Here is a 57671-nt window from a genome sequence, read left to right as displayed (position 1 = left end):
CCCACCCTCCGTGCGACCTTCGAGCGGCTCCACCCCGAGCTGACTCAGTCTGTGCCAGGACGCCTGCGTCTCGGCATAGCTCCCTTCGCCTCGACACGGGCGAAGACCTACGACCCCGCTCTGATGCAGGAGGCGCTCCGCCTCATCGAGGAGAGCGAGCGCTTCGAGATCTTCCTCTTCGGAAGCCGTGGCAAGGAGCAAGCTCAGATAGAGCAGTGGGCAGCCGACCGCACGCACATCCACTCCGTCGCTGGGAAGCTTGACCTCTCGGACGAGCTCATCCTCATCGCTTCGATGGACGCTATGATCTCGATGGACAGCGCAAATATGCACCTGGCGTCTATGGTCGGCACGCGTGTCTTCTCCGTCTGGTGCTGCACGCATCCCGCAGCTGGATTCCTCGGTATCGGCCAGCGCCTGGAGGATTGTCTACAGCCCGAGGATGCTCCTCGCCGTCCATGTAGTATCTTTGGGGACAATAAGCACTGCCACACGGGGCCCGACTTTGCTTGCTCAAGGGCACTTCGCCCCGAGCGTATCCTCGAGGCAGTCCTCACTCTCAGCGAAGGCGCAGCTTCATAGCGCCACCCTTTTCCCGCCCTTTCTCCACGAATGAAACTACGTATCAATAAGCTGATCAGCGACGCTGGCCTGGGCTCTCGACGTGATGTCGAGGAGTATATCCGCCTCGGTCGCGTCAAGATCAATGGGCGTCGCGCCCAGCTCTCCGACCTTGTCTCGGAGACCGATGTTGTCTTCTTCGACGAAGTAGACCTCCCTGTCAAGGAGCTTATCCAAGAGCATGCCGCCGAGGAGAAGCTCCAGACCAAGCTCAAGAAGGATAGCGAGCGCCCTCGTACCCGCGACCGCCGCAGCGAGCGCGCCGAGAGCCAGCGTATCCTCTCCGCTCCGAAGAGCGCTGCTCTGCGCAAGACGAGCAAGAACAACCCCGAGAACAAGCGCGCCCACAAGGCTCGCACTGAAGGCTGGGGCGACGAAGAAGAAGTCTTCGACGAACGCCTCCTCCGCCACCACAATAGTGGCCGCCGTGGCAGTGCACGCAATGCCCGCCCCACTCGCTCTGAGCAGCGTGGCCGTGGTGGCAAGCGCCGCTCTTTCGACGAAGAGTAGTCCGCACGGCGTGCGGGCTTCACCTCTTCACGCTCTTATCCCCACACATCTTTATGCACGTATATATTGTACGCCACACGTCTGTCGTCCTTGACGGCAATGAGACGTGCTACGGCGATATGGACATCGACGTACGCCCCACCTTCGAGGAGGAGGCCAGCCTCACACGCGCCGCACTCGAAGGCCTTAGCTTCGACGGCGTCTTCTCCTCTCCCCTACAGCGCGCCCGCAAGCTCGCCGACTTCTGTGGCTACGGCTTCGCCACCCTTGACGACCGCCTGAAGGAGATGAACTTCGGTGATTGGGAGGGTCAGCCTTGGGCCGAGATCATCAAGGACGAGCCTGTGGATCAGTTCTTCGCCCGCTACATCGAGGGCGTCCCCCCTGGCGGTGAGTCGCTGATGATGCAGTATGCTCGCGTGCGGGACTTCTTCCTCGAGAAGCGTCGTGAGGGCTATAAACAGATCCTCGTCTTCTGCCACGGGGGCGTCATCAACTGCGCCCGTGCGATCACCGGTGAGGTACGCCTCGTCGATGCCTTCACTACCCTCCCCGGCTTTGGCTCCGTCACACGCCTCGACTTCACCCATCTCGAGGACTAATCGACATCACGAAGGACGCGGAGCGAACAATTATGCCCTGTATCTTGTAGTTATATAAGCAGGGATCCCGTGGGCACGTATACCCGACGGGGCTTCCCCACTGAAGACAAGACGCAAGACCCGCTATTTACGATTATCACTTCTACATAAACAAGACAATGAAATTCTCTGAAAGAATGCAGTCTGCTATCAATGAGCAGATCAACTTCGAGATGTTCTCTGCGAACACCTACCTCTCTATGTCCGCTTACTTCGCTCAGCAGGGCCTCGACGGCTTCGCTCACTGGTACTATATGCAGTACAAGGAGGAGCTGGCTCACGCCGAAGATATGATGCACTACGTCATCACGCGCGGTGGCAAGGTCGAGATCAAGGCTGTCGCTGCAGTAGAGACGGAGTTCAACTCTCCCCTGGAGATCGCAGAAAAGGCTTACCACCACGAATGCCTCGTCTCCGAGAAGATTGAAAACCTCGTGCGCATCGCTTCTGAAGAGAAGGATATGCCTTCGCAGGACTTCTTCTGGAAGTACATCCGCGAGCAGGTCGAAGAAGAAGCTAACGCTACGAACCTCATCGACCGCGTTCGCATGGCTAAGGATGCCGCTATCCTCTTCCTCGACAAGGAGCTCGCTGCACGCCAGTAATCCCTTCGTCCCCCCCAACGACGAGCCGCCAAGTCTCCCACTGGGTACTTGGCGGCTCGTCTGCTTTATACAGCGACCGCTCAGAGGGGCAAAAAGCTCCCCGATATGCCTCTCCGAAGTGGCTACGCAAGCCCTTCGCGTTATCACACGTATTACTCTTATCCAGAGGAGGAAAAAGTGTTCTTCTCGTGAAGAAAAAGTGCCTTCACGTAGTGGTTTTTCTCTATCTACGCACGTGGTCTTAAAGACTACGTACGCAAATCCTAAAGACCACGTACGTAGATATTAGAGCCACGTACGTAGTCCAAACTTATCTGCCACTCGTCCGCAACTTTTATCCCTACGTAGAGCAACAACCTAAGTATAGGTCACTTCACAAAGCTGTATAGGGATCAGTCCAAAGCTATATAGCTTTACCCACGTACCCATATACCTATGTAGGGGACCCCAGCGAGAAGGCCTACCCGTCCCTCTGTACTAAGGCTATTTCGCCTATATTTGCAGCCATGAAAAAGATATTACGCTCTCTTATCCTCCTCGCTTGCCTCGGGGTCAGCCAGCGCGCCACTGCGCAGAATGAAGACCGCGTACACTCCGCCACCGTCGTCGAGCTCGGCCTACATAGCCGCTTAGCCTACCACCAAGCCCTACCACTGGGACTGGTGGCGAGCGCACACGTCGGCTACGAGCTCCACACCAACCCCGTCGGCTTCCTCGACAAGGAGAATAGTGCTCCCCTCGAGTACACCTTCCCGATGCTTCTCCCCACGGCGGGCATTGAGCTTCGCTGGTACACAGGGCGTGAGAAGAGCCAAGAGGAAATCAATAGCGGGCTCTATGTCGTGGCAGGTGGTGACGTGCAGACGCGTACCGCAGGCGTCGTCTTCAACCGCCTCTACCGCGGACCGTGGCACTATCGCTACGGAGCAAAGGCAGGCCTCGGCCTTGTGTCCGTCCTCGGCGATGTCATCTACACCAAGATCGAGATCGGCGGACGCTATAGCAGCCCCTTCCTCGGGAGCCAAGGCAGCGAGTACTTTGCGCCCTACGGAGACATCGGCATCGGCATCAAGCTGTAGGCGGCTGAGGGAGGGCTTGATATGAAAGCGCTACCTTTGATCGTTTGGCTTATATAGAGTAGCACGATCATTATGAAAGCAAATAAGATCCTCCTTGGCTTAGCACTAAGCCTCTCCGCCCTGACTGCTTGCAGTAGTGGACAGAGCGAGCAGTCCGCGCAGGATAGCACCGCCCAGCCCTCCACCAGCGTCGTCGCCAACCCCGACAGCCTCCCCTACCATATCGCGAAGAACTACTTCGCTGCCGAAGACTCGCTCCCTGCGACGCTCACAAGCGAAGAGGAGCTAAATCGTCACCTCGGCATGGCTACGACTATGGCGGACAAGCCCACCGAGATCGACTGGCAGCGTGAGTTCGTCATCCCCGTCGTCCTCCCCGCTACGACGATCTCCACGGAGATCCTCCCCGTACGCCTCAAGAAGGACGCTGAGGGCAACCTCGTCCTCACCTACAAGGTGCAGCGTGGCGAAGACATGAAGACCGCTGAGATACGCCCCTTCACCGCGATCATCGTATCGCGTGACTTCCTCGCACCTGTACGTCTCGAGGAAGCCAACTAACCTCCTTATTCCCTATTAAATAGGGCATGCGCAGCCCCGCTCCCGAGCCTTCGGGAGCGGGGCTGCGTGCATCTATACAGCCGGCTTTCGGAGGGGCAGTCGCAGAGTGCATGAAAAAAGACAGTGACAGTGGGGGATAAGTACGTGACTTTTTCGTACATTTGCGCTGACTTTTGCGGGGGTAGTGCATCGCTTGATGTCCACTTTGCTGGGTCACAAGTCATGTGCTATGCACCAGCAGAAGCACTCGTGTGTAATTCATAGTAAGTTTAACAAATGGAAAATTTGAAAGAGATCAAGCCCATCGCGGACTTCAACTGGGATGAGTTTGAGAAGGGAGAGGTAGCGTGCTCTGCTTCTCGTCAGGAGCAGGAAGCCGCTTATGATGGCACCCTGAACAACGTTAAGGATCAGGAGATCGTCATCGGTACGGTTACCAAGATTGGTAAGCGCGAAGTACTCGTCAACATCGGCTTCAAGAGCGAAGGTGCGATCAACTCAGCTGAGTTCCGCTACAACCCTGAGCTCCAGGTAGGCGACAAGGTCGAGGTCTTCATCGAATCACAGGAAGACAAGAAGGGACAGCTCGTCCTCTCACACCGTCAGGCACGCGTCGCTCGCTCATGGGATCGTATCAACGAAGCCCTCGAGAAGGACGAAGTGGTACGCGGCTACGTCAAGTGCCGCACGAAGGGTGGTATGATCGTCGATATCTTCGGTATTGAGGCCTTCCTCCCCGGCTCACAGATCGACGTCCGTCCTATCCGCGACTACGATGCTTATGTCGACAAGACCATGGAGTTCAAGATCGTCAAGATCAACCAGGACTTCAAGAACGTCGTCGTATCGCATAAGGTCCTCATCGAAGCTGAACTCGAAGCTCAGAAGGCTGAGATCATCAGCAAGCTTGAGAAGGGTCAGGTCCTCGAAGGGGTCGTCAAGAACATCACCTCTTACGGTGCCTTCATCGACCTCGGTGGTATCGATGGTCTCGTCCACATCACCGACCTCTCTTGGGGCCGTGTATCTCACCCCAGCGAAGTTGTTAGCCTCGACCAGAAGCTCAACGTCGTTATCCTCGAGTTCGACGAAGCTAAGAAGCGCATCGCTCTTGGTATCAAGCAGCTCCAGCCACATCCCTGGGATAGCCTCGACGCTAACCTCAAGGTGGGCGACAAGATCAAGGGTAAGGTCGTTGTCCTCGCTGACTACGGTGCATTCATCGAAGTTGCTCCTGGCGTAGAAGGTCTCGTCCACATCTCTGAAATGTCTTGGACGCAGCACGTCCGCTCGGCTCAGGAACTCCTGAAGGTCGGCGACGAAGTCGAAGCTGTCATCCTCTCGCTCGACCGCGAAGAGCGTAAGATGAGCCTCGGTCTCAAGCAGCTCAAGGAAGATCCATGGGAAAACATCGACAAGCGCTTCCCCATCGGCTCTCGCCACACGGCTAAGGTCCGCAACTTCACCAACTTCGGTGTCTTCGTAGAGATCGAAGAAGGTATCGATGGTCTTGTACACATCTCCGACCTCTCTTGGACGAAGAAGATCAAGCACCCCAACGAGTTCACGGAAGTCGGTGCTCCTCTGGAGATCGTCGTCCTCGAAATCGACAAGGAAAACCGTCGTCTCTCTCTCGGCCACAAGCAGCTTGAAGAGAACCCCTGGAACGCCTTCGAAGCTGACTACCGCGTAGGTACGATCCACGAAGGTACGATCCGCGAATTCGTAGAGAAGGGCGCTGTCATCTCTCTCCCCGAAGGTATCGAAGCATTCGCTACGCCTAAGCACCTGGTCAAGGCCGATGGAACGCAGGCTGTCAAGGGCGAAACGCTCCCCTTCAAGGTCATCGAATTCAACAAGGATTCTCGCCGCATCATCGTCTCTCACAGCCGCACCTTCGAAGACGAAGCTAAGGCTGAAGCTCGTGCAAGCGAGCGTGCAGAGCGCGCTGAGCGTCAGGCTCGCCACCAGGATGCTGCCGCTGCCGTCGCTGCTACCAACGCTGCTACGGAGAAGGCTACCCTCGGTGACCTCGATGCACTGGCTGCCCTCAAGGAAAAGCTCTCCTAAGAGACGCTTCGCATAGCCTACCCATGAGGTAGGTGCAAAACAACGGACGCCCCGTCTTCCACTGTGGAAGGCGGGGCGTCTTCTTTATATCGCTGGGCGCTTAGGCCTATCGCTTCTGAGGCGCAGTGCGCTTGCGGGAGATATGGGCAGTGCCACACTCAGCAACCTTGTCATAGCTCAGGCGAGCAAAGACGGGATAGTGGTCGGAGGGAGCGCGACGCACGTGCTTCTTCAGGCGCACCTCGGCGGGGGCTTGGCTGCTCCCCTCTTCGGTGGCGTCCTCACGCTCCGTCCAGTAGCTATCGGTACGCACGGCATAGCGCAAGACACGGTAGTCAGGTGAGACGAAGATATGGTCGATACGGCTCGGCGTCTTCAGCTCGGTGTCGAAGGCATTGAACGTCCCGTTGGGTGCCAGCTTACGCTCGGCGATAGCATACGAATCCCGAAGGAGGGCTGTCGAGGTCAGTAGGCCATAGACCTCATCGGTCTGGTCGACATTGAAGTCACCCGTGAGGATGTGAGAGGCACCCACCGGCACGAGACTGCAGATACGGCTCATGACGAGGCGTGCGGACTCCATACGCGCCCGACGCCCGACGTGGTCGAGGTGGAGGTTGAAGAAGTACAGACGCTGATGGCTGCGCAGGTCTTCAAATTCGCCCCACGTACAGATACGGATGCAGGCAGCATCCCAGCCGAGGGCGGGGCGGTCGGGCGTCTCGCTGAGCCAGAAGTTACCCGAGCGGATCTTCTTCAAGCGGCCCTTGTGGTAGAAGATGGCGGAGTACTCGCCTTCCTCACGCCCATCATCACGGGCGACACCGATGTAGTCATATTTGGGGAGCCCTTTCAGAAGGTCGTGGATCTGCCCGACCTTCGCCTCCTGTGTGCCGAAGATATCGGGGCTTTCGTAGGAGAGGATTTCGCAGATGACGGGGCAGCGCTGGCTCCAGCCATTGCCCTGCTTGGCATCGGATTCATTCTGGTAGCGGACGTTGTACGTGCCGACGAGAAGCTCTTGGGCCTGCACGCCGAGGACGGCAACAAGGCTAAGAGCGAGGGTGAATAGTCGCTTCATGCTGATGGATTCATGTATTCAGTGTGTATCTATACAAATATACGCCATTCACCAAGACAGCCCTGCGCCTCGCTCCTCCGATGCGAGAGTGGAGGTAAGCTATGCAGGGAGCTGTGACGACCTATATTGGTCGCTGAGTCGACCTATATAGGTCCACGTCACGACCAATATAGGTTCGCACACGAACCAATAGTGGTTCACCCGCTGACCTATATAGGTCGAAATAGAAGAGCTATATAAGTTTGCCCTACACCCCAAGTAAGTCACTGAAATATAGCGAGCTAATCGGAGTGCCTTTACCCTGCCCTGCCTCACGCCACCAGCGAGGTACGAGCAGGCGTAACTCTCCGAGCGAGGAAGTCGTACCTCCCGCCCCTCCTCACCCCACCCCACAGAAGCGCGCGGGATGGGCTAAAGTCTGGATAACCACGAGAATAGTCGTACCTTTGCGCCCAAGAATAGATAACTGATGTCGACAACACCTCATCCCTCCCCCCTCATCCCATCGGCGGCACGTGCCGGCCTGACCTTCGGGCTCATCCTCGTCGTGATGTACACCGCCCGCATACTGAGCTTACAGGTACCCCTCCTGCAGATTCTCTACTTCTTCGGGGTCATCATCGTGCCCATCGTGGCCTATCGTGGTGCCCGAGCTTATCGAGATTACTTCTACCCCACGGGGCCCTTCAAGGCTGGCCAAGGCTTCAGCTACGTCGTCCTCCTACACGTCTTCGGCGGTATCTTGGCCTTCATCCCTCAGTACTTCTACTTCCGCTATGCGATGCCTGCGCTCCTGGCGGCTTGGGAAGAAGCCCTGCGCACAACGCCAGGGGCGACCGCTCAGATGCATGAGATGATCCTGCAGATGCAGGGTATCACCCTCTGGCAGTGGCTCTGGACGGACTATTGCCTGACGATCATCCTGGGCGGGATCTGGGGCCTCATCACGGGGCTCATCCTACGTCGCAAATAAGATAGATACATGGACATCTCTGTCGTAATACCCCTATATAACGAAGCCGAATCCCTGCCCGAGCTCGAGGCATGGATCCGACGCGTGATGGAGGAGCATGGCTTCTCCTACGAGATCATCTTCATCAACGATGGTAGCACGGACGACTCCTGGCGCATCATCCAAGAGCTTCGCGAGAAGAACCCCCATGTGCGGGGCGTGAAGTTCCGCCGCAACTATGGGAAGTCCCCCGGTCTGCAATGCGGCTTCGCCCGTACCCAAGGCGACGTGGTCATCACGATGGACGCTGACCTGCAGGACAGCCCCGACGAGATCCCTGGCCTCTACCACATGGTGAAGGAGGAGGGCTACGATCTGGTCAGCGGCTGGAAGCAGAAGCGCTACGACCCCGTCCTCAGCAAGAACCTACCCTCCAAGCTCTTCAACGCTACGGCGCGCAAGCTCTCGGGCATCGACAACCTGCACGACTTCAACTGTGGGCTCAAGGCCTATCGCTCCGAGGTCGTCAAGAGCATCGAGATCTACAACGATATGCACCGCTACATCCCCTATATGGCGAAGGTGGCGGGCTTCTCACGCATCGGCGAGAAGGTCGTACAGCATCAGGCACGTAAGTATGGCACGAGTAAGTTCGGCCTCAACCGCTTTGTCAACGGCTACCTCGACCTCATCACGCTGTGGTTCACCTCGACCTTCGGCCGCAAGCCCATGCACTTCTTCGGGCTCGGCGGGAGCCTGATGTTCATCATCGGCTTCCTCGCGCTAGCCGTCGTCCTGTGCAGTAAGCTCTTCCACATCTGGACGGGCACGCCTGCACCGCTCGTCACGGACCGCCCCTACTTCTTCATCGCACTCACGGCGATGGTCATCGGGACGCAGCTCTTCCTCTCGGGCTTTGTCGCAGAGCTGCTGGCACGTCAGTCGCAGGACCGCAACGACTACAAGATCGACGAAGAAATCTAACTCCACATACACACACGCTATGCACCACCTACGCCACGTAGCGCTGGCTGCTGCCCTTCTCCTCGGCTTCGGCTCGTGCCAGCAGTCTGGGGGCGGTAGCGAAGGCGACTACACCAAGCTCACGGGGGAGGTCTTCACGACGACCTTCTCCATCCAGTACAATGCCCAGAAGGACTATTCGGAGGCCGTCGACTCGACCTTCCATGCCTTCAGCCACTCGCTCAATCCCTTCGACTCCACGAGCCTCATCTCAGCGATCAACCGCAATGAGTCGCAGCTCATGGACTCGATGCTGCGCGAGGTCTTCCTGCAGTCCGTCGTCATCTCGCGCCACACGGGTGGGAGCTATGATGTGACCTGCGCCCCACTCATCAACCTCTGGGGCTTCGGCTTCGAGAAGAAGAAGACCGACAGCGTCACCCCCGAAGCTATCGACAGCGTCCGCACCTTCGTGGGCTTCGACAAGGTCCACCTCGACGGCATGCGTATGATCAAGGAGGATCCCCGCATGAAGATGGACTTCTCCTCCATCTCCAAGGGCTACTGCTCCGACCTCGTGGCACGCATGCTCAAGCGCCGTGGCGTGACGAGCTACCTCGTCGAGCTCGGCGGGGAGATTGCCTTCGAGGGCACCAACTCACGAGGTGAGAACTGGGTCATCGGCGTCGACAAGCCCATCGCAGACCCTGCGGGCGTCATCAATGACTTCCAGGTGCGCGTACAACTCCCCCGTACTGCTGGCGGGCTAGCGACCTCGGGCAACTACCGCAACTTCAAGGTCGTGAATGGCAAGAAGATCGCCCACACCATCGACCCACACACGGGCTATCCCATCCAGACGGATGTGCTGAGTGCCACGATCATCGCCCCCACGTGTATGCTCGCTGATGGGCTGGCGACCGCCTGCATGACCCGCACGGCAGCCGACGTCCCCGCACTGATACAGAACTTCCCTGGGGTCGAATACATGCTCATCCTCGGCGATGAGAAGACGGGCTTCCGCACGGTGATGTCCCCCGGCTTTGAGCGCCTCATCCTCCCCGACTAATTCACTACTCACTAATAATACAATTCAATATGGAAAAGAAAGAGAAGAAAGTGATCATTGGCCTTTGGGGGCCTGGAGGGAAAGGTAAGTCGACAACACTCAACCTTTTGATAGAGCTCCTTGGTGGGACAAGAAGGAAGGGGGATCAGCGCGTTCGTCTTACTTATAGGGAGAAGAAAATAGCCATAACAACCTATGGTGATGATAAGTGGCAGCTTCAGAGAAATGTCGATTTCTTCAATGAGGAGAGTTGCGATATTTATGTTACGGCAACTAGAACCAGTGGAGGCTCAGTAGTAGAATTAGAAAAGTTTGAAAAGAAGATCGGTGCGGAGATTATTTGGATCAGTAAAAGTTCTTCTACTTCATATCAGGAGTTGATCAATGAGAGACAAGCTGAAACTATTAAAGATGTCCTTGATTCAGTAATTGATGAATGGGAGTAATCGTAGGATAACGATTATCCCTCTGACTAAGGGATAAGCAGAAGCTCGCCCGTGGACTCCTTGAGTGAAGTCCACGGGCGAGCTCTTTATTTTCCTTTGGTTAGTGCCTGGGTAAGGGAGGAGGCTGAGCGGGCGAAGGAGAGGGGCTTCCTTAGCCCGCATAGAATGGGCTCCCCACCTGCCAAGAGATTGGTATCATATTTGCACGAAGGTAAATAGCTCCCGCACGGCACAGCACGATCGGGAGGATAATGATAGCGCCTACACCGCCCCTCCATGTGGTGTAAGCCACTAATATATAGCAAATAACAATAAATAATATGAGCGAAGAAATCAAAGATCAAGAGCTGGAGCGCGACGAGCAGACAGCCGCAGAAGAGCAGACAGATTGTCAGACAAACGAGCAGGCTCAGCCTCAAGAGGAAGAATTGACCGAGAGCCCTGCCGAGGAACTTTCGCCCGAAGCCAAGCTTCAGGCCGAGCTCGACAAGCTCAAGGACACGTACCTGCGTCTGGTCGCCGAGTACGACAACTACCGCAAGCGCACCCTCAAGGAGAAGAGCGAGCTCATCCGTAGCGGTGGCGAGAAGGCCCTCACTGACCTCTTGCCCGTCGTCGATGACCTCGAAATCGCCCTGCAGAACCTCGACAAGGCCACCGACCTCGATGCCCTCAAGGAAGGCGTGCACCTGATCTACTCAAAGTTCGTGGACTACCTCAGCCGTCAGGGCGTCACAGCTATCCCCACCGAGGGCGAGAGCTTCGACGATGAGCTCCACGAAGCCATCGCTACCTTCCCCGCCCCCGAGGAGAGCCTCAAGGGCAAGATCATCGACTGCGTCAAGAAGGGCTACAAGCTCCACGACAAGGTACTACGCCACTCCTCTGTGGTCGTAGGTCAGTAAGGAAAGGAGAAACTATCTATGGCAGAAAAGAGAGATTACTATGAAGTCCTTGGCGTAGCTAAGGGCGCTTCGGCCGAAGAGCTGAAGAAGGCCTACCGCAAGCTCGCCATCAAATATCACCCCGACAAGAATCCCGGGGACAAGGAGGCCGAAGAGAAGTTCAAGGAGCTTGCTGAGGCCTATGACGTACTGAGCGATCCAGAGAAGCGCCAGCGCTACGACCAGTTCGGTCATGCCGGCGTCGGTAGCAGCGCTGCCAGCGGTGGCGGTGGCTTCGGCGGAGGCATGTCGATGGAAGATATCTTCAGCCGCTTCGGCGACCTCTTCGGAGGTGGTGGCTTCGGTGGCTTTGACTTCGGAGGCTTCGGTGGAGGTGGCGGCGGTGGCCGTCAAGTCCTGCGCGGCTCCGACCTTCGCGCTCGCGTCCGCCTCACCCTCGAGGAGATCGACAAGGGCGTAGAGAAGAAGCTCAAGGTGAAGAAGCAAGTCGCCTGCTCCCACTGTCACGGCGACGGTACCACGGAGAAGGACGGCAAGAAGCAGTGCGACACGTGTCACGGCTCGGGCGTCGTCATCTCCGCTCAGCGCAGTATCTTCGGCATGATGCAGACGCAGTCCGTCTGCCCCACCTGTGAGGGTACGGGCGAGGTCATCACCAAGCCCTGTAGCTTCTGTAAGGGGAAGGGCACGCAGATCGGCGAAGAGGTCGTATCCTTCCGCATCCCTGCAGGGGTGGCCGAAGGCATGCAGTTCTCCGTCCAAGGCAAGGGGAACGCCGCTCCCCGTGGTGGTATCCCCGGTGACCTACAGGTCGTCATCCAGGAAGAAGAGGATCCCAACCTCATCCGCAACGGCAATGACCTCATCTACAACCTCCTCATCTCCGTACCTACAGCCGCCCAAGGTGGCTCCGTCGAGGTACCTACGATCGGCGGGAAGGCACGCGTGAACATCGCTGCAGGCACTCAGCCAGGCAAGGTCCTCCGTCTGCGTGGCAAGGGACTCCCCTCCGTCAATGGCTACGGCAAGGGTGACCTGCTGGTGAACGTCAACGTCTTTATCCCGAAGCTCAACGAGAAGACCGATGCCTCCGTCCTTGAGACGATGTCCGCACCTGCCTTCGAGCCTACGGACGAAGCCCGCAAGGAGATCGATAAGCACTACCGTCAGATGCTTCGATAGTCCCGACCACAAAAGGGAACTCTATAAATAGGCGAGGCCGCGATCATCAGATGATCGCGGCCTCGCTGTCGTTTTGTGTGTATGTTCGTGGAGAGGTCTGTGTCCTACTTAGTTTGTAGGTTGATATATCGTAATTAGAACGTACATAAAGGTATGAATATTATCTACGGCAACAAAAAGACTACTCCACAGCACTCTATAAAGCGAGCGTGCCCGCACCGACCTCATGGGGTCAGGTGCGGGCACGCCTTGTATAGAGGTGCGAGCCTCAGGGCTTACTTAGCCTGCTCGAGAGAGAGCGTACGTGAGGGCTGGTCGCAGAGCTCGGGATCACCGTAGAACTGGATGGGCCCAGGGTAGATGAAGCACGTATCCTTAGCCCACTCAGCGCGGTTAGCTACGAAGTAAGCGAAGGGCTTGCCCTGAAGGTCTACGAGAGCCTTCTGGATCACAGGCTTCATTTCGCCGTGACGACGCTCCATGTTCATCATCATCGTCGTGGGGATACCACCAGCGATCCACTCAGCAGCGGGAGCCGTGAGGTTCTGTACAGAGCTCATGTAGCCCGTGACGCCAGAGGCGATGAGGCAAGCTGCCGTACGACCGAGGGCGTAGCAGTAGTCTGCATCGAAGTTCGAGGGCATAGCGCAGCGGCCTTCGTAGCCGAAGAAGTGCGTCAGGGGAGAGAACTTACCCGTGAAGCGGCCCTCTTCCTTCCAAGCAGCGAGCTTGGTAGCGACCATCTCAGCAAGGAGCTTTTCCGTCTCGATGAGCGACACCTGGACGTTGCCGTGGGGGTCACGGTCGAGCGTCAGCTGGCGAGCTACCGTAGCGGGCAGGCTGGCGTAGAGAGCTGAGTTAGCAGCGCTGAGGTGCTCAGCGACATAGGCACGCTGCTCGTCAGCGGGGACAGCGCGGAACTCTGCCTCGTGGTGTGCGAGGTAGTCGTTGAGCTCAGCGATGAGTGCCTTGAAGGCAGGGATGAATTCGATAAGACCTTCGGGGATCAGTACCGTACCGAAGTTCTCACCCTTAGCAGCGCGAGCGGCTACGACCTCAGCGATGTAGGTGACTACGTCGTCGAGGGTCTGGTTCTTAGCCTCTACTTCTTCGCTGATGATAGCGACGTTGGGCTGTACCTGCAGGGCGCACTCGAGGGCGATGTGCGAAGCAGAGCGGCCCATGAGCTTGATGAAGTGCCAGTACTTGCGGGCAGAGTTACAGTCACGCTGGATGTTACCGATGACTTCGGCGTAGACCTTCGTAGCGGTGTCGAAGCCGAAGGAGGTCTCGATCTGCTCGTTCTTCAGGTCACCGTCAATGGTCTTGGGGCAGCCAATGACCTGGACGGGAGCGCCGATGCTCTTGTAGTATTCTGCGAGGACTGCAGCGTTGGTGTTGGAGTCGTCACCACCGATGATGACCAGCGCACGGATGTCGAGCTTCTTAAGGATCTCGAGACCCTTGTCGAACTGCGCCTTCTCCTCGAGCTTCGTACGGCCAGAGCCGATGATGTCGAAGCCGCCGGTGTTGCGGTACTCGTCGATGACGTCGGCCGTCAGCTCGATGTAGTTGTGCTGTACGAGACCGTCAGGACCCATGAGGAAGCCATAGAGACGGCTATCGGGATGGATCTTCTTCAGACCGTCGAAGAGGCCTGCGATGACGTTGTGCCCACCAGGAGCCTGACCGCCAGAGAGGATGACACCGCCATTGATGGGCGTGCCAGAGGTAGCCTCGCTCGAAGCTTCGAAAGTGAGCTTGGGGAGACCGTATGTGTTAGGGAAAAGCTTGGCGATAGCTTCCTGATCGCTGACGCTCTGCGTAGCTGCACCGAAGACGGTCTTCACGCCACCTTCCAGTGCCTTAGGGAGCTTGGGGCTGTACTTACTACGAGCCTGCTGGAGTGCACTCTTAATCATTATTGCTTGTTTGGGTATAATAGAACCTATGGATTTGCGGTACAAAGATCTTAAAATTTCTTCATAATATCCTCCACTTTTCCTTTTTGCCCATAGATAAAGGCCTTTTAGATGCTCGCGCGCCCGCCTGCGAAGGCGATTTACAGGCCACCCACCTCCATTTTTCACCTCGCTCTCCTCGTCTTCTTCCCCCCTCCCAAGCACCTCTATCACAGCATCTCCCAAGGTCGTCACAGCACAGACTTCACAGCCAACGAAATTTGACCAGTACTGGTCGCCGTTCTGACCAGTACTGGTTGCTTTCGTGACCAGTACTACTTACTAGGAGTGACCAGTACTGCTCGCCGCTCTGACCAGTACTGGTTGCTTTCGCGACCTATATTGGTCCGCGGGTGGACCTATATAGGTTCATTCAGCGACCTATATAGCTTCACTCGACGACCTATATAGGTCCACCCACCGACCAATATAGCTTCACACCACCCTCCCCCACTGCTCCGCACACAGCGGTATATAGCTATGTGTTATTCTACTCAGCAACGATAGATTTGCATCCTCATAATAAAGGGCTGAACACCCCCCCTCTATACTAGACGCACAACCTTTCTAGCAGAGGCCAACTGCACCTGGCTTCGCTTATGCCATCCCAACATCGTATCTTTGCATGGGTTATTTAGACATAGAATCATAATAGCAGGAGATAAGCTAAACAACTATAAAGAATGATTGTAGTAGAGCAAAACCTTTGGGAACAAGAGAGTGAAACAATAGATGATGTGGCAGCGGACACGTTATGTGCACACCATATTACGAATGAGTCTACATCATCTCCAGTTAATCAGCTTGAACCTCATCGAACAAAAATGACTGCTGTAGATAAGGACATCAATGAAACATCTGAGAAAATCACTCAGATCAGATCAATTGTTCGTCAGAAACAAGATAAACAAAAGGAGCTTCTACTAACACAGACCCCAATATCGGTGAAGGATAAATGGAACGAACAACCAATATCCCACCCCGATAGAACTGTGAGAATCGGCTCCGTTTTTAGTGGAATTGGAGCTGTCGAACATGCATTCCAAAGATTAGGGATAAAACATCAGATCATATTTGCAGGAGATATAGACCCTCGATGCAAGCAGAGCTATTTTGCCAACTACTCAATAAATGAAGAAGATTGGTTCACTGATATTAGGGAGTTTGATGCAACCAAGTATGCTGACAAAGTTGACATCCTTGTAGGAGGTGCGCCGTGCCAGCCTTTTTCCTCAGTTGGACATCGCTTAGGATTTGAAGATGCGAGAGGCACGCTCTTCTATGAGTTTGCAAGAGTTATTAAAGAGACTCAACCAAAAATCTTCATCTTTGAAAACGTCAAGGGCCTTCTGAATCATGACAAAGGCCGAACATGGCGTGTAATACATGATATATTTGAAGAGCTTGGATATGATATAAAGTTCAGGATTCTGAATAGCTGTGAGTACGGCATACCACAACATAGAGAACGTGTCTTCTGTATCGGGTTTAGAGAGAAGACTGACTTTGCATACCCAAGCCCAATCTCTCTAGAGTATAAAATGTACGATTTCCTTGAAGACTACATTGATTCTAAATACTTCTTAAAAGAGAAAGGAATCAAGTTTGTAACGAGTCACAGAAACAAGGAGAAGCGATACACACAAATTAATGGAGAGATTCAACTCTGTCAAAAACGAAACCAACAATTCAACTGGCACGGAGACTTTATTTTTCATCCCGACTCAGAGCTCACCCCGACAGATGAGGCCTTTGATGAATTTATCTTCGAAGTAAAGGACGTAGAAGAGAAGTATTATCTCTCCGAGAAAGTGGCACGATATGTACTTGCTGGAGGCACAAAAAACTTCAAGACATCAACTAAAACTGATTTAGAGATCGCTCGTCCTCTTTTACACTCCATGCATAAAATGCATAGGGCTGGAGTGGATAATTATGTCACACATAAGGGGAGAATCAGAAAATTAACTCCACGAGAATGCTTAAGACTCATGGGCTTTAAGGATTCCTTCAACATCGTCGTCTCTGACACTGCTACATATCAGCAAGCTGGCAATAGTATCGTCGTAGATGTTATAATAGCATTACTTAAACAAATGGATATCACCAAGTATGGAACAGATTTATAGTGACAAACTAGGAAAACTAGGCTATACTCACTATGCTGACATCTTCCGCGACTGGGAGCAAGTTAAAGATGAAATACTTATCCCTCTCAGGAAACAGGGTTCCGGAAACGGAACTATTCATGTGTTTCTTGGGGCTGGAGATGCTGCATTAAGAAATGCGTTTCCCGAGTATTACACTGCAGTTGAAGGACTCAATGAAGAACCATCTACTGGGGCAATACCCATCACACATTATTTCTCTAGGAGTAATATTATCAACCTCATAGGCCCTTGCTGTGAGTATGACTATAGACACCTAGACACAGGGGGCATTAATCAGGAGAGAATTAATACTCTTTTTACTCACCTGACCCAAGAAGGGGTGGTTGATGGCCTTGTCAAAACTTCGTCCCAGTTTAAGCTATCGATGGCAGCGGGTAAAGCGAGACCATACTTTAAAAACTTTCAACCTGAGGGTTTATTTCCCAATGTCATTCGGCAGCTCCTACTACCACAATCCGCATATAAGATAAGCCTTTACAAGAACGACGAAGGAGAGTTTGCAGCCTTTTGGCTTCTCGGCTTTTCGAGCGATCCTACATTTGACTCGGACCCTATAGCACTAAGCACCCCGATAGCCCCAAACATATCCGGCTCCTTACAAACCATCTACTTTGGAGCACCAGGCTGTGGGAAGTCACACAAGGTAGCCGAAGTCCTCGCAGGGGGAGATGAAGAGAACATATTCCGCACCACCTTCCATCCTGACTACGACTACGCAAGCTTTGTCGGCTGCTATAAGCCTGAGATGGAAGAGGGCGAAATCAAATATGCCTTTACCCCACAGGTCTTCACAAATGCTTATGTGCGTGCATGGACGCACCCCAATGAGAAGGTATACCTCGTGATCGAAGAGATCAACCGAGGGAACTGTGCACAGATCTTTGGCGACCTCTTCCAGCTCCTTGATCGTAAAGATGATGGCACGTCCTACTATTACATCCGTGCGGATAAGGATCTTGCCGATTACCTGCAGCATGCACTGAGTGGAGATGCCAAGCGTGGAATTGAAGAGGGTAACTTATGCCTACCCTCTAACCTCCACATCATCGCTACGATGAACACCTCCGATCAATCTCTATTCCCCATGGATAGTGCCTTCAAGCGCAGATGGGACTGGGAGTATATCCCCATTAACTACAGCGACAAGGTAAAGTCGGGGCAGTTTATGATTACCATCAATGGCAAGAACTACAAATGGGTAACCTTCCTTGAGGCTGTCAATTTGCGCATCCAAGATTTAACACATTCGGAAGATAAGCAGATGGGGAACTTTTTCATTAAGGGTAACATCACGGAGGAGGTATTCAAGAGTAAGGTAATGGCCTACCTCTGGCACGAGGTATGTAAAGATGAATACCGCACACAAAGAAACTTCTTCCGCTCTGGAGAAAGGGCTGGCAATGGAGAGGAGTTCAGCTTCAATCAGCTGTACGATGAGGATATCGATAGCACAAAGCTTCTACAAGGCTTCATGGCCTACCTCGGAGTTTCAGCTATTGGAGAAGAGAGTGCTGGAGAAGAGAACGAGTAATTGATACAGCATAGCCGAGATGAAAGTCCTCATCGAAGACTATCGTTACAGCCCCACTGACCTCCCTGAGCTGAAGGGCATTGACCCAACGGAGCTCTCGGGAGGGCAGATCAAGCTCCCCTATGTAGGCTACTTCCATGACGGAGGGATGGATGAGACGATCTTCATCTTGCCTAAGGTCTTCATCGTCGGAGGGAAGGTATTCGGGCGATATGAGCCTGAACTTCTACTGCATATAGATAAGGAGAACGAACAACTTACAGACGCAGACCATGCCTTTCTCTTCGAACTATCCGCTTGGATCTATCAGGCCATAGCACTCTTCTGCGAGCGCCACCCCGAGAATGAGATTACCTCCCACCGCGAGCTGGCTGGTGTCATTGGGCAGCGGAGAGATGGTGAGACGACTTTGCTTGATCTCATTCTTGCCCTAATCCGCTTCGGCAAAGAGCATCAGTCGCTCTTCACCTATATCGCTACGATCGCACACAGCGGGCGCCACAAGATCCATTGGACGAAGACGATACGCACGACATCCCCAGTCCTACAAGACGGCAAGCCCTACTATCTCAAGTGCAAGACCAAGGAGAAGGCTATCAACTATGACGAGGAGCTGATCTGCCTCTTCTACTCTACCCTTGATTATCTGAAGCAGAACTACCACTTCGTAGCGAAGCGCAACCTCAACTATGAGACCGAGTGTCCCCACCGCATAAAGAACCTCATTGAAAGCGGCAAGGGCACTCGCCATCTCCGCCAAATAAGAGGGAAGTACTTTACTGACGAGCTGGTGCAGCTCTGGCATCTACTCTATGCCTTCTATGAGCGAGCCGAAGCGGCCGCCCAAGGGAAAGCCCACGATGAGCGCCTCTTAGTACGCAACTTCAACAGCGTCTTTGAGGACATGATCGACAGCCTAATCGGAGAAAAGACGCCTCCCTCAGGGCTGAAGAAGCAGAAGGACGGCAAGATCATCGACCATATCTATCAAGACAGGTCTCTGATAGGAGATGGTAATATCTACTTCATTGGGGATAGTAAGTATTACAAGGAGGACAACGCTGTAGGACAGCTCTCCAGATACAAGCAGTTCACCTACGCCAAGAATGTGATCCAATATCACATTGACCTCTTCCACGAGAAGGCGCAGACCTTACGCTATCGAGATGAGCTCACCGAGGGCTACAACCCGACTCCCAACTTCTTCATCCGAGGGACTATTGATGAGAAGGACTTATCCTACAGTGAGCACAAGCTGACACGTTACCAAGAAGACGAGAAGAAGTGCAGTAACAAGCACTTCGAAAATCGTCTCTTCGACCGCGACACGCTCCTTGTCCTCACCTATGAGATCAACTTCCTCTATGTCCTCTCAGCCTATGTGCTAAGCCATGGCTTTGGCTCCAGCACCGATAGCTTCCTGCGGGAGCGATTCAGAGAAGACGTCATCAAGGCCTTTGAGGAGCTGTATCACTTCTATGAACTATGGCCCGAAGCATCTGCGGAGAAAAAGAAAGACTTTGTAGAGAAGCACTTCAAGCGACTCCTTGGCAAGATCTATCAGACAGAGGATGAGACACTGATCTTAGCCCTCAAGAAACAGGATGATACGGTCATGGATAAGAGCATCCTCGACCTCATCCCTGAGGATCAACGCAAGGACTATCCCCTCAGCTAAGAGACAGGTGCGGGGCAGGTATGCGGGGCATGGCGTATCTTTGCGACAATAAATAACTCAGCCAATGGCAGACAACCGCACCACCCGCCCCTACCAGCTCGGGCTCGCCCTCAGTGGCGGCAGCATCAAGGGCTTTGCTCACCTCGGCATCTTGAAGTACCTCGATGAGGTAGGCCTACGCCCCGAGATCATCGCTGGCACCAGTGCCGGCTCCATCATGGGCGCCTTCTATGCATCGGGCTATGCGCCTGAGGAGATCCACGAGCTCCTCTCGCAGACGGGCTTCATGCAGATGACCAGCTTCACCACCAAGGGGGGCGGGATCTTCAGCACGACGAAATTCCTCCATTTGCTTAAGAAGAACCTCCGCCACCGCAAACTGGAGGATCTACCGACCCCCATGCGTATCGTAGCCACCGACCTAAACCAAGGAGAACCACACGTCTTTACAGAGGGTCCCTTGGCTAAGATTATCCTGGCTTCATCAAGCATCCCCATCCTCTTCTGCCCTGTAGAAATCGACGGTCACACCTACGTCGACGGCGGGCTCTTCCGCAACTTCCCCGTCACGGCCATCCGCGAGGACTGCGAGGAGGTCATCGGTATGAACCTCGGCCCCGTGCAGAGCGCAGAAATCCCCATGAATATAAAGGACATCGCTAACCGTGCATGGGAACTAATCTTCCGCCAGAATACCACCCCTGACTGTGCTGCCTGTGATTATCTCCTTGAGACGAGCGAGGTAATGAAGTTCGGGATGTTTGAGGTCAGCGCTTCCGAGCAGCTGATGAAGATAGGCTACGAGCTGGCGAAAGCTGAGCTCGCACCACTGGTCAAAAAGAAGAAGGAGGCAAAGAAGCCTTAGCCCCACCACCTACCCATACCTATGCAGCAGAAGATCGTCATCTACTCCGCCCTCACTCGACTCTGGGGGAATAAGAATACGACCCGCCAGCCCCATGGCACACTCTCCGAGAATGGCTCGGGGAAGCTCCGTGACTTCACTCCCGAAGCCCTCGCCTATATCCGCAGTCTCGGGGCTACCCACGTCTGGTATATCGGCCTGCTGGAGCATGCCACGAAGACCGACTACAGCGCCCAAGGCATCCGTCCCGACCACCCCGACACGGTGAAGGGGCAGGCAGGCTCGCCCTATGCCGTCAAGGACTACTACGACGTCGACCCCGACCTCGCCGAAGATCCCTACACGCGACAGGCAGAGCTGGATGCCCTCATCAAGCGTACCCATCAGGCTGGGCTACAGGTCTTGATGGACTTTATCCCCAACCACGTCGCCCGCACCTATCACTCCGATGCGTGCCCTGAGGGCGTCGCAGACCTCGGCGCTACGGACGATGTACAGCTGGCATTCTCCCCGCGCAACAACTTCTACTACCTCCCCGACACCTCACTTATCCTACCCTTATCCACAGAGTCATCCCCATACACCGAGTGTCCAGCACGTGCTACGGGCAACGACTGCTTCAGCCCCTACCCCAGCATCACGGACTGGTACGAGACGGTGAAGCTCAACTACGGGGTGGACTACTGCGGGGGAAGTGGCCTGCATGCCGACCCCATACCCGATACGTGGGTGAAGATGCGTGACATCCTCTGCTACTGGGCTGCACGTGGTGTCGATGGCTTCCGCTGCGATATGACTGAGCTTGTCCCACCCGCCTTCTGGGCCTGGGCGATCCCCTCGGTGCGTGAGCAGTACCCCGAGACGCTCTTCCTCGCAGAGATCTACCAGCCCCACCGCTACGGCGAGTACCTGCATGCAGGCTTCGACTATCTGTATGACAAGGTCGGCGTCTATGACTTCCTCATCGCTCTCGGCAAGGGCACACGTGACGCAGCGGACTTCACTGGTGTGCGTGATGCCGTCGGTGGCGAGCAACCAGCGATGTGCTACTTCACAGAGAACCACGACGAGCAGCGCCTCGCCTCGGACTTCGTCTTCGCCTCGCCCCGTCAGGGCTTCCTCGCTACGGCTGTCGCAGCCCTAAGTGGTGGCAATCCCCTACTCCTCTACTTCGGTCAGGAGCTGGGAGAGCAGGGCATGGACAGCGAGGGCTTCAGCGGGCGTGATGGGCGCACGACGATCTTCGACTACTGGGGCCTCGACAAGCTCCAGCGCCTGCAAGCAGGTAATTACACCCCCGCCCAGCTGACGGACGAAGAGGCCCGCCTACTCAGCGACTACCAGCGCCTCGCCTCCTGCTACACCGACCCCATCATCAGCCGAGGGAGCTACTACGGCCTGCGTGCCGAGGGAGCTGGCAGAGAGCGTGTCCTCGCCTTCGCCCGCGCTTCGGAGGAAGGGCTCTACCTCGTGCTGGCGAACTTCTCCAGCGAGCAGGCAGACATTGCCCTCCCCCTACCCGCTGAGTTCTTCGCCGCTACGGGCATCACCGAGGGCACGGCCTTCCGTGCCGCAGACCAGCTCACGGACGCGGTGGACTTCCTCTGCCTCACCACGCTGGCTCCCCTTCGCCTGAGCCTCGCTCCCCAGGGCCTGCAGATCCTCCGCCTCACAGCGGTGTAAAGCAAAGCCCCCCCGCACATATCAGTATAAAAAGGCCCGCCGGCTACCCTCCTTCGTGGAGGGTAGCCGGCGGGCTTATTATGGGGAGTAGCTTCCCTTAGTGCAGGGTAGCTGAGCGGACGATCTCGCAGACCGTGGGGTGCGGGAAGACGATGCGAGACAGCTCAGAGAGCTTCATGCGCTGCTCGACAGCCATGATCGCAGGCACCAGGATCTCCGAAGAGCCATTACCGAAGAGGTGCGCACCGAGGATGACACCCTCCTTGTCCGTGAGGAGCTTGCAGAAGCCATTGCCCTGCTCGTTCTCGATGATGAAGCGACCAGATAGCGTCATCGGCACACGATGCACCTCATAGTCGATGCCAGCAGCACGCAGCTCCTGCTCCGTCTGACCGACAGCAGCGATCTCGGGATCGGTATAGACGATACCAGGGATAGCGCGGTAGCTCATCACATCCTCCGTGCCGGTGATGTGGTGTACAGCGACCTGCCCTTCGCGAGCAGCCGTGTGAGCGAGCATAGACGTACCGTTGACATCACCGACGGCATAGATACCAGGCACCGAGGTCTGGAGGTGCTCATCGACGACGACAGCCCCACGCTGAAGCTCGACACCGACCGTCTCCAGTCCCAGACCATCGGTCACAGCACGACGACCGACGCTGACCAGCAGCTTGTCGAAGGGGATCTCCAGCGTCTCGCCCTCATGCTCAGCGATGACCTTGCCCTCACGCACGGCAGTGACCTTCGTGGAGAGGTGGAACTTCACCTTGCGCTTCTCAAAGGCCTTCTGCAGCTCCCCAGAGAGCTCTTCGTCCATAGGCCCAAGGATCTTAGGCAGCATCTCGACGACCGTGACCTCCACGCCGAGCGTAGAGAAGAAGGACACGAACTCCATACCGATGACCCCGCCACCGAGGACGACGAGGCTCTGTGGGAGCTCCTCGACCTCAAGTGCCTCCTTAGCTGTCCAGAAGGGCACGTCGCTCAGCCCATCGATGGGAGGGATGAAGGCACGTGAGCCCGTAGCGATGATGACGTGGCGTGCCGTATAGGTCGCCTCACCTGCAGCGATGGTGAAGCCCTCATCACCGCGACCCGTGAGACGAGCCTCTTCGGTGACGATCTCCACCTCATGGCCCTGCAGACCGATACGGATACCCGCACCGAGCTTCTTGAGGATCTTCGTCTTGCGCGCCATCACCTTACCAAGGTCAAAGGCTGCTTCGGGGATCGTAAGACCATATTTCTTGCCATCGAGGGCTTCGGAGAGGAGATGGGCAGAGTGCAGGAGTGCCTTCGTAGGTACGCAACCTTCGTTGAGACAGACACCACCGAGCTTATTCTTCTCGAAGATGACGACGCGGAGGCCGTGGGCTGCTGCATGCTCTGCAGCGTCGGTACCGCCGGGGCCAGCACCGATGATAGCTACATCGTAGTTCATGAATTTGAGTGTAGTGAGTGAGTTATATAGGTATTATTAGCTAAGACCCTCGATGTGTCCATCGATGAAGTCTATCTTTTCTGCTTGGGGGACGCGGGGCAGACCGGGCATACGCACCAGAGCGCCGAGGACGAGGACGATCATCTCAGCACCCGTATTGATGACGACGTCGCGCACCTCGAGGTCGAAGTCACGCACGCTACCATAGGCCGTAGGATCGTCGCTGAAGGAGTACTGCGTCTTGGCGATACAGACGGGGAACTTCGACCAGCCGTGGCGCTCGATACGCTCGAGCTGGCGCTGTGCCTTCGCCGAGAAGTGGATGGAGCGTGCACCGTAGATGCGCTGAGCGATAGCCGTAGCCTTCTCCTCGATAGAGGCGGTAAGAGGATAGGTGAACTGCAGGGGCTGCGAGGGCTTCTGCTCGATGGTCTCGACGACGAGGCGAGCGAGCTCTTCCGCACCAGCACCACCTTCGCCGAAGGCGGTATTGACAGCGAAGCCCACACCAGCGGCGTGGCAATGCTCACGCACCAGTGCGATCTCCTCCTCCGTATCGGTAGCGAAGCGGTTGAAGGCAACGACGACCGTCTGCCCGAAGCTCTTGAGATTCTCAATATGGCGGTCAAGGTTAGCCAGCCCGTGGCGGACGCCCTCGATATTCTGCGTCTTGAGATCCTTCTCATCGACACCACCGTGCATCTTCAGCCCGCCAAGGGTAGCCACAAGAACGGTGAGTGCAGGCTGGAGACCTGCCGTGCGGCACTTGATGTTGTAGAACTTCTCTGCACCGAGATCCGCACCGAAGCCAGCCTCCGTGATCGTGTAGTCGGAGTGCGCCAGCGCCATGCAGGTGGCGAGGATCGAATTGCAGCCGTGAGCGATGTTAGCAAAGGGGCCGCCGTGGATGAAGGCAGGGGTATGCTCGGTCGTCTGCGCCAGATTGGGCTTGATAGCGTCGAGGAGGAGGACGGTGATCGCGCCCGCTACACCGAGGTCACGTACGGTAAAGGGCTCACCCTGCTTCGTGTAGCCGAGGAGGATATTCTCGATACGGCGACGCAGGTCTTCGAGTGAAGTCGACAGGCAGAGGATCGCCATGATCTCCGAGGCAGGCGTGATGTCGAAGCCTGATTCGGCTGGGATACCATTGACCTGACCACCGAGGCCCGTGACGATGGAGCGCAGAGCACGGTCGTTGACGTCGAGGACACGCTTCCAGAGGACTTCGCTGAGGCCCTTGTCCGTATTGCGGTTCTGGTAGATGTAGTTGTCCAAGAGTGCGGTGATCATATTGTGCGCCGAGGTGATGGCGTGGAAGTCACCAGTGAAGTGTAGGTTGATCTTCTCCATAGGAAGCACCTGAGCGTAGCCACCACCAGCAGCACCGCCCTTCATACCGAAGCAAGGGCCGAGAGAGGGCTCACGCAGTGCGACGACTGCCTTATACCCAAGGCGGTTTATACCGAGAGCGAGGCCGATAGAGACCGTCGTCTTGCCGATACCAGCCTTCGTAGCAGTGATGGCCGTGACGAGGATGAGCTTGCCAGGCTTATGACCAGCTTGGAGCTCGGAGAGGTCTACCTTGGCGAGGTACTTGCCGTAGTGCTCCAGGTGGTCGGTGGGGATAGCCACCTTGGCAGCTATCTTTTCGATCGGCTCGAGGGCTATCGAGCGGGCGATTTCGATGTCGGTCTTCATTACCAGAAAGAGAGTTAGTGGGTCAATGATGTGGATAAAAGAGCTTCCTATTCGGGAGGGAGATGGGGTGAAAGCAAGCCGTGCGAAAGGACTGTAGAGGAGACTAACAGTTCTTTCGCACGGACATATAGAGGTTACTTGAGGTACTTATCAAGCCAGCCGAAGAAGGTACGCTGCCAGAGCAGGGCGTTCTGCGGGCGGAGGATCCAGTGATTCTCATCGGGGTAGATGAGGAGCTCGGCGGGGATGCCACGGAGCTTAGCCGCGTTGAAGGCCGCCATACCTTGGCCTGCGAGGATGCGGTAGTCGCGCTCGCCGTGGATGACCAGTATCGGCGTATCCCAGTTGCCTACGAGCTTGTGGGGGGAGTTGGCGAAGGTGCGCTGAGCGACTGCATTGTCCTTCTCCCAGGGAGCACCGCCCATATCCCAGTTGGCGAACCACATCTCCTCGGTCGTCATGTACTGCATCTCGAGGTTGAAGATACCAGCGTGGGCGATGAAGGCCTTGAAGCGCTTCTGGTGCACGCCTGCCAGATAGAAGACGGAGTAGCCACCGTAGCTGGCACCGACGCAACCGAGACGCTCGCTATCGACCCAAGGCTCCTTCTTCAGCTCATCGACTGCGGTGAGGTAGTCTTGGATATTCTGCCCCGAGTAGTCGCCGCTGATCTGCTCGTTCCATGCCTTACCGAAGCTGGGGACGCCGTGGCGATTTGGAGCGATGACGATATAGCCTTGCTCAGCCATGAGACGCATATTCCAGCGGTAGGAGAAGAACTGACTGACGGGGCTCTGTGGACCGCCCTGGCAGAAGAGCAGCGCAGGGTACTTCTTCGTCTTGTCGAAGTTCGGTGGGAGGACGACCCAGACAAGCATATTGCCCCCATCGGTCGTCTTGACCCAGCGCTTCTCTACCGAGATAGGAGCGAGGCCGTCAAGAGTAGACTTATTCTCTGCTGTGAGCTGCTTCGCTGCGCCCGTCTTAACGTCTACGAGGTAGAGGTCCGTGGGCTCGATGTAGCTCTGACGGCCAGCGAGGATCTTACCACCCTGTACATCCAGCGAGGTGTAGTCGTGCATACCCGTGGTGATCTGGCGGATCTTACGACCCTTGAGCGCAATCTCCCAGAGCTGGGCTTCGGCATGCTTCGTCGAGAGGAAGAAGAGGCTCTGGCTATTAGCTGCCCACTGAAGCTCATCGACATCGTACTCGAAGCCGTCGGTGAGGAAGGTCTTCTGCCCTGTCTTCAGATCCTGGACGAAGAGACGCTTGAGGTCGGCTTCATAGCCGTCACGCTCCATGCTGATCCAGCTGATGCGCTTGCCATCGGGCGAGAAGCGAGGGTGCGTGTCATAGCCACCCATCCCCTCGGTGATATTGCGCGTCTGACCAGAGGCAAGGTCGTAGAGATAGATATCGGTGTTGGTGGAGAGGGAGTACTCCATACCCGTCTTCTTACGGGAGGAGTAGGCTAAGGTCTTACCGTCGGGGCTCCAGGAGAGCTCTTCAGCTCCGCCGAAGGGCTTCGTAGGAGCTTCGTAAGGCTCACCTTCGAGGATGTCCTTACCGCCCGTGATCGCTTCGCCTCCGACGGGGGCGATGAAGATATGAGGGATCGTCTCTACCCATTCGTCCCAATGCTTGTACATCAGATCGGTGACGATACGACCCGTAGCCTTAGGCAGGTCGGGGTAAATCTCCTTAGTGCTCTTCCCGAAGGGGATCTCCTTGATATAGGCCAGCTGCTTCTCATCGGGTGAGAAGAGGTAGTCCGAGAGCCCGCCCTCGATATTGGTCACCTGACGGCGGTCCGTACCATCGGGAGCCATCGTCCAGACCTGAGGAGCGCCACTCTCCGAGGAGATGTAGCTGATGCGACGGCCCTGCTGGATCCAGCGAGCACCATGCACGCCAGCGATACCCTGGGTGATCTGGCGGCGTGCACTGCCATCGGAGGAGATGGTGAAGAGCTCGGTGCGGATCTTATTGTCCTTGATGCTGGGGAAGCCCACGCTGTAGACGACCGTCTTGCCGTCGGGAGAGAGGGCGGAGGCACCGACACGAGCGAGCGAAAGCATCGTCTCGGGAGCCATGTGCTGCGACTGCTGAGCCACAGCAGGCAGGGTAGCTGAGAGGGCTGCTGCAGTAGCAAGAGCGGTGATGTGCTTCTTGATCTTCATAGCGATATGCGTATTGTATATGTATGTGGTCGGGGATTAGGAGAAGCGCAGGCCAAGGGCTTCCTTGAGCTTGCGCACCTCGGGGTTGATCTCCGCGAGCTGGTTGAAGCGATCCTCTTGGGTGAGGACGATCTTCGCCTGCTCCTCTACAGTCTTCTCGCGCAGGACGAGGTTGAACTTACGATTCTGCAGCGTCGTTCGGAGGAACTCCACGAGCTGGGGATAGACCTCCATCACCGTGGTATGGATAGCCTCACCTGGTGGGAGGGAGATCTCTGCCTGCACACCGTCTAAGAGCTTCGGTAGCTCGGGGCGCAAGATATTGCGGTAGAGGATCTGTGAGGGCGTCAGCTCTTGCTCGACAAAGCGTACCCAAGCTCGCTGGAGGTCATCCTCCGTGAAGTCCTTATCCTCGACGGGGGCAGGGGCCTCAGCTGGAGCCGTAGAAGTGGCTTCGCTGGGAGCGTCTGCACGACGGCGTGCTCCGAAGAGACGCTTAGGAGCGGAGGAGGGGGGAGCTGGAGGTGGTGGTGTAGCAGATGGTGCTGGTGCAGGCGCGGGTGTCGGTTCAGCTGGTGCCGGAGGAGGTGTCACCGCCGAAGGGGCTGGCTTAGGTGCGGCCTGCGATACAGGAGGAGCTACGGGAGCTGTCTGCGCTTTGGGCGCAGGAGAAGCTGGGGGTGTAGTCGCAGGGGGCGTCTGAGGAGCTGCCTGTGGTGTAGCCGTCTGAGGTGCAGCGGGTGCTGGCGCAGCAGGGAGATTGAGGTCGGAGTCCCGCTTGAAGAGAGGGACCATACTGAGGAAGCTCAGCTCGACTAAGAGGCGCTTATTCGTTGCCCCGCGATACTGCTGATCGGCCTGCACCAAAGTCTTGAGCGCAGCGAAGAGGCTGGCAGGTGTGCACTGCTGGGCAATAGTCGCATAGGAGGCGGCTACAGCATCGGGCTTCTCCAAGAGCTGGAGCGTCTCGGGATGCTGGGCTACAAGGAGGTCACGCACGAAGGCCGATAGCCCCGTGAGGATCGTCTGCCCCTCAAAGCCCTTACCCATCAGCTCATCGAGGAGGAGCAGGACACTACGATGGTCCCCGCTCAGAAAGAGCTCGAAGATGCGGATAAAGTAGGTATAGTCGAGGACATTCAAACTCTCCAGCGCATGCTGGTAGGTGATATGCCCGCCGGCGAAGCTGGCGATACGGTCAAACATCGAGAGCGCATCGCGCATCCCCCCATCGGCCTTCTCAGCGATGAGCCCGAGCGCCGTCTCCTCGGCATCGATACCCTCGCTATCGGCGACATAGCGCAGATGGCGGGTGATATCCTGCACGGTGATTCGCTTGAAGTCATAGATCTGACAGCGCGAGAGGATGGTGGGGAGGATCTTGTGCTTCTCCGTCGTCGCTAAGATGAAGATAGCGTACGAGGGGGGCTCTTCGAGGGTCTTGAGGAAGGCATTGAAAGCCGCCGCCGAGAGCATATGCACCTCGTCGATGATATAGACCTTGTAGCGACCAAGCGCGGGAGGCATCTGCACCTGCTCGGTGAGCTGGCGGATGTCCTCTACGGAGTTGTTCGAGGCAGCGTCCAGCTCGAAGATGTTGAAGGAGCGCTGCTCCTCAAAGGCCTTACAGCTCTCGCACTGCCCGCAAGCCTCACCTTCAGCGGAGAGATTCTCGCAGTTGATCGTCCGCGCTAAGACGCGTGCCGCCGTCGTCTTCCCTACCCCACGGGGGCCACAGAAGAGATACGCATGGGAAAGTTTGCCCGAGCGAACAGCGGTGCGTAGTGTGGAGGCCATAGCCTCCTGCCCGACGATACTACGGAAGGTATCGGGGCGGTATTTGCGTGCGGAGACGACGTAGTGCTCTGTCATTCTTCGAGGTCTGTGCTGGATCTATTACTGGTAGGACAAAGATACGTATTCCGCTCCAGCCTATAGAGTGCTATCTATAATAAAGTAGCGCCCCCCACCCGACGGATCTCAGTCCGAGGGATGGGGGGCGCCTATTATGTGGGGAGGTGGCGAAGCACCCTTAGCTTACTTCGTGAGGCCACGGAAGCGCAGAAGGCTCGACATATCGGGCTCCGTGAGGCCGGTGAAGTTCGTGAAGAACGTGCCGACAGGGGCGGTATTCCCGCGTGAGAGGACCATCTCACGGAAGCGCTGACCATTCTCACGCGTCAGCCCGCCGTGTGCGGCGAACCACTCGTAGATATTGTGGTCGAGGACCTCCGTCCAGAGGTAAGAGTAGTAGCCCGAAGCATAGCCACCAGCGAAGACGTGCAGGTAGTAAGCCGAGCGGTAGCGGGGAGGTACGAGAGCGAAGTCAAGACCAGCACGAGCGAGCACTTCACGCTCAAAGGCATCTACATCGCTCACCGTCTGACCAGCAGGGAGCATACCCCAAGCCATATCGATCGTCACGGCAGCGAGGTTCTCAGCCAGCGCGTAGGACTGTCCGTAGGTAGCAGCAGCCTTCATCTTGTCGATGAGCGCCTGAGGCATGGGCTCACCCGTCTTGTAGTGGCGGGCGTAGTGGCGCAGGACGACAGAGTCCGTCATCCAGTGCTCGTTGAACTGCGAGGGCATTTCCACGAAGTCACGGGGCGTATTCGTACCCGAGAGCGTCTCGTACTTCTGCGAAGCGAAGAGGCCGTGCAGAGCGTGGCCGAACTCATGGAAGAGCGTCTCTACATCCGACGAGGTGAGGAAGGCGGGAGCGCCCTTAGCAGGGGCCTCGAAGTTGCAGACGTTGTAGATGACAGGCTTCGTACCGAAGAGCGTACTCTGCTGGACGAAGTTCGACATCCATGCCCCACCCGTCTTCGTTGGGCGACGGAAGTAGTCCGTATAGAAGAGGGCCATGGGGGTATTATCCTGGTCGAAGACCTCGTAGACCTGTACGCCATCAGCATAGACAGGGATATCAGGGCGGGGCTTGAAGGTCAGACCGTAGAGCTGGTTGGCAGCGAAGAAGACCCCATTCTTCAGCACGCTATCCAGCACGAGATAGGGCTTGAGGTCGGCTTCGTTGAGGTCGTACTTGGCCTTCTTCAGGCGCTCGGCATAGTAGTCGAGGTCCCAAGCAGCGAGCTTGAAGTCCTTACCCTCAGTCTGCTGAGCGAAGGCTTCGAGTTCGGCGACATCGTCAGCGACCTTAGCGCGGCAGGCGGGAGCCAGCTGGCTGATGAGGCGCTCTACGGCCTCAGGACGACCAGCCATCTGGTCGCTCAGTGCCCAAGAGGCGAAGTTGGGCAGTCCGAGGAGCTTTGCCTTCTCGGCGCGCAGGGCAGCGATGCGGGTGATCGTGGGGTGCGTATTCGTGCTATCACCACCCGAGCAGCGCGAGAGCGAAGCCTCAAGGACGCGACGACGGACATCACGGTTGTTCAGGTCGGCAAGGTAGCCTGGGCGTGACGTATTCGTCTGCTCCAGCAGGTACTTACCTTTGTGGCCTGCAGCGGTAGCCGCCTCGGCAGCACGGGTGATCGCTTCTTCGGAGAGGCCATCGAGCTCCTCGACCTTGTCGACGAGGACAGCAGCTTCCTTCGTGCCAGCGTTCACCTGATTCGTGAACTTCGTCTGCAGCACAGCGATCTCGCTATTGATCTTCTTCAGAGCTTCCTTGTCGGCAGCTGAGAGGAGTGCGCCCTCATGGACGAACTGATCATAGAGGACCTCCGTGAGGCGTAGGTCTTCACCCTGGAGGCTGGAGCGCTGGTCGTAGACGGCCTTGATACGAGCGAAGAGCTTCTCATTCAGGAGCAGCGCATCGTGGTGGGCGGAGAGCATGGGCGTCGTCTCTTCGTCGATCTTCTGCAGCTCCTCGGTGCCGTCAGCACCTACGAGGGCAGAGAGGATAGAGGTAGCGCGTGCCAAGAGGCGACCGGACTTCTCATACGCAAGCACGGTGTTCTCAAAGGTCGGAGCAGCCGTATTGCTCGTGATGCTGTCGATCTCGGCGAGCTGGATACGGATCCCTTCCTCGATAGCGGGGACGAAGTGCTCAGGGCGGATCTTACTGAAGTCGGGAGCTTGGTAGTCAAGCGTGCTCTCGGTGAGGAGGGGATTCTCCTTGGTCGAGCTGGTCTGGCAAGCAGTGAGCATAGCGAGGAGGCTCAGAGTGGCAATGAGTCGTTTCATAGGAGTGTGGGGAATTAGAAGGGGAGGTCGCTGGAGGAGCTACACCAGAGGCTGGGGCTCGCCAATCCAGGCGATGGCCTCATCGATTGTGTGGATCTGAGGGGCGTAGAGGAGGCGTCTGAGATCTTCGATAGTAGTCTTGACGCAGTAGTCCCCTGCGAGGCCTGCGACATCAATGCGACGGGCATTCATGAGGAGGTCGGGCACTGCGTCGTGGAAGGCACTGTAAGAATCCTTGTGGCGAGTCATTGCCTTGGGGATGAAGAGGACATTTTGCCCCTGACGCTTGCGCTCCATGATCGCATCAGCCAGAGGAGGATAGAGAGCAGCCCCCGTAGTATAGCGGACGCAGTGGATAGGCCATGGGCCACCAGAGACATCGAAACTACAGTGGTCGGCAGGATGCTGGTCCATAGTGACGACGATAGCGTCGTACTCGGCATAGTGCTCCTTGACGTAAGCGGTGAGGTAATCCATCGCTGGGATCGCGCCTTCGATGGCGAGGGAGCCGGTGATGAAGTCGTTCTGGGGATCTACGATCAGCAGGATGTTCATGATTAGAGGTAGTGGTGTGGTTTTTGGGGGTAAAGAGTGAGGGGATAAGGGGTGGCGCGCAGGGAAGGCGCCTGAGTGCCCCAAGGCTGGGCCTCTAAGAGAGGGCACTCAGGCGGCTCCGCTACGCCGCATCTCGAGTCTTATCAGAGCTCGAGATCGAGGTCGAACTGCTCATGCCAAGGCAGGCCCTGCTTCATGAGCTGCTCCATGAAGGGATCTGGATCGAACTCCTCGACGTTGTACACGCCTGGGCGACGCCAGAGGCCCTTGAAGAACATCATCGCACCGATCGTGGCGGGTACACCCGTGGTGTAGCTCACGCCCTGAGCACCGGTCTCCTGATAGGCAGCCTGATGGCTACAGTTGTTCCACACGTAGTAGGTCTTCTCCTGACCGTCCTTGATACCGCGGATACGGCAGCCGATGGACGTCTCACCCGTGTAGTTCTCACCGAGCTCACCGGGGTTAGGCAGGATCGCCTTGAGGAACTGGATGGGGACGATCTCCACGCCGTTGTAGAGGACGGGGTCGATACGTGTGATACCGATATTCTGCATGACACGCAGGTGGGTCAGATACTCCTGCCCGAAGGTCATCCAGAAGCGTGCACGGCGGATCGTAGGATAGTTCTTCACGAGCGACTCAAGCTCCTCGTGGTAGAGGAGGTAAGACTCACGCACCCCGATATTGGGATAGGTCAGGGGCTTGTGGATCTCCTGCGGCTCGGTCTCGCGCCACTGTCCATCCTCGTAGTACTTACCCTTCTGGGTGATCTCGCGGATGTTGATCTCGGGATTAAAGTTCGTGGCGAAGGCCTTGTGGTGGTCGCCGCCGTTACAGTCTACGATATCAAGGTAGTGGATCTCATCGAAGTGGTGCTTGGCTGCATAGGCGGTGAAGACCCCGGTCACCCCTGGGTCGAAGCCACAGCCCAGGATAGCCGTCAGCCCAGCTTCTTCGAAGCGCTTCTTGTAGGCCCACTGCCAGCTGTACTCGAACTTAGCCTCGTCGAGCGGCTCATAGTTCGCCGTGTCGAGGTAGTTGACGCCTGCCTCGAGGCAAGCATCCATGATATGGAGGTCCTGATAGGGCAGAGCGACATTGATGACCAGCTCTGGCTTGAAGGACTTCATCAGAGCGACGAGCTCGGGGACGTTATCAGCGTCGACGGCTGCCGTCTGGATCTTGACATTGGTAATCTCGGAGGCAATCTTATCGCACTTACTCTTCGTGCGACTGGCGAGCATAATCTCAGTGAATACGTCGCTATTCTGTGCCACCTTCTTGGCCACTACCGTACCGACACCGCCGGCACCGATAATGAGGACTCTTCCCATACGCTATTCTTAGTCTTCTTAGGCTAAAGGATAAATAATACGATTTCCGTCTATACCACTTAAGGTACAGATCTACACAAAGGTACAAAAAGTAGAGGGAAGGCCTTCGCTCCCCTCTTCAGAGCGCCTTGCATCCGCCCTCTTGAGGCTGTTGCGGCAGAGTCCTACCCCCTATTTAGAGTGCTAAGGCATCGCACGCCCAGTCCCCCGATATGCCCCTCCGAGGTGATACGCACGCCCTTCGCCTAATCGCGAGTATTCCTCTTATCCAGCGGAGAGAAAAGCATCGTTCTCGTGAAGAAAAAAGCGCCTTCCCGTAGTGGTATTCTTCTGTCTATGTACGTAGTCTTAAAGACCAGGCACGTCAATCCAAATATCCACGTACGTAGATATTAGAGCCACGTACGTAGTCCAAACTTATCTGCCACTCGTCCACAACTTTTATCCCTACGCGGACCAACAACCCAATATAGGTCACTTCACGAAGCTATATAGGAATCAGTCCAAAGCTATATAGCTTTCTGCGCCATCCTATATAGCTCTACCCACGCACCCATAGTGCTTAGGCGATCAATAAGCCACACCCAGCACTCCTTACCCGATGTACCACCCTCACCCACAGTATAAAAAGAAAGGCGGGCCAATCCACATGCTGTGGATTGGCCCGCCAGGGGAAAGAGCAAGAATGAGTGCCTGCTATTTCTTAGTCAGCGAGAACTCAAGGATCGTGTGGATCCCCGTAGTCCCCGAGTAGGCACTCTTGTAGTTACCACCCTCGAAGAGGAAGAAGTGCAGGCCGTGATGTCCTCTTTTCTTCGCAGCCTCCGAAGGAACGAAGGGGAAGACGGGGTGCTCAATAGAGACGGCATCCCACGTAGCGGAGTAGGTGTAGTCAGCTCCCCACGTCAGATCGCCCGTAGCCTTGCCATCAGCACCAGGGAACCAGCCAGCATACGAAGCGAGGATGAGCGATGCCGTCACACCCTGGGGCTTCGCGAGCTCCTGTGGCTTGATGGTCAGCGTATTCGTCTTCTCTTCGAAGGCTACTGGGATATCAGCAGCCAGCCCCTGCAGGATGAAGGCCTTCTTAGCTTGGTCAGCGATGAGCTTGACATCCGCCGTCTTCGTCTCACCCTTATAGGTGGAGATATAGGTCAGCGTATAGTCGCCGAGCACTGCATCGTAGCCGAGCGGACCATAAGACTGTATCAGGCGGAAACTCTTACTGTAGAGGTCACTCAGCTTCAGCGTGAGGTTAGCCTCGCGCTGGAAGACGTTTGTACTCTCGACTGTGAGGAGGAGCTTCTTACCCTCGACCTTGAAGGACGCCCATTCAGGCAGTCCCTCGATCTTGACCTCACTGGGACGGATGTCCCCGACGAGAGTGAGCTCGATGGTGCCCCCTTTACGCTCGATGGTGTAGGCCGACTCCAGATCGGAGACGTAGCTGTAGGCACCGAGCTGGGAGATGGCTACCTGCTGAGTCTCGTCGCCTCGTGTGAGGATGATGAGGCCCGTGCGAGTCGCGGGCTCAGTGAAGGGTGCTACAGTGAAGGTAACCTTCGTACCCTCAGTAGCGCCAAGGGTGATCCAGCTGGCCTCCGACTTCGCGGTGAAGCCCCCTTCGGCGAGCGTGATCGTCCCCGTCCCACCAGCAGCCGTGAAGTTGTGATCTGAGGAGAGGACACGTAGCGTGTGCTCGGTCTTCGTAGCAGGGTCGTCCTTGCGGCAGGAGCTGACACCTACGAGGAGCGTAAGCGAAGCCAGGAGGAGCGCCCCGAGCGAGCGATGTATGATCTTCATATCTCTTACTTATTTCTTAGTGAATACGGGCGAAGTGAAGCGAGAGTCACCGAAGGACTTGTATTCGCCACCACCGGGCTTCCAAAGGATATAGGAGCCTGCTGTGAATGTACCCCAGACACCATTATCGACCAGCTTATAGCGCTTGCCCGTAGTATAGGTATCATCGAGCTTGCTATACATACCGAAGCCTGTGCCCCACGAGAGGTTGGTACCATTAGGAGCAGCCCAAACAGCGAGGAAGGCACCACCCGTATTCTCGAGCTTCTGCGTCTTGATCTCAAAGCGATCCTTAGCAGCGTCGTAGGTAGCGTAGATCGTGAGGTTGGGCGCCATACCCGTGATACGATAGAGGTTGCGTGCAGCCTGCGAGAAGGTGACGGTGCGAGGCGTCGTCCAGCCCGTGCACATCAGGTCATACTCACCGAGATAGTGAGCGAAGCCAGCGTAGTCGGGGTCGGTACGTGCCGTGAGCTTCTCACCCGTAGGAGTGTTGTAGCTCTTATCTGCATCCTTCCACAGCAGCGTGGAGACGCCGTTGTACTCCTTGTGGAACTGCAGGCCATCGGGCGTGTAGACGTAGGGGACCTCCGTCTTCTTGCCCGTCTCAGCATCCTCGATGGTAAGGATGTTGTACCCCTCATTATTGAGGTAGGCGACGACGGCCTTGCCTCCGAGCTTACCCGTCAGCCCATAGAGGTGCTGCTGGTACATGCTCTCCGAGGTATAGGCACGAGACTTTAGGTCGAGAACCTTCGCGAGATATTCCTTAGCAGCTACCTGCGGGCGGAACATGCGCATGACGACACCCGTCTTACGGCCCTTCAGATAGAGCGTATCGGGCGAGACCGAGCGAACGAAGGTGAACTCATAGTCGCCCTCGAAGCTCTTCCCTTCGCCAGCCCCATAGGACTTATCTGGGTCAGAGAAGAGGTGCAGAGGTGAGCTATACGTATCGAAGCTCAGCGAGACCATCTTGTCGGACTTCAGATGGTAGTTGCTCTTGACCTCTGCCGTAGAGTGGCCCTTCACGGGAGCATCCGAAGCCATGAGCACTTCGTTCTTAGCGCCGAAGGTCATCGTCACGGGATAGCCCCCGTAGAGGAGCTGGGTGTGAGGATAGTACTCCAGCACCCAGCCCGTGGAGGAGGCGGTGAGGATCTGCTGCAGCTCCGTAGTGAGGGCATTGACACGCTCCGAAGAAGACTTGTCGAAGATCGCATCAGGCTCCTGACGGCATGAGGGAAGTACCCCGAGGACAAGGCCTGCTGCTGCGAGGAGACCAAGACGGGCACCATGAAGGACAGCCCGCCCTATCGCTATATTCTTATTCATCGTAGTCTATGAATTAGGGGGTCTGACATTAGTGGAAGTACTGGGTGATGACCTGGCACTTAGCGTGGTCTGCATGCTCACCCTCCTGTAGCTCGAGGAACTTCGGATGGCGCATCAGCTCCTCGACGACAGCGTCACGAGCAGCTTCGTAGCCAGCGAGCATGCGGGCAGTCTGTGGCATCCCACGGAGTGAAGAGCCGAGGAGCTCCTGCCAAGAGCTCTCAATGAGAGGCAGACGGACCACCTCCTCAAGACGGCGCTGGGCGATAGCACGGAGCTGATCCATGTCGATACCCCACGTACCCTTCATGTACTTCTTGATGATGTCCATCTTCTTATTGAGCTTCGCACGGCCTTCGTCACCAGCGGCATTCATCACCGCATCCCACTGACTCTTGGGGTAAGTGATGTAGCAAGCCGTCATCTCAGCGATATCCTCGCGGGGCTGACTGCTGGCGTAAGCCGTGATAAAGCCCAGAGGCGCGTAGTCGCTGAGGCTACGGCGGTTGAACCACGAGGTGGGAGCATAGCCCTCAGAGATGGCGTCGTACTCCGTCGTAGGCCAGATCTTATTCTGGTGCAGGATGTGGCTGAACTCATGGTGCATGACCTGGAAGAAGGTCGTATTGAGCCACTGAGGGTCATTGACGTTGAGCCAGTTCGCCTGATAGAGCGTGACCTTCAGCCCACCTTCGGCCGTACCGAGAGTGATGGTACCGTCGCCGTTCCACGAAGCGGAACCGACGATGAAGAGCTGACGGGGCGAAGCCTTGCGCATGAAGTCAAGACGGCCCGTAGCTTCGTCATAGGCGCCATACCATGCGTGCTGGATGATCTTAGCGAGCTTCATGCTATTCTCGAGCTTGGCAGGCGCGAGGTTGCGTGAGCGGTCGGCCTCGATATCATCCAGGGTATAGATATAGCTGACGTTGTATGCGTCAGTATAGTTCTCTTTGAGCCAGCGGTCGAAGCTCGTCATCTCCTTGGACTCTGCCTTAGAGACGTGACGAGAGGGATCGGGCTGGTCGCTATCCTTACACCCACCGAGTGTAGCCACGAGGAGGGCTGCACAGAGGGAGAGCTTGATCTTATGTAGATACATAGTGTCTGATCTGATAAGGGGGTTCGTGTCTAATACCCAGGGTTGGGCTCTACGCCTACCGAGCGGATGCTGGCAGGGATCTGGAGGGCACGGCGATGGTCGTCCGTCTTGAGCGTCATCGTCTCGCCCGTGTAGAGCTTGTGGGTGATCTCGATGCCGTAGCGCTTGATATCATCCCAGCGCGTACCATCGTGCATGCTGAGGATACGGCGAGCGTGGAGCACGGCGTGCATCATATTCGTCTGCATACCTGCAGCGATGTCGAACTTCGGATGCAGGGGCTTGGAGACCGTCTCCTGCTTGCGGATCATCGCCTCGCGTACATCGTCGGGATCGGTGGGATTGATGACGACGTTGTAGTAGTCGGAGATCTGCTGAGCTGTAGCAGCCTGTCCCTTCTTAGAGACGTACCAAGCGGAGAGGTCGCTAGCAGCACCGTCAAAGTCGGAGAGCATCACGCGGGCCTCAGCTCTCCACAAGAGGACGCGGTCCACCGTGAAGGGGAATGCCACGACGTGGGGCTGCCCCGTGCGGGCTACGACGTCGGTGATCTCGAAGAGCTCACGATACTTGGGATAGTAGAGTGCGCCGTTGTTCGAGCCAAAGAGGCGGTCGTAGACGGGGAAGTAGCGTCCCCATGGGCCTGGGCTACGATAGGTCTGCGTCGAAGCTACGTGCCCGTTGTGAGCGTAGCGGTAGGACGTCAGCGCACGGACCCAGAGTGAGCGGGTGACGATGAGCATGAGGTTAGCAGGCTCGTCATCACGGATATAGGCATGGCAGATCTCATCGGCGTTGGTCAGCTTGTCGTACTTCGACATGTCACGCAGATTGGAGACGGCACCTGTACCGAGCACTTCGTCAGCATACTGCTTGGCCTTGTCCCACTTCTCGTAGTAGAGGTAGAACTGCGTGGCGAAGGCCTTCGCAGCGCGCGTCGTGAAGTGGAAGATAGGCTTGCTGTAGCGGTCGTCATTGATCAAGGGAATACCCTCCTCGATGTCCTTAGCGATGAGCTCGTAGACCTTCGCCACAGAGAGGCGGGGTACGGCACGCTCGAGCTTCGTCTCGGGCTTCGTGAAGTAAGGGATACCGAGATCCTTGTCGCTGGTGCGACCGTTGTAGGCCTGACCGAAGACATTGACCCAAATGAAGTTGGTATAGGCACGGCAGAGGAGCGCTTCACCGCGGGCGGACTCCAGCTCCTTGGGGTTGCCGAGCTCTTCGATGGACTTCAGAGCTTGGTTGGCAGTACCGACCATGCTGTAGCAGGTACTCCAGAAGTTCGTCTCATCATCCCAAGCCGTCCCGCTGGAGGGCTCCCAGAAGAATGCTTCGTGATTGCCAATGTGATTATCCTCGAAGAGGCGGCCGTTGTCCTCGACGTTGTCGGTACGGTTCTCCGTGAAGCCCATAGGCAGGAGCGTCGGATAAGCCGAGACGAGGAGGCGCTCGATCTTGTCAGCGCGGTTGAGCTCTGTACGGGTATCGGGCATGGTATCCAGGTAGCGATTGCAGCTACCGAGGGCGCCTGCCAGAAGGCAGAGGCCAGCCATTCTATATAGTCGTTTCATAGTGTACATGATCCTATTGCGTGATTAGAAGCCAATGTGCACCGTAGCCGTGACCTGCTTAGGCAGCGGGGTAGCTACCCCACCCGAGCGGAAGAACTCAGGGTCTTGGCCATAGAGCTTCTTGTCGGCGTACAGCAGAGCGAGGTTCGTGGCCTGCACCTTGAAGGAAGCACTCTTGAGGAAGCCCAGGCGCTTGACGAGAGGCGTAGGCAGCGTATAGGTCAGTGAGACCTCCTTGAGGCGGACGAAGCTACCATCAGCGACACGAGCCGTAGAGTAGTTGTAGGCTGCATAGCCCGTACCGAGGTTGGAGTAGCTGTAGTGGTCGCGCACCGAGGCGATGACAGGGATATCCGTCTTACGCTCATCTCCGAGGGTCGTCCAGCGATTGCGGTATTCCTTAGGCGTAGCCCAGAGGTCGGAATAGGAAGCATAGAAGGAGGGATCCAGGCGGAGCTTGTTACCACCCGAGTAGGTGATGAAAACGTTCAGCTTGAAGTTCTTGAACGTGAAGATATTCCCGAAGCTACCATTGTAGGTAGGCTCTGACGAACCCTCATACTTGAGGAAGTCCAGATCATCGACCTGCTGGAAGTTGATATCACGATAGTTGCGACGCGTGACCTGCTTCCCATTGACCATGAATGTGGGGAAGCCCTCATCATCGAGCCCTGTGAAGGGGATCGAGAAGAGCGAACGTACGGGATAGCCCTGACGAGCGAAGCCGTTACCGGTGAGGAAGTTGAACATGTTGCGCTTCGTATCAAGCTCAGTGACCTTATTGAAGGTCGAGCCGAAGATGAAGTCCGTCGTCCAGCTAAAGTCCTTCGACTGGATATTCTTCGTCGAAACGGAGAGCTCGAAGCCGTGGCTCTTCATCGAAGCGACGTTGCCCCAGCGAGTCCCCCCGATGGTATAGGCTGCACCGATGAGGTCGAAGTTGTTACGCCAGTAGATGTCAGCAGCGATGTTCAGGCGGTTCTTCAGCATACCCATATCGATACCGAAGTTCAGCTCATGCTTCTTCTCATAGGTGAGGTCTTCGTTCTCGAAGCTACCGATGTAGTTACGGTTCTCCGACTGCCCAGCCGAGGGTCTCCAGGCCGCGCGGCTATAGATGATGGCGCGGGAGTTGGTGACCCAGCTGGGGGCAACCCCTACGAGAGAGTATGAGCCCTTGAGCGTCAGGTGCGAGAGGAGGTGCTGCTTCTCGAAGAAGTCTTCGCTGTGAGCATTCCATGCACCCGAGATATTCCAGGTGGGGAGCCAGCGAGCCTTGCGTGTGCGACCGAGTCTATTCGTCCCTTCATAGCGGGTCGTACCCGTGATCGTATAGCGGCCCTTGTAGGAGTAGGTGGCGTTGGCGAAGAAGGCGACCGAGCGGCCGAAGCTCTTCGACAGGCCGTAGTAATCCCAGTTCTTCTCCGTGAGGCGCTTGAAGGCGCGGTAGTCCCAGAAGGGCGTCAGGCCACTGTCGTACTGCATACCCCAGCCGTCCATCCAGCGCGAGACGCGGTCCTGTGAGTTGACTTCGGAGCCGAGGTAGGTATTGATGATGTGGTCGTTGTTGAGCGTCGTATTATACGTAGCAGAGGCACGGAAGTCATAGCTCTCCATGGTGCGCGTCTGCGTATTGTAGAAGCCCCCTGCAGGGAGGATGGTCTCAGGCAGTGAGTTGGGCTTGTCCTGATCCTTCCAGAGGTACTGGTTGCCATTGCGTACGGTAGCGTCCTGCATAGCGCGGAAAGCGAGTGCGCGGTTAGCATACTCCGTGACGATGCTCTCCATCGTCGTACCCGAGTCCTTGTAGGCACCGAGCAGGGCGAGAGTCAGCCCCTTGATAGGCTTCCACTTCAGCTCGAGCTGGAGCTTGATATCCTTCACACCGAGGTCGATGTAGTTGTTGTCGAGCTCGTGCTTGATATTGAAGGGAGCGTAGTCACGGGTATAGAACTCATTGGGGTCGAGCGTGCGGCTCGTATTGAGTGCGTAGGAGAAGGGGTTGATGTCGAAGCCACGTGACACCTCACCAGTAGCAGCGTTAGCATCCTGAGTGACCGTACCTGGAGCACGCTGCACGCGTGAGGAGAGGTTGATCAGGGCAGATACCGAGAGCTTGGGTGAGAAGGTATAGGTAGCGTTGAGGTTCCCCGTGTAGCGGCGTACGTTGCTGGCACGCATCCATCCTGGGTCGAGCATAGCCGAGACGGATACATAGGTCTGGAGATTCTTCGTACCCCCTGAGAAGCTCAGTGAGTGATTCTGAATGAGCGAGGGAGAGAAGAGTTCGCTGAACCAGTTGGTATTGCGCATCTCTGCATCGCGGAGGTACTTAGCACGAGCCTCGGGCGTGTTCTCCAGCCCGAAGACCCCCGTCGTGGGGTTGTAGTCGTGGGTCAGGTGATACATCTTCCCGTAGATACCCGAGGAGCTGTAGTTGTAGACGCGGGCGAAGTTCAGCCAGCCCTTACGCTCCATCTCGTTGTAGACCTCCATCTGGTCCTGCGAGTTCATGATATTGTAGTCGCGGTAGCTGGGGACGAAGCGCGAGGTGAACTCCCCTGTGTAGGAGAAGGAGCTACTACCCGAGCGACCCTTCTTCGTCGTGATGACGATGACCCCTGCCATAGCCTTTGCCCCGTAGATGGACGTTGCCGAGCCGTCCTTGAGGATCTGGAAGCTCTCGATATCGTCGGCATTGAGGCCTGCGATAGCCGAGCTGAGGAGCGTCGTAGCGTCCCCTGAGCTGAGGTCATCAGCGCCGACGTCTACGACATCCTCCTGGATAACCCCGTCGACGACCCAGAGGGGCTTGGACGAACCCATGATCGAGGTCGCCCCACGCACGCGGATCTTAGGTGCTGTACCGAAGGTCCCTGAGAGGTTCTGTACGGAGACCCCTGCGGACTTCCCTTCGAGACCGCGGCTGATGTCAGCCATACCAGCCATCTTCACCTTGTCGGCCTTGAGCTTGTCGCTCGCCCCCGTGAAGAGGCGCTTGTCGGTGGCGACCATACCCGTGACGACGATATTGTCGAGGGTGGTGGCTTCGGGCTGGAGCTTGATGACCATGCCGTCCTTAGCCGTGACGGTCTGGCTCTTGTAGCTCACGAAGCGGATGAGGAGCTGGTTCTTGCCAGCAGGGAGCTTGATGGTGAAGTCACCCTTGGTGTTGGTCGTGACACCCACCTTCGTCCCAACGACTAAGACGGAGGCCATAGGTAGGGGATCTCCGCTTTCGTCGAGGACCTTGCCTCGGATGGTCTGAGCTGTACCCTGGGCTAAGAGGTCGCCCCCTAAGCCAATGACCAGGCCTATCATCAATAGTCCTAATCGGATCCAGCCCATGCCCAATCGAAGTACTCTTTGATTGTTCATAAGCAGTGTGTAGTTTGTTTGTGTAAGTGATTAGCGTGTATGCATGGCGATGTGGGCGAAGGCAGGGCACAGAGCTGGGTGCTCGGATCAGCTGAGGGATGCACTCGTCCCATGGTATCGTGTAGCTATTTCTTCATACAGTATCGTTTAGTCGTGATGGTGTCCGGTGACAGAGTAGAGGTCAAGGGTAGCTCATACTGCGAGACCACTCCATGGTACATTGGGCTCGCGGCGCTACACATTCGATTGGCGTGCTCTATCGTTGTCAAATGTATGGATTTCCTTTATACACACCAAGACTCAGACTAAATTAAATTCACGGCAGGCGACCTACCGAAAATACCGAAATTCCCTCGCGCTGATATTTTCTAAAATAATTGCCTTTCAGAGCCGTGACAAAAGGATAGCACTCACACCATATTTAGACGCTCTACCCTACCCCAACCCCTACAGATTGCCACATTTCCCCACGATTCTGTGGTACAGGCTCCCATCTAAGTACACTACGAAGAAGTAAAGGAAAGCACCAATATCCTTGCATTTCATGCCGCATTTACCCCTCCTGCGGGGCCATTCTCTGCCTCCTCAAAGGGGCGCTTCCGAAGGACTGTAGCACAGAGCAATACGAAGGAGGGAAAGTAACCTATAGTGGTCAGAGCCGCGACCACTACTGGAGACTGGTGCTCCGCGTAGGGATAAAAGTTATGGACGAGTGGAAGATAAGTTTGGACTACGTATGTGGCTCTAAGATCTACGTACGTGGATATTGGGATTTACGTGCCTGGTCTTTAAGACTACGTACATAGATGCAGGAAAACCACTACGTGAAGGCGCTTTTTTCTTCACGAGAAGGACACTTTTCCCTCCGCTGAATAAGAGGAATACGAAGGTACAGACTTCTCTCGCATCATAGTCTTCGTAAGAGGTGCAAACCAAGAAGGCCACCCTTCTGCCTCGACAAATCTCCCCAGCAGTTAGTTCCTCTTCTCTCCACCCAAAAGCAGCGCCCCCGAAGGATGACCTTCGGGGGCGCTACTTATATATATGTATAGGGCTTATTCGCTGGGGAGGATATCACCGAGGATAGCTGCCGTAGCACCGCACTCCTCTCTGAAGTAAGCACGGGTACGTGCCTCAAGGGCCTTGCACTCTTCCTCCGAAGAGAAGCGCTGGAGGAGCTGTGAGAGCTCCGCCCGATCGTGCAAGATGAAGCCCGACTCACGGCGCACCAGCTCTCGCACTTCACGGTGCTTGCGGATCTCTGGGCCGAAGAAGACGGGGATGCCATATACCGCAGCCTCAAGCGTATTGTGCACGCTCTTGCCGAAGCCACCGCCTACATAAGCCCACCTACCATAGCGGTAGACCGAGGAGAGCAGGCCGAAGCAGTCGATGATGATGCAGGCAGTGCCCTCAGGTAGACCCTTCGCTTCGTCATACTCGGAGAGGCGAATGGATGGACGCTTGAGCCCCGACTCGATAGCTCTCAGGTGCTCCTCGTGGATCTCATGCGGTGCCAAGACCAAGGCGAAGTCCTCGGGAGCCTCCTCATTGAAGTAAGGCAGGAGGATAGCTTCGTCCTCGGGCCACGAGCTACCGACCACCAAGAGGCGACGGCCACGAGAGAGCTCCGCTACCGCAGGGATATCCTTCGCTGCACGGGCGATCTCCTCGACACGGTCGAAGCGCGTATCCCCTGTGACCTCGACCGACTCGACACCGTGCTCCAGAAGAAGCGTGCGCGAAGCCTCGTCCTGCACGTAGAGACGGCGGAAGAGGTGCAGCAGACGCAGGTACCAGCCTCCGTAGCTACGGAAGAAGAGCTGGTCGGGGCGGAAGATCGCCGAGACGAGGTAGGTAGGGATAGAGCGTGCAGCCAGCTCGCTGAGCATCGTAGGCCAGAAGTCGTACTTGATGAAGATAGCTACTGCAGGATGCGCCAGATCAAGGAAGCGGCGCACCGATGAGGAGCGATCCGAAGGCAAGTAGACCACGACATCTGCCCCAGCATAGTCCCGACGCACCTCATAGCCTGAGGGGCTGAAGAAGGAAAGTAGGATCTGATACTCGGGGTGTGCCTTGCGCCACGCCTCCATAAGCGGACGACCTTGCTCGAACTCTCCCAGAGACGAGGCATGGAACCACACCACGGGACGATCCGCCGTGAGCCCCTTGAGGCGCTGAGGAGTCTCCCGACGCCCCTCGATGATGAGACGAGCCTTCCGATGGAAGGGGGCCACCAGATGGAGCAGTGCCGAGGCCGCTATGCCAGCTATGCTATAGAGTGGATTCATGCAGTGGGTACGACCCGCTTAGCCCAGGACTTCGATAGCACGCTGCAGACGCTGGAGGGTCTCTCTACGGCCGAGCAGTGCGGTGATATCAAAGAGGTGGGGGCCCTTAGCAGCACCGACGAGTGCCAGACGGAAGCAGTTCATCACCGCACCGAGGCCGTAGCCCTTCTCCTCGATCCAAGCCTTGACGACCTCTTCGGTCGCCTCGCTGGGGAGATCTTCGGGCTGTGTGGCGAGGAGTGCAGCGAGCTCGGTGAGCTGGGCTGCGCTGTCTTCCTTCCAGCGCTTCTTCACGGTCTTCTCATCGTAAGCCGTGGGGGCGGTGAAGAAGTAAGCGATCTGCTCCTCAAGCTCAAGGAGCGTCTGAGCACGCTCCTTAGTCAGGCCGATGGCGCGAGCTACATAGTCTGCGTCGAAGGTGATACCTGCAGCCTCGAGGCTGGGGCGCAGGAGGGCGGCCAGACGCTCATTGCTGGAGGTCTGGATATAATGATGGTTGAACCACTTCCCCTTCTCGTAGTCGAACTTAGCACCAGCCTTGCTGCACTTCTCGATACGGAAGTAGCGGATCAGCTCTTCCATGCTCATGACTTCCTCGTGATCATTACCGGGGTTCCAGCCGAGGAGTGCGACGAAGTTCACGACAGCCTCGGGGAGGTAACCGCTCTCGCGGTAGCCCGAGGACACCTCACCCGTCTTGGGATCGACCCAGCGCAGGGGGAAGACAGGGAAGCCAAGGCGGTCGCCGTCACGCTTGCTGAGCTTACCGTTGCCCTCGGGCTTGAGGAGGAGTGCCAGGTGAGCGAAGCGGGGCATCGTATCACGCCAGCCGAAGGCTTCGTAGAGAAGCACGTGCAGCGGTGCGCTGGGCAGCCACTCTTCGCCACGGATGACGTGGGTGATGCGCATCAGATGGTCGTCGACGATGTTCGCCAGATGGTAGGTAGGCAGGTCGTCAGCACTCTTGTAGAGCACCTTGTCATCGAGGACGGAGCTATTGAAGGTCACGCGACCACGGATCATATCGTCGACCTCTACCTCTACGTCGGGCGTGACGAGGAAGCGGACGACATACTGCGCACCGCCTGCGATGAGAGCATCGACCTCCTCACGTGGCAAGACGAGCGAATTGCGCATCGTGGTACGGGTCGTAGCGTCGTACTGGAAGTTCGCTACCGTCTTACGCTTCTCCTCCAGTTCCTCGGGCGTGTCGAAGGCGATATAAGCCTTACCCGCGTCGAGGAGCTGCTGGACGTACTTACGGTAGATATCGCGGCGCTCGCTCTGACGATAGGGGCCGCAGTCCCCACCATAGCTCACGCCTTCGTCGAAGCGGATACCCAGCCACTCGAGGGCCTCAATGATATAAGCCTCCGCCCCAGGGACGAAGCGCTGGCTATCTGTATCCTCAATACGCAGAAGGAGCTCACCGCCGTGAGCCTTCGCGAAGAGATAGTTATAGAGAGCTGTGCGGACACCGCCGATATGCAGCGCTCCCGTAGGGCTGGGAGCAAAGCGAACGCGTACTGATTCGTGTGACATAGTGCTATGGTGATATGCTTGTTGTGTGGATGCTGATGTGACTACCGCCCATCGTCAGATGGGAGCTGGAGCGTCCAGCCCGTGTGGCTGTCGAGCTCCTGCTGTAGGAGGGTGAGGCTCTCGGCCTCAAGAGGGGTCCCTTCACTCAAGGGGCAGGTGGGGGAAATGAGATGTATGGTACCCGAAAGGAATATCGTGCGCTCTCCTTCGCCTACGAAGGGAGCTAAGATGAAGCTCCCTGGCGAGTGCTCTTCGATGAGGACCGAGTGAGCGACCCAGCGCCCGAGGCGCAGGTGATGGCTGGCATAGCGAGGCTGGGGTGCGAGGGACATACGGAGTGGTTAGAGTGCCGTAGCGGAGTCATCGCCAGAGAGCTCCGTAGCGGGCTCCTCGGGCTGAGGCTCGTCGGCTGGAGTGGGTGTAGGCTCGGGGGCCGCACCCGTATAGCGGACAAGGCTGAAGCTATCGACGACGAAGAGCGGGCTCTTGCTCTTCGGCAGGCGACCACGCAACAGCCCATAAGCCGCACGCATCGTCTTACCACTGGGTATGGTGATGGTGACTTGGTTGAGGCCAGGATGTAGGGAGGGAAGGATCTCGGCTTGCTGCGTAGAGTCCGCATACTGCAGGCGGAGCTGAAGCTGAAGCGCTGAGGGCGATGCCCCGCTTACACGGACGATGAAGCGGAGCTCCGTACCGCCCGTATAGCTGACGCTGGGCTCGAGGGCGAAGGAGCGCTCTACATAGCTCCCTGCGAGGTAGCGGCTGGCACTATCGCGCAGGAGGTTCACCGAGTCAATATCGTGCGCCGCCCACAGGCTGCGACGTCGCTCGATGCGGTCGAGGCTATCGACACGTACCTGCAGCGTCGCTTGGCGGGACTCCAGCACCAGAGCAGCGTGCTCATAGAGCTTCTGATACTCGACGATCTGATGGCGTCCGTACCAGACGAGTGAGCTATCCCAGTCGGCCAACGTATAGCCATAGCGGCTGAGGATGGCTTGGAAGCCCACGATACGCAGGCTGTCCTCGAGTCCTCGCTGGTTGAAGGAAGCCTCTGCCGTGAGCATCTCAGGCAGGAGTTCCTTGACCGTCTTGAGGTCGATCTGCTTCCACTTCCCCTTAGAGCCACCACAGGCACTCCCCCCGACAAGGAGAAGCGCCAGCAAGAGAGCCTTCAGTAGGCTGAGATGGGGCAGGGTGAAGCGAGACGACATAGGGCAAGACGACTAAGCTATTCCTCCGTATCCGTCTCCGTAGACGTATCCTTATCCTTTGAGGGGAAGAGGGTATCCAGCGCTGTGGAGAACGTGCGGCGATAGCAGAGGAGCAGGAGCGCCACACCTACAGAGATGCAGGCATCAGCGAAGTTGAATATCGGGCTGAAGAAGACGAACGGCTCACCGGCATGGATAGGGCTCCACGAGGGATAAGTCGTCTGGATGATGGGGAAGTACAGCATATCGACCACCTTGCCATGCAGGAAGGTACCGTAGCCTTCGCCCCAGGGGACGAGCTGTGCTACTGCCCCGCGGCTCGTAGAGAAGATCTCCCCGTAGAAGAGGCAGTCGATGACGTTCCCAAGTCCACCAGCGATGACGAGACCAAGCGTCAGGCAGAAGCCGAGTGAGAAGCGACGTAGCCGTAGCAGACGCACCAGATAGTACACCCCTGCGCCCATCGCCAGTATGCGGAAGAGCGTCAGAAGGAGCTTACTACCGAGCGTGATCCCGTAGGCCATCCCTTCGTTCTCGACGAAGTAGATCTTGAACCACGAGGTGATCTCGTGCATCTCCCCCTCGACCATTGAGGTCTTGACCCAGATCTTCAAGGCCTGGTCAATGACGAGTAGGAGGACGATAAACGCCGTCGTCCAGAGGGTCGTCTTGGAGCTTCTTGTCATCAGTCGCGTGGGGGCTTACTTCTTCTCTTGGAGCTTCGCCTCGATAGAGAGCGTAGCATGAGGCACAGCGCGCAGACGCTCCTTGGGGATGAGCTTACCGGTCTGGCGGCAGATGCCGTAGGTCTTGTTCTCGATGCGGCGCAGGGCTGCTTGGAGATTGTGGATGAACTTCAGCAGACGCTCAGCCATGCGACCAGCTTCTCCCTTGGAGAGGGAAGCAGCGCCGTCATGGACTGCCTTGAAGGTGGGCTGTGTGTCGGCTACGTCATTGCTCTGATAGTCGACGGCACTCTCACGCAGGAGATCGTAATCGCGGATAGCTTGCTCGAGCTTCTGCATGATAAGCTCACGGAACTCCTGGAGCTCCTCGTCTGTGTAGGAAGTCTTCTGGTCACTCATTGTATAGTTATCTGAATTGTAGGCAGGGCGGAAGAGTACACCCGCCCTGCCCGTGTGTTAGTTTGCCTTCTCTATATAGATGGGGATCATACGTTCGTCCAGGTCAAGCTCCAGCGTGGGTGTGAAGCCTGTCTGCTCCTCGATGGAGACGGCCTGCACCTCCTTAGCGATATAAGCTGAGTAGACGCTGAGCACACGGTGGAGCTCTTCGTCCTCGGGCAGGAGGATGCGTACCTTGTCACTGACCTCGAAGCCGCTCTGCTTACGCAGGTTCTGAATGCGGTTGATCAGCTCACGAGCCGTACCCTCGAGGCGCAGCTCATCGGTCACGGTGATATCCAGAGCGATGGTCAGCGTGCCTTCGTTAGCCACGAGCCAGCCAGGGATATCCTCTGAATAGATGTCGACGTCGTCGCGTAGGATCGTCACAGGAGTACCCTCGACCGTGAAGTCGATCTGACCCGTGCGCTCGATCGTAGCGATCTCGTCTTGCGTGAACTCTGCCACGACAGCAGCGATAGCCTTCATGATCTTGCCATAGCGTGGGCCGAGCTTCTTGAAGTCGGGCTTGATACGCTTGACGAGCACCCCTTCGCCGTCGGTGACGAACTGCAGCTCCTTGAGGTTCACCTCACTGAGGATGAGGGGCACGACGGGCAGGATAGCCTGATGGTCGGCCTCGTTAACGATGGGGATCATCAGACGCTGCAGGGGCTGACGCACCTTGATATTGACCTTACGACGCAGGGCGAGCACCATCGAGCAGATGCTCTGCGCCAGGTGCATGCTGCGCTCCAGGCTCTCGTTGATCTCCCCACGGCAAGCCGTGGGGAAGTCAGCCAGATGCACTGAGTACTCGGTGGCACTGGTGCCCTTGCTGGTGAGGTCGCGGTAGAGCTGATCAGCGTAGAAGGGGGCAATGGGTGCCATGAGGCGAGCCACGGTGACTAGACAGCGGTAGAGCGTCTGGTAGGCGGAGAGCTTGTCCGTGGTCATCTCACCAGCCCAGAAGCGGCGGCGAGAGAGGCGCACGTACCAGTTGCTCAGCTGCTCGGAGACGAAGTCACCGATAGCACGAGCGGCACGCGTAGGCTCGTAGTCCTCCAGATCGCTATCGACCTCGAGGATGAGGCTATTGAGTGTAGAGAGGATCCAGCGGTCGATCTCGGGGCGCTCAGCATAAGGGAGCTCCTCACGAGAGGTAGGATCAAAGCCATCGAGGTTAGCATACAGCGCGAAGAACTGATACGTATTGTACAGCGTCGCGAAGAACTTACGGCGTACCTCATCGATACCCTCGACGTCGAACTTCAGGTTGTCCCAAGGCGACGAGTTGCTGATCATATACCAGCGCAGGGGGTCAGAGCCGTACTTCTCGATCGTCTCGAAGGGATCGACAGCGTTGCCCAGACGCTTACTCATCTTGTTGCCATTCTTATCGAGCACGAGCCCGTTGGAGATGACAGCCTTGTAGCTATTCGTCCCACGTACCATCGTAGCGATAGCGTGGAGCGTGAAGAACCACCCACGCGTCTGGTCCACCCCTTCGGCGATGAAGTCCGCGGGGAAGGCACGACCGCTGTCGAGCAGTTCCTTATTCTCAAAGGGATAGTGGAGCTGTGCGAATGGCATAGCACCCGAGTCAAACCACACGTCGATGAGGTCCGTCTCACGGCGCATAGGCTTACCCGAGGGCGAGACTAAGATGATATCATCGACATAGGGACGGTGCAGGTCGATCTTATCGTAGTTCTCCTGCGTATATACCCCAGGAGTAAAGTCCTTCCAGGGGTTAGCCGTCATGAAGCCAGCTTCTACCGAGCGCTCGATGGCGTGGTAGAGCTCTTCGACGGAGGAGATACAGATCTCTTCACGACCATCCTCGGTGCGCCAGATGGGCAGGGGCGTACCCCAGTAGCGGCTACGCGAGAGATTCCAGTCCTGGAGGTTCTCCAGCCACTTACCGAAGCGCCCCGTACCGGTACTCTCGGGCTTCCAGTTGATGGTATCGTTGAGACGCATCATCTCCTCACGGCAAGCCGTGGTGCGGATGAACCAGCTATCCAGAGGATAGTAGAGTACAGGCTTGTCCGTACGCCAGCAGTGGGGATAGGAGTGCACGTGCTTCTCGATCTTGAAGGCACGACCCTCGCCCTTCAAGAGAAGAGCGATCGTCACATCCAGCGTCTCATCCTGATCGGTGAGCGTATCGTCGTAGGCGTTCTTGACGTAGCGTCCTGCGAACTCCTTATATATATCTACGTTGACAAAGTCCTTGACGAAGGCGGGATCCATATCCTCCAGACGGAAGAGACGCCCCTGCATATCGACCATAGGGCGCACATTGCCATCACGGTCGAGGACGGTCAGCCCAGCGATGTCGCTGGCCTTAGCCACCTTGTTGTCGTCCGCACCGAAGGTAGGTGCGATATGTACGATCCCCGTACCATCGCTCGTGGTGACGAAGTCGCCAGCGATGACGCGGAAGGCATCCCCATCGGGACGCATCCAGGGGAGGAGCTGCTCATAGCGCATACCTACGAGGTCCTTACCCTTCCACTCGCCGACGATGACGTAGGGAAGCTTCTTGTCGCCAGGCTGATAGGCTGCGAGTGCCTCTTCACCTTCGTGCTCCTTGCTGAAGAGCGTGTGCAGGAGTGCACGAGCTACCACAGCCGTGATAGGCGCACCCGAATAGGGGTTGAAGGAGCGGACGGCTACGTAGTCGATCTCAGGACCGACGCAGAGAGCCGTATTCGAGGGCAGCGTCCAGGGGGTCGTCGTCCAAGCGAGGAAGACAGCTTCACCATGGCCCGTCAGCTCGGCACGTGGATCGATGATGCGGAACTGTGCGACACACGTCGTGTCCTTCACATCACGATAGCACCCGGGCTGATTCAGCTCGTGCGTACTCAGCCCCGTACCTGCAGCAGGCGAATAAGGCTGGATCGTGTAGCCCTTATAGAGGAGGCCCTTCTTATAGATCTCGCTGAGGAGATACCAGAGGGTCTCGATATAGCGGTTGTCGTAGGTGATGTAGGGGTGATCCATGTCCACCCAGTAGCCCATGAGGCGGGTGAGCTGCTCCCACTCCTGCGTGTACTTCATCACCTCACGGCGACAAGCTGCATTGTATTCGTCGACGCTGATCTTCTTGCCGATATCTTCCTTCGTGATGCCGAGGGCCTTCTCGACCCCGAGCTCTACGGGCAGACCATGGGTATCCCAGCCGGCCTTACGGTCGACGCGGAATCCCTTCATCGTCTTGTAGCGGCAGAAGATATCCTTGATCGAGCGCGCCATGACGTGGTGAATACCAGGCATCCCATTAGCCGAGGGAGGCCCTTCGTAGAAGACGAACGAGGGCGCGCCTTCGCGCAGGGCAAGCGTGCGGGCAAAGAGGTCTTCCTCCTGCCACTGATCCAGCACCTTCTTATTGACCCCCGAGAGCTGGAGGTTATCGTATTCAGGGAACTTATGGCTCATACAGCGTCTATATTATATCGTCGTCGGGAGGAGCGACGGGCCGAGTGCGGCTACACCCCATCCCAAGGTAGTTCAAAAATTGATACAAAGATACAGCTTTCCATCGACGCAGATTCTATGCGTGCGATCCGATCTCCCCGCACCTTCCACCTCTCTATAGAAGTAACGTAAAAGAGAGCGCCCCCACGTAGTGTGTACCATAGATACACGCTATGCGGGGGCGCTGGTTTATAACACGTAGAGACCATTGCGCAAGGCCACCTCTTCACAGCTTACAGAATGGTCTCATAATAGGTATATGGTGCGAGGGTAGAGCTATATAGGATGGCGAAGAAAGCTATATAGCTTTGTGCAGCGACCTATATTAAGTTGTTGCTCCGCATAGGGATAAAAGTTGTGGACGAGTGGAAGATAAGTTTGGACTACGTACGTGGATCTAATATCTACGTACGTGGATATTTAGATTTGCGTGCCTGGTCTTTAAGACTACGTACATAGATAGAAGAATACCACTACGTGAAAGTGCTTTTTTCTTCACGAGAAGGATGCTTTTCCCTTCGCTGGATAAGAGGAATACGCGCGATAAAGCGAAGAGCTTGTGTATCGCTTCGGAGAGGTGTATCGGGGAGCTGGGCGTGCGATACCTTAGGACTCTAAATAGAGTACAGAACTCTGCCGCAACAGCCTCAAACCACTACTGCTTCGCACCACACCCCCGCAGAGCTGTCCGTACCGCCTTACATACAAGCCCCTCTTTCCCCTACCCCAAAGACAAAGAGAAGCCCCCGCCCACAGACGTCACTTCGTCCGTGAGCGGGGGCTATCCCGTAGGGTATTTGCTAAGCAGTGATGCTTACAGCTTGTAGCTCAGCGTCACCAGCGCATTGGTAGGCTCGTTGGGGAAGAGCTGCGTACCGTTCAGCACCGAGGTATAGTTCTTTGCATTGAGGACATTACGCACCTGTACAGCGATACCGAAGCCTGCGGGCAGGCGATAGGAAGCGCCGAGGTCAAGCTGCGTATAAGCAGGGAAGGTCAGCGACTGCGCTACGTTGTAGTACATCGCATCGCTGTAGCTCAGGCTATAGTTCAGCGAGAGGTTGCGGAGCGCCCCACGCTGGAAGACATAGTTCCCATAGGTGAAGAACTGCTTGCGGGGTACCCAGCTCATAGGCGTACCATCATGCAGGTTCAATAGCTTAGTCACCGCTGTTTCCTTGGCATCGGCTACGTGGATATCCGTATAGCTATAGCCAGCGACCAGCTCAAGACCAGCCACGGGGCGATAGGTCAGATCCGTTTCGAAGCCATTACCCTCCGTAGCACCCACCTGAGCCACGATGCTATAGCGCTTGGGCTTGCCGTTCTCCTGCTCTGTCACCGAGGTACGCTCAAGCTCGTTATTGCGACGAATATGATAAGCGGAGAGATTGAGCTGGAGCACATCAGAGAGCGTGTAGCGAGTGCCGACCTCGAACTGGTAGCCCGACTGAGGATCGAAGTAAGCACCACCACGGCGACCCGTGATCAGCTTACCCTCCTTGTCGTAGAAGCGCTCATGATTCGTATCGAGCGTAGTCGTCTTGTCGGGGATATAGAAGCTACCCAGCGACGTATAGAAGGAGAGCGCCTCCGTGGGCTGGTAGACGAGACCGAGGCGATAGCTGATAGCGTCGTCCGAACTCTTGTTATACTTATCACGAGCGATATCATCATAGCTATGCTTACCATCCTTGATCTCAAGCCTCGAGGCATCGCGATAGCTGTAGTGATCATAGCGGATCGCAGCCATGGCCTTGATCTTCTCCGAGAACTCAAAGACATTAGAGAGCGCGAAGCCATGGACCCACGTGTGCTGAGGCGAGACCTTAGAGAGTGTCGTCTTTATGTGCCCATTGAAGCTGGGGTTATAGGTCGTGTTCTCCGAGAAAGTGAGCGTTTCCCCATCGTTATCGAAGGTACGGCCGCCCCCCTGGACATCCGGTCCGTTGTACCCCGTATAGGTAGTACGCTGCAGGTACGTGGTGCTATAAGCGAAGCGCAGGTTATTCTTCACCGAGCCAAGGAAGAAGCTCCCTGACAGATCAAGGGTATTCTGCAGCGTCTTAGCGATGTGCTCGAAGCGCAGGGGGAAGGTGAAGCGGACGTGATTCAGATCGTAGTACGTCTTATTCCCGTCTTCATCCTTCGTATAGTAGCCGTACTTAGCCTCAGGCGTAGAGCTTGTAGGGTAGCTCAGCTCTTCCGTGCTGAAGTAATCGATATCATCGTAAGCATACGAGACATAGTCAGAGAGCTTCCAGCCCGAGGGGAGCGAGAGCGTGTACTTGAGGCTACCATTGTAGGCGCGGTTGTACATGAAGTCCGAGGCATCGTTGTAGCGCCATTCGCGCTTGAGACCTGGAAGCAATTCGCCCTTCTTGAGGTAGAGCTTATCATCGCTCGCACGATACATATCGGCCTCCATGACGGGGACGAGACCCGTATCAGTGCCGTAGAAGTCATTACGACCTTCGAGGCGCAGGATGAGGCTGTGGATGCCCTTCGTATAGCTAAGCGCTGCGAAGAGCGAGCGGTTCTTATCATTCGTAGAGCGCCACTGCTTGCCACCAGAGAGGAAGCCACCAGCGTAGAAGTTCAGACCATCGGTGATCTTCCCTCCGACATTCGCCCCGAGGTCGAAGTAACCCAGTGAGCCACCACGGACGTGAGCACCGAGGATAAACTTCTCCGTAGGGACGCGACGCGTGACGTTCACGACGCCACCCGTAGCAGCATAGCCATAGAGCACCGAAGCAGGGCCCTTGAGCACCTCGATCTGATCGACATTGTAGAGGTCACCTAAGGGATAGGAGTTCAGCGTAGAGCGTTCGTCACGAACTCCGTCAACCATGTAGACCGTGTTGTAGAAGCCACGGACAGAGATCTCACGGAACGCACCGTAGGTAGACTTCATCTGCACGGCAGGCACGAAGCGCAGAGCGTCCTTGACCTGCGTGATAGCGCGGAGGGAGAGGGTGGAGTCCGCGAGCGAACTAATCGTAAGAGGGAGCTTCTTGGCAGGGACACCCAGCGGGTTGATCCCTTGCTCCTGTCGTAGGCGTGCTGTCACTTCGACACCTTCAAGATGGCGAATGGAGTCGGCAGGCGTGCCCTGTCCTGCCCACGCAGGTGCAGCAAGGCACAGCGCGCTCAGGAGCGAGACGGTAAGAGTCTTCATAAATGAATCGTCAAAATCTAATTTAAAGGTGATGTAAAATAGTTATCGGTATTGGTCAGCTCCGGCAAAGGTGGCCTACAGGCTTAGCACCTCCCGAGCATTTCCGCTGCAAAGGTAGCCCTTTTATCTTGACTTTCCACAAGATATCCACCAGCGGAAGGCTAGACGGACGCTACACTCTGGCCTCTACGAGCACACTCCACGCTCCTCAAAAGCACTATCTTTGCGCTCGGCAAGGTTCATTCCAACGCCCTTTACCCTTTCAATGAAGCAAGAGCAAATCATACTTCTCCGTGGCGTCATGCCCAGCGGAAAGAATAGCATCCCCAAGATGGCTGTCCTATGCCAGCACCTCGAAGAGGCTGGCTTCGAACATGTACGCACCTACATCCAGAGTGGAAATATCCTTCTACTTAGCGACCTTCCCAAAGAACTACTTAGCCAGCGCATCCATGACCTCATCAAGGAGCGCATCGGTGCAGACCTCGCGGCACTCGTCTTCCTCCCCGAAGAGCTGCAGGCGTGGGTAGACAGTCTTCCCTTCGCAGATGACCTGGATCCCAGTCGCATCTTCTTCACCATGACCATGGCATGTCCCACAGCCGACCGCCTACAAGCGCTCGCGGAGAAGACTTGGAATGAAGAGGCAGCCCTGCATCTCACCGAGCGCTGTGCCTACATATACTCCCCCAAGGGCTATAAGAATACCCGTCTCACCAACAATGCCCTGGAGCGTTACCTCGGTGTGACCTGCACTACGCGCAACCTCAATACCATCCGTCGCCTCCTCTCTCTCTCCCAAGGCGAATAGCGAGCAAGCTGCCCCTCGGCATCTATCCCGTCCTCCTTCAATAAAAGCACACGCAGCGCGCGCCCTATGGGACTTCCATCGGGCGCGTGCTGCATTATATATAATGGTCGGACTATCACATCCAACCGAGAGGATGGCTCTTCCCTGCCGACGAGAGCCTCACGCGATAGCGTAGATGAGAGCGCAAGACCAGAGCCCAGATCAGCACCCCAAAAGAAGCAGTACTGGTCGCCGAAGCAACCACTACTGGTCACGACACGAAGCAGTAGTGGTAACATAGAGTAACCACTACTGGTCCGAACGCTGACCACTGCTGGTTCGTTTCTGAGAATTATAGTGGTTGCCCTCAGCAAAGGGAAAGGGAGGAGACAGATAAAGGCAAGAAGCTAAGACGAAGCATCGAGGGCAGGGGCCTTTATCCGACAGACGTATAAACGACGATAGGGTGATGAAGCCGCATCGGCTCCATCACCCTACCCCATAGATCTTCCTGTAGTATGCGACGGCATAGCTTGGTGCCTCATCCCTCGCTGCATCGCGCCTTGCTACGGCATAGCAAGCGGAATGGCAGTAAATGGAATGGTAGCAAGCAGCAAGCTCACGGCATCATCATCACCTTGTATAAAACGAAGTGGGTGTGATCACTTGCGTAATCACACCCACTCTCTTAAAATGGCGGCTACCTACTCTCCCACAAGACGCAGTACCATCGGCACGATTGGGCTTAACTTCTCTGTTCGGAATGGGAAGAGGTGGAACCCCAACGTTATAACCACCTAAATATCTCTATATTTAGACAATCATTGACTTGATAAAAACGCACAATACTCACCACCGTATCGCTAAGTCGGTATACAACCTCAGGCAAAAACTTTCGGGCAATTAGT

General features: G+C 56.4%; 41 protein-coding genes and 1 rRNA gene (1 of these 42 running past the window's edge). 19 read left to right on the top strand and 23 right to left on the bottom strand.

Annotated features, from left to right (window positions below; translation table 11 throughout):
* From HMPREF1121_RS08365 to rpsA, 7 genes are all read left to right on the top strand, one after another.
* A protein-coding gene (locus HMPREF1121_RS08365; protein ID WP_044115803.1) for a glycosyltransferase family 9 protein crosses the window boundary here: on the top strand, nt 1-582 show its 3' portion. The gene continues 486 nt to the left of window position 1, outside the view; only the last 582 of its 1068 coding nucleotides appear in the window; the start codon falls outside the window, past its left edge; its stop codon occupies nt 580-582.
* Between the two features lie 30 nt (nt 583-612).
* Nucleotides 613-1131, top strand: coding sequence for a S4 domain-containing protein (locus HMPREF1121_RS08360; RefSeq protein ID WP_044115802.1), 519 nt, complete (start codon nt 613-615; stop codon nt 1129-1131).
* Nucleotides 1132-1184: 53 nt separating this feature from the next.
* Nucleotides 1185-1733 carry an alpha-ribazole phosphatase family protein gene (cobC, locus tag HMPREF1121_RS08355; protein WP_044115801.1) on the top strand — a complete coding sequence of 183 codons (549 nt, stop codon included), beginning with the start codon at nt 1185-1187 and terminating at the stop codon, nt 1731-1733.
* Between the two features lie 158 nt (nt 1734-1891).
* Nucleotides 1892-2377, top strand: coding sequence for a ferritin (locus tag HMPREF1121_RS08350; RefSeq protein WP_044115800.1), 486 nt, complete (start codon nt 1892-1894; stop codon nt 2375-2377).
* Nucleotides 2378-2883: 506 nt separating this feature from the next.
* Nucleotides 2884-3456: a hypothetical protein gene (locus HMPREF1121_RS08345; RefSeq protein ID WP_044115799.1), complete on the top strand. Its 573-nt coding sequence runs from the start codon at nt 2884-2886 to the stop codon at nt 3454-3456.
* 72 nt (nt 3457-3528) lie between these two features.
* Entirely contained in the window at nt 3529-4017 is a 489-nt protein-coding gene (locus HMPREF1121_RS08340; RefSeq protein WP_052353663.1) for a hypothetical protein, read from the top strand.
* A gap of 276 nt (nt 4018-4293) precedes the next feature.
* Entirely contained in the window at nt 4294-6087 is a 1794-nt protein-coding gene (gene rpsA, locus HMPREF1121_RS08335) for a 30S ribosomal protein S1 (protein WP_044115798.1), read from the top strand.
* A 106-nt stretch (nt 6088-6193) separates the two neighbouring features.
* Here rpsA and HMPREF1121_RS08330 read toward each other — a convergent pair whose 3' ends face one another.
* The gene (locus HMPREF1121_RS08330) at nt 6194-7168 is read right to left on the bottom strand and encodes an endonuclease/exonuclease/phosphatase family protein (protein WP_044115797.1); all 975 of its coding nucleotides are present in this window, start codon (nt 7166-7168) and stop codon (nt 6194-6196) included.
* Between the two features lie 469 nt (nt 7169-7637).
* On the opposite strand from HMPREF1121_RS08330, the gene HMPREF1121_RS08325 reads away from it, so the two are divergent.
* The 6 genes from HMPREF1121_RS08325 (at nt 7638) to dnaJ (ending at nt 12685) form a co-directional block, all read left to right on the top strand.
* Entirely contained in the window at nt 7638-8141 is a 504-nt protein-coding gene (locus tag HMPREF1121_RS08325; protein ID WP_044115796.1) for a DUF4199 domain-containing protein, read from the top strand.
* A 9-nt stretch (nt 8142-8150) separates the two neighbouring features.
* Nucleotides 8151-9104, top strand: coding sequence for a glycosyltransferase family 2 protein (locus tag HMPREF1121_RS08320; protein ID WP_044115795.1), 954 nt, complete (start codon nt 8151-8153; stop codon nt 9102-9104).
* A gap of 19 nt (nt 9105-9123) precedes the next feature.
* Entirely contained in the window at nt 9124-10152 is a 1029-nt protein-coding gene (locus HMPREF1121_RS08315; protein ID WP_044115794.1) for an FAD:protein FMN transferase, read from the top strand.
* Nucleotides 10153-10181: 29 nt separating this feature from the next.
* Nucleotides 10182-10598: a hypothetical protein gene (locus HMPREF1121_RS08310; RefSeq protein WP_044115793.1), complete on the top strand. Its 417-nt coding sequence runs from the start codon at nt 10182-10184 to the stop codon at nt 10596-10598.
* Nucleotides 10599-10918: 320 nt separating this feature from the next.
* The gene (locus HMPREF1121_RS08305) at nt 10919-11503 is read left to right on the top strand and encodes a nucleotide exchange factor GrpE (protein WP_044115792.1); all 585 of its coding nucleotides are present in this window, start codon (nt 10919-10921) and stop codon (nt 11501-11503) included.
* An 18-nt stretch (nt 11504-11521) separates the two neighbouring features.
* Nucleotides 11522-12685, top strand: a complete 1164-nt coding sequence (dnaJ, locus tag HMPREF1121_RS08300) for a molecular chaperone DnaJ (RefSeq protein WP_009433399.1) — start codon at nt 11522-11524, stop codon at nt 12683-12685.
* 275 nt (nt 12686-12960) lie between these two features.
* Here the strand turns inward: dnaJ and HMPREF1121_RS08295 are convergent, their stop codons facing one another.
* Entirely contained in the window at nt 12961-14607 is a 1647-nt protein-coding gene (locus HMPREF1121_RS08295; RefSeq protein WP_044115791.1) for a diphosphate--fructose-6-phosphate 1-phosphotransferase, read from the bottom strand.
* A 722-nt stretch (nt 14608-15329) separates the two neighbouring features.
* Between HMPREF1121_RS08295 and HMPREF1121_RS08290 the strand changes: the two genes are divergently transcribed.
* The 5 genes from HMPREF1121_RS08290 to HMPREF1121_RS08270 all read left to right on the top strand — a co-directional run bounded on the left by HMPREF1121_RS08290 (nt 15330) and on the right by HMPREF1121_RS08270 (nt 22574).
* Entirely contained in the window at nt 15330-16775 is a 1446-nt protein-coding gene (locus HMPREF1121_RS08290) for a DNA cytosine methyltransferase (protein WP_232223773.1), read from the top strand.
* Entirely contained in the window at nt 16759-18348 is a 1590-nt protein-coding gene (locus HMPREF1121_RS08705; protein ID WP_052353662.1) for an McrB family protein, read from the top strand. The genes HMPREF1121_RS08290 and HMPREF1121_RS08705 overlap by 17 nt, the downstream gene beginning before the upstream one ends.
* Nucleotides 18349-18367: 19 nt before the next feature.
* The gene (locus HMPREF1121_RS08280; protein ID WP_044115790.1) at nt 18368-20026 is read left to right on the top strand and encodes an LlaJI family restriction endonuclease; all 1659 of its coding nucleotides are present in this window, start codon (nt 18368-18370) and stop codon (nt 20024-20026) included.
* Nucleotides 20027-20090: 64 nt separating this feature from the next.
* Nucleotides 20091-20891 (top strand): patatin-like phospholipase family protein, encoded by an 801-nt coding sequence (locus HMPREF1121_RS08275; protein ID WP_044115789.1) that lies wholly within the window; start codon nt 20091-20093, stop codon nt 20889-20891.
* A gap of 21 nt (nt 20892-20912) precedes the next feature.
* Nucleotides 20913-22574, top strand: coding sequence for an alpha-amylase family protein (locus tag HMPREF1121_RS08270; protein WP_044115788.1), 1662 nt, complete (start codon nt 20913-20915; stop codon nt 22572-22574).
* A gap of 97 nt (nt 22575-22671) precedes the next feature.
* On the opposite strand, the gene lpdA is transcribed toward HMPREF1121_RS08270, so the two are convergent.
* The 20 genes from lpdA to HMPREF1121_RS08170 form a co-directional block, all read right to left on the bottom strand.
* Nucleotides 22672-24018 carry a dihydrolipoyl dehydrogenase gene (gene lpdA / locus HMPREF1121_RS08265; protein ID WP_044115787.1) on the bottom strand — a complete coding sequence of 449 codons (1347 nt, stop codon included), beginning with the start codon at nt 24016-24018 and terminating at the stop codon, nt 22672-22674.
* Between the two features lie 36 nt (nt 24019-24054).
* Nucleotides 24055-25719 carry a formate--tetrahydrofolate ligase gene (locus tag HMPREF1121_RS08260; protein WP_044115786.1) on the bottom strand — a complete coding sequence of 555 codons (1665 nt, stop codon included), beginning with the start codon at nt 25717-25719 and terminating at the stop codon, nt 24055-24057.
* A 134-nt stretch (nt 25720-25853) separates the two neighbouring features.
* The gene (locus HMPREF1121_RS08255; protein WP_052353661.1) at nt 25854-27902 is read right to left on the bottom strand and encodes a dipeptidyl-peptidase Dpp5; all 2049 of its coding nucleotides are present in this window, start codon (nt 27900-27902) and stop codon (nt 25854-25856) included.
* Between the two features lie 36 nt (nt 27903-27938).
* The gene (locus tag HMPREF1121_RS08250; RefSeq protein WP_044115785.1) at nt 27939-29774 is read right to left on the bottom strand and encodes a DNA polymerase III subunit gamma/tau; all 1836 of its coding nucleotides are present in this window, start codon (nt 29772-29774) and stop codon (nt 27939-27941) included.
* Nucleotides 29775-29939: 165 nt separating this feature from the next.
* Nucleotides 29940-32045 (bottom strand): M3 family metallopeptidase, encoded by a 2106-nt coding sequence (locus tag HMPREF1121_RS08245; protein ID WP_084152046.1) that lies wholly within the window; start codon nt 32043-32045, stop codon nt 29940-29942.
* Nucleotides 32046-32084: 39 nt separating this feature from the next.
* The gene (locus tag HMPREF1121_RS08240) at nt 32085-32600 is read right to left on the bottom strand and encodes an isochorismatase family protein (protein ID WP_044115784.1); all 516 of its coding nucleotides are present in this window, start codon (nt 32598-32600) and stop codon (nt 32085-32087) included.
* A 143-nt stretch (nt 32601-32743) separates the two neighbouring features.
* Nucleotides 32744-33937 (bottom strand): saccharopine dehydrogenase family protein, encoded by a 1194-nt coding sequence (locus tag HMPREF1121_RS08235; protein WP_044115783.1) that lies wholly within the window; start codon nt 33935-33937, stop codon nt 32744-32746.
* A gap of 696 nt (nt 33938-34633) precedes the next feature.
* On the bottom strand, nt 34634-35740 hold the full coding sequence (locus tag HMPREF1121_RS08230) for a BACON domain-containing protein (protein ID WP_044115782.1): 1107 nt from the start codon (nt 35738-35740) through the stop codon (nt 34634-34636).
* Between the two features lie 9 nt (nt 35741-35749).
* Nucleotides 35750-37075: a DUF4302 domain-containing protein gene (locus tag HMPREF1121_RS08700; RefSeq protein ID WP_052353660.1), complete on the bottom strand. Its 1326-nt coding sequence runs from the start codon at nt 37073-37075 to the stop codon at nt 35750-35752.
* 28 nt (nt 37076-37103) lie between these two features.
* Nucleotides 37104-38177 carry a zinc-binding metallopeptidase gene (locus tag HMPREF1121_RS08220; protein ID WP_052353659.1) on the bottom strand — a complete coding sequence of 358 codons (1074 nt, stop codon included), beginning with the start codon at nt 38175-38177 and terminating at the stop codon, nt 37104-37106.
* A gap of 29 nt (nt 38178-38206) precedes the next feature.
* Nucleotides 38207-39751 (bottom strand): RagB/SusD family nutrient uptake outer membrane protein, encoded by a 1545-nt coding sequence (locus tag HMPREF1121_RS08215; protein ID WP_044115836.1) that lies wholly within the window; start codon nt 39749-39751, stop codon nt 38207-38209.
* Nucleotides 39752-39775: 24 nt separating this feature from the next.
* Nucleotides 39776-43129 (bottom strand): SusC/RagA family TonB-linked outer membrane protein, encoded by a 3354-nt coding sequence (locus tag HMPREF1121_RS08210; protein WP_232223772.1) that lies wholly within the window; start codon nt 43127-43129, stop codon nt 39776-39778.
* A 1055-nt stretch (nt 43130-44184) separates the two neighbouring features.
* Nucleotides 44185-45423 carry a 3-deoxy-D-manno-octulosonic acid transferase gene (locus HMPREF1121_RS08205; RefSeq protein ID WP_044115780.1) on the bottom strand — a complete coding sequence of 413 codons (1239 nt, stop codon included), beginning with the start codon at nt 45421-45423 and terminating at the stop codon, nt 44185-44187.
* Nucleotides 45424-45441: 18 nt separating this feature from the next.
* Nucleotides 45442-46965: a glutamate--tRNA ligase gene (gene gltX / locus HMPREF1121_RS08200; protein ID WP_044115779.1), complete on the bottom strand. Its 1524-nt coding sequence runs from the start codon at nt 46963-46965 to the stop codon at nt 45442-45444.
* 41 nt (nt 46966-47006) lie between these two features.
* Nucleotides 47007-47297, bottom strand: coding sequence for a hypothetical protein (locus tag HMPREF1121_RS08195; protein WP_044115778.1), 291 nt, complete (start codon nt 47295-47297; stop codon nt 47007-47009).
* Nucleotides 47298-47306: 9 nt separating this feature from the next.
* Nucleotides 47307-48182 carry a DUF4296 domain-containing protein gene (locus tag HMPREF1121_RS08190; protein WP_044115777.1) on the bottom strand — a complete coding sequence of 292 codons (876 nt, stop codon included), beginning with the start codon at nt 48180-48182 and terminating at the stop codon, nt 47307-47309.
* Between the two features lie 17 nt (nt 48183-48199).
* Nucleotides 48200-48868: a lipoprotein signal peptidase gene (locus HMPREF1121_RS08185; protein ID WP_044115776.1), complete on the bottom strand. Its 669-nt coding sequence runs from the start codon at nt 48866-48868 to the stop codon at nt 48200-48202.
* A gap of 15 nt (nt 48869-48883) precedes the next feature.
* A complete protein-coding gene (locus HMPREF1121_RS08180) occupies nt 48884-49267 on the bottom strand; it encodes a TraR/DksA family transcriptional regulator (RefSeq protein WP_044115775.1) in 384 nt (127 codons plus the stop codon).
* Between the two features lie 57 nt (nt 49268-49324).
* Entirely contained in the window at nt 49325-52753 is a 3429-nt protein-coding gene (gene ileS, locus HMPREF1121_RS08175; protein WP_044115774.1) for an isoleucine--tRNA ligase, read from the bottom strand.
* An 853-nt stretch (nt 52754-53606) separates the two neighbouring features.
* Nucleotides 53607-55973 carry a TonB-dependent siderophore receptor gene (locus tag HMPREF1121_RS08170; protein ID WP_044115773.1) on the bottom strand — a complete coding sequence of 789 codons (2367 nt, stop codon included), beginning with the start codon at nt 55971-55973 and terminating at the stop codon, nt 53607-53609.
* Between the two features lie 265 nt (nt 55974-56238).
* On the opposite strand from HMPREF1121_RS08170, the gene HMPREF1121_RS08165 reads away from it, so the two are divergent.
* Complete coding sequence (locus tag HMPREF1121_RS08165) at nt 56239-56784, top strand: DUF1697 domain-containing protein (protein WP_044115772.1); 546 nt, start codon at nt 56239-56241, stop codon at nt 56782-56784.
* A gap of 670 nt (nt 56785-57454) precedes the next feature.
* Here the strand turns inward: HMPREF1121_RS08165 and rrf are convergent.
* Nucleotides 57455-57564, bottom strand: a 5S ribosomal RNA gene (rrf, locus tag HMPREF1121_RS08160).
* Between the last annotated feature and the right edge of the window lie 107 nt (nt 57565-57671).

It is taken from the genome of Porphyromonas sp. KLE 1280, from assembly GCF_000700805.1.
Taxonomy (GTDB): domain Bacteria; phylum Bacteroidota; class Bacteroidia; order Bacteroidales; family Porphyromonadaceae; genus Porphyromonas; species Porphyromonas pasteri.
The sequence above is the reverse complement of the archived record's forward strand: the minus strand, read 5'-3'. Positions and strand labels throughout refer to the sequence as shown.

Bases quoted from the DNA above. Each gene is read 5' to 3' on its own strand.
- HMPREF1121_RS08220 (WP_052353659.1), bottom strand. From the start codon at position 38,177: ATGTATCTACATAAGATCAAGCTCTCCCTCTGTGCAGCCCTCCTCGTG.
- HMPREF1121_RS08330 (WP_044115797.1), bottom strand. From the start codon at position 7,168: ATGAAGCGACTATTCACCCTCGCTCTTAGCCTTGTTGCCGTCCTCGGC.
- HMPREF1121_RS08255 (WP_052353661.1), bottom strand. From the start codon at position 27,902: ATGAAGATCAAGAAGCACATCACCGCTCTTGCTACTGCAGCAGCCCTC.
- HMPREF1121_RS08305 (WP_044115792.1), top strand. From the start codon at position 10,919: ATGAGCGAAGAAATCAAAGATCAAGAGCTGGAGCGCGACGAGCAGACA.
- HMPREF1121_RS08240 (WP_044115784.1), bottom strand. From the start codon at position 32,600: ATGAACATCCTGCTGATCGTAGATCCCCAGAACGACTTCATCACCGGC.
- HMPREF1121_RS08360 (WP_044115802.1), top strand. From the start codon at position 613: ATGAAACTACGTATCAATAAGCTGATCAGCGACGCTGGCCTGGGCTCT.
- HMPREF1121_RS08270 (WP_044115788.1), top strand. From the start codon at position 20,913: ATGCAGCAGAAGATCGTCATCTACTCCGCCCTCACTCGACTCTGGGGG.
- HMPREF1121_RS08190 (WP_044115777.1), bottom strand. From the start codon at position 48,182: ATGTCGTCTCGCTTCACCCTGCCCCATCTCAGCCTACTGAAGGCTCTC.
- HMPREF1121_RS08165 (WP_044115772.1), top strand. From the start codon at position 56,239: ATGAAGCAAGAGCAAATCATACTTCTCCGTGGCGTCATGCCCAGCGGA.
- lpdA (WP_044115787.1), bottom strand. From the start codon at position 24,018: ATGAACTACGATGTAGCTATCATCGGTGCTGGCCCCGGCGGTACCGAC.
- gltX (WP_044115779.1), bottom strand. From the start codon at position 46,965: ATGTCACACGAATCAGTACGCGTTCGCTTTGCTCCCAGCCCTACGGGA.
- HMPREF1121_RS08295 (WP_044115791.1), bottom strand. From the start codon at position 14,607: ATGATTAAGAGTGCACTCCAGCAGGCTCGTAGTAAGTACAGCCCCAAG.
- HMPREF1121_RS08235 (WP_044115783.1), bottom strand. From the start codon at position 33,937: ATGGGAAGAGTCCTCATTATCGGTGCCGGCGGTGTCGGTACGGTAGTG.
- HMPREF1121_RS08215 (WP_044115836.1), bottom strand. From the start codon at position 39,751: ATGAAACGACTATATAGAATGGCTGGCCTCTGCCTTCTGGCAGGCGCC.
- HMPREF1121_RS08350 (WP_044115800.1), top strand. From the start codon at position 1,892: ATGAAATTCTCTGAAAGAATGCAGTCTGCTATCAATGAGCAGATCAAC.
- HMPREF1121_RS08325 (WP_044115796.1), top strand. From the start codon at position 7,638: ATGTCGACAACACCTCATCCCTCCCCCCTCATCCCATCGGCGGCACGT.
- HMPREF1121_RS08180 (WP_044115775.1), bottom strand. From the start codon at position 49,267: ATGAGTGACCAGAAGACTTCCTACACAGACGAGGAGCTCCAGGAGTTC.
- dnaJ (WP_009433399.1), top strand. From the start codon at position 11,522: ATGGCAGAAAAGAGAGATTACTATGAAGTCCTTGGCGTAGCTAAGGGC.
- HMPREF1121_RS08195 (WP_044115778.1), bottom strand. From the start codon at position 47,297: ATGTCCCTCGCACCCCAGCCTCGCTATGCCAGCCATCACCTGCGCCTC.
- HMPREF1121_RS08345 (WP_044115799.1), top strand. From the start codon at position 2,884: ATGAAAAAGATATTACGCTCTCTTATCCTCCTCGCTTGCCTCGGGGTC.
- HMPREF1121_RS08260 (WP_044115786.1), bottom strand. From the start codon at position 25,719: ATGAAGACCGACATCGAAATCGCCCGCTCGATAGCCCTCGAGCCGATC.
- HMPREF1121_RS08310 (WP_044115793.1), top strand. From the start codon at position 10,182: ATGGAAAAGAAAGAGAAGAAAGTGATCATTGGCCTTTGGGGGCCTGGA.
- HMPREF1121_RS08705 (WP_052353662.1), top strand. From the start codon at position 16,759: ATGGAACAGATTTATAGTGACAAACTAGGAAAACTAGGCTATACTCAC.
- HMPREF1121_RS08275 (WP_044115789.1), top strand. From the start codon at position 20,091: ATGGCAGACAACCGCACCACCCGCCCCTACCAGCTCGGGCTCGCCCTC.
- HMPREF1121_RS08185 (WP_044115776.1), bottom strand. From the start codon at position 48,868: ATGACAAGAAGCTCCAAGACGACCCTCTGGACGACGGCGTTTATCGTC.
- rpsA (WP_044115798.1), top strand. From the start codon at position 4,294: ATGGAAAATTTGAAAGAGATCAAGCCCATCGCGGACTTCAACTGGGAT.
- HMPREF1121_RS08700 (WP_052353660.1), bottom strand. From the start codon at position 37,075: ATGAATAAGAATATAGCGATAGGGCGGGCTGTCCTTCATGGTGCCCGT.
- HMPREF1121_RS08290 (WP_232223773.1), top strand. From the start codon at position 15,330: ATGATTGTAGTAGAGCAAAACCTTTGGGAACAAGAGAGTGAAACAATA.
- HMPREF1121_RS08320 (WP_044115795.1), top strand. From the start codon at position 8,151: ATGGACATCTCTGTCGTAATACCCCTATATAACGAAGCCGAATCCCTG.
- HMPREF1121_RS08210 (WP_232223772.1), bottom strand. From the start codon at position 43,129: ATGAACAATCAAAGAGTACTTCGATTGGGCATGGGCTGGATCCGATTA.
- HMPREF1121_RS08340 (WP_052353663.1), top strand. From the start codon at position 3,529: ATGAAAGCAAATAAGATCCTCCTTGGCTTAGCACTAAGCCTCTCCGCC.
- HMPREF1121_RS08170 (WP_044115773.1), bottom strand. From the start codon at position 55,973: ATGAAGACTCTTACCGTCTCGCTCCTGAGCGCGCTGTGCCTTGCTGCA.
- cobC (WP_044115801.1), top strand. From the start codon at position 1,185: ATGCACGTATATATTGTACGCCACACGTCTGTCGTCCTTGACGGCAAT.
- HMPREF1121_RS08250 (WP_044115785.1), bottom strand. From the start codon at position 29,774: ATGACAGAGCACTACGTCGTCTCCGCACGCAAATACCGCCCCGATACC.
- HMPREF1121_RS08280 (WP_044115790.1), top strand. From the start codon at position 18,368: ATGAAAGTCCTCATCGAAGACTATCGTTACAGCCCCACTGACCTCCCT.
- HMPREF1121_RS08315 (WP_044115794.1), top strand. From the start codon at position 9,124: ATGCACCACCTACGCCACGTAGCGCTGGCTGCTGCCCTTCTCCTCGGC.
- HMPREF1121_RS08205 (WP_044115780.1), bottom strand. From the start codon at position 45,423: ATGAATCCACTCTATAGCATAGCTGGCATAGCGGCCTCGGCACTGCTC.
- ileS (WP_044115774.1), bottom strand. From the start codon at position 52,753: ATGAGCCATAAGTTCCCTGAATACGATAACCTCCAGCTCTCGGGGGTC.
- HMPREF1121_RS08245 (WP_084152046.1), bottom strand. From the start codon at position 32,045: ATGAAACGACTCATTGCCACTCTGAGCCTCCTCGCTATGCTCACTGCT.
- HMPREF1121_RS08230 (WP_044115782.1), bottom strand. From the start codon at position 35,740: ATGAAGATCATACATCGCTCGCTCGGGGCGCTCCTCCTGGCTTCGCTT.